Origin of the sequence: Rhodopseudomonas sp. WA056 (genome assembly GCF_010906995.1) — a bacterium.
In the GTDB taxonomy this organism is placed as follows: Bacteria; Pseudomonadota; Alphaproteobacteria; order Rhizobiales; family Xanthobacteraceae; genus Rhodopseudomonas; species Rhodopseudomonas palustris_G.
In genome coordinates this window covers 1-40,450 of sequence record NZ_QPFS01000031.1, presented here as the reverse complement: position 1 = coordinate 40,450, position 40,450 = coordinate 1, and the positions used below count along the sequence as shown (strand labels likewise).

Here is a 40,450-nt window from a genome sequence, read left to right as displayed (position 1 = left end):
GTCAACTACTCCGGCCTCGCCTCCAGCAAATACGCCGCCCTCGCCCGCAAATATGCGCCGAAGGGTGCAGGTGCGGTGTTCACCTTCAGCCTCAAGGGCGGCTATCAGGCCGGCGTCGACCTCGTCGCCAGTCTGAAGCTGTTCTCGCATCTGGCCAATGTCGGCGACACCCGTTCGCTGATCATTCACCCGGCCTCGACCACCCACAGCCAGCTCGACGACGCCCAGAAGACCGCCGCCGGCGCCGCGCCCAACATGGTGCGGGTGTCGATCGGTATCGAGGACAAGGACGACCTGATCGCCGACCTCGATCAGGCGCTGGGCGGTTAACCGGGAAAGAACTCAGGCAGCGTCGTCGAGGGGGCGGCGATGAGCAGCGGTCATTTCGAACTGCGGCGGCTGGAAGCGCTCAGCAACACCGTATTCGGCGTCGCGATGACGCTGCTGGCCTATCAGGCGCCGCGCGAGAAATTCGCCGGCGCCGACCCGCAATGGCGCGAGCTCTGGCACGTGTACGGCGCCTTCGTCTCGACGCTGTTGCTCAGCTTCATCGTCGCCGGGATGTTCTGGTACAGCCACCAGCAGAGGCTGGCCTACGCCACCCACGCCGGACGCAGCGAGGTGATCGGCAATCTGTTCTTCCTGTTGTCGATCATTCTGCTGCCGGTGACCTGCGGCCTGTACGGCAACAACTACGACTCGCCGAACGTCACTACGCTGTACGGCTTCAATCTGTGGCTGATCGCGCTGTTCAACACCGCGCTGTGGGCCTTTGCCGTCGCGCCGCGCGGCGACTGGCTGAAGCTGGCGACGCCGGCATTTTCCTTGGCGCTGTTTACGCTCGCCGTGTTGGTCTGTCTGGTCGAACCGCGCTGGCCGAAATTCATCTGGCCGCTGGCGTTCCTGTCGCCCGCAATCAGCGCGTGGAGCGAGAAGTGGCGATAGCGGCTCTGCATGACGGCATTCGTTGCCGCGATCGAAGTCGCCGGAGCCGCCGTAACTTGGCGGCCCCGAGGATCGTGACGCAGATCCATTCGAAGAACGGACTGACCAAGGATCTTCAGAGCCTGACTTGAAATGCGGGCAATGAAATCAAGCACTTTCGTTTCAACCCGTCATGCCCGGCCTTGTGCCGGGCATCCACGTCTTGCAGCGAAAACAGCAAGCAAGGCGTGGATGGCCGGGACGAGCCCGGCCATGACGAAACTAATCGTCAATTGAACGGCTTAGGAAAGCTGTTCAATTTGCTGCCCGCATTTCCGGTCAGGCTCTCAGGGACTAAGCCCGGCCGGGATCGACCAGGAGCTTGATGCAGGCGTCGGCCTTCGACAGTGTCGAGAAGGCGGCAGCCACGCCGCCGCGCCCGACCGTCCCGGAGATCAGCGGGGAGACGTCGCACTGTCCTTCCGCGATCGCGTGCAGCGTGGCGGCGAATTCAGCGGGGCTGTAGCCGAACACAAACCGCAACGAGAGCTGTTTGTTGATCGCCAGCGATGGCTCGATCGTATCGCTTTCCATGCAGACGCCGACCACAATGATGGTGGCCGTTGGCGGCGATTTTTCGATCAGTTGCTGCAGCATGCCCGGCACGCCGACGCACTCGAACACGACCGCATCGCGAATTGAGCGCCCCTGCAGGGTCGCGGCGCTGAAGCTCGCCAAAGTGGCGGGAACATCGAGAGCCTCCCAGCGATCGTGCGGCGAATGCTCGCCGGGATCGATCACCACGTCGGCGCCGAGTGCCACCGCAGCGGCGCGGCGGTGCGGTGAGAAATCGCTGGCGATGACCGGACCGATCCCCCGCGCCTTGAGCGCCGCGATGACCGACAGACCGACCGGTCCGCAGCCGATCACCAAGGCCACGCTGCGCGGTGTCAACGGTGCACTGGCAACCGCATGCGCGCCGACCGCCATCGGCTCGGTGAGCGCAGCGCGCGCGTCGTCAAGTCCATTGGGCACCTCGAGCAGCAGCGCCTCCTGCAACACCATTCGTTCGGCAAAGCCGCCGGGAAAGCGGTTCGAGTAGCCGACGAGTTCGTTACCGGCCGGGCCGAATGCGGCCGGCACTGAAACCACCTTGGTGCCCGGAGGCAGCGTCTTGTTGCAGCCAGGACCGTGGTCGATCACTTCGGCGCAGAACTCATGGCCGAACACAACGTCCTGGGACGGGTCGAGGCTGGGGCGTCCGCCGGCGCGGCGCGTGAGTGCAATCATGTGATCGAGATGATGAAGCGCGTGAAGGTCCGATCCGCAAATTCCGCAAACCAGCGTCTTCACCAGCACCTGGCCCTCGCCCGGTGTGACTTCGGCGATGTCCGTGTCGACCAGTTGGCCGTCACGCCTGACTACGGCCTTCATTGAACGGCGCCCATCACCTTCGGCAGATTGGGTTGTCCGGTGTGCGCGGTCAATCCGCCATCGACCGGCACGGAAACGCCGGTGACATAGGACGCGGCATCAGAGGCGAGGAAGGCGATGACGTGCGCAATCTCCGCTGGCCTGGCGAACCTGCCGATCGGCACCCGATCTTCCCAGTCGGCCCGCAGACCCGGGATGCCCTGAATTCCGGCGAGGATCGGGGTGTCGACAGGACCGGGGCACACCGCATTGACCCGCACGCCATCGCGCGCATGATCGATTGCTGCAGTGCGGGTGAAGTTGATGACGCCGGCCTTTGCGGCGTTGTACGCAGCGAAGCCGAAATCACCGGCCAAGCCCGAGGCCGAGGCGGTGTTGACGATCGCCCCTGCCCGCTGCGCGACCATCACCGGCAGCGCCGCTTTGCAGCCGAAGAACACGCCATCGAGATTGATCGCGAGGACCTTCTTCCAGTCTTCGACCGGCAGTGCAGCAATCGATGACAGGCTGCCAATCCCGGCGTTGTTGACCAGCACATCGAGCCGCCCGAAGGCGGCTACCGCGCCGTCGATCAGCGCTTTCACCGATCCGAAATCGGACACGTCGGTGATGATGAACCGTGCGCGTTCGGCCCCGAGTTCAGCCACCAAGGCATTGCCCGCCGCTACGTCGAGATCGCCGATCACCAAGCTCGCGCCTTCCGCGTGAAGAAGCCGCGCGGTCGCAGCGCCGATGCCGGATGCTCCGCCTGTGATCACCGCGACTTTTCCACCAAAGCGCGTGCGCTCATTCATCCTCTTGTCCTCCCCGTTCGATGTTTATAATTATAGGCCACTATAATAACAGCGCTGCAGACGCTGCAACAGGGAGGAATGAGATGGCAGAACAAGATCGCCTGGTCGGCGGACAATTGCTGGCGAAGACGCTGAAGGCCGCTGGTGTAAGCCAAGCGTTTGCGCTGCACGGTGGCCATCTCGAAGCGCTGCTCAAGGGGTGCATCGAGGAAGACATCGCCCTGATCGATTTCCGCCACGAGTCGTCGGCCGGCCACGCTGCCGATGCGTATGCGCGTGCGACCGGCAAGCTCGGGGCCTGCCTCGTCACAGCCGGGCCCGGCTTCACCAACGCACTCTCGGCGATGACCAACGCGCAGCTCGATGGTTCGCCGGTGCTGTTCATCGTCGGCGCGCCGCCGCAGCGCGAGATCGAAACCAATCCGCTGCAAGGCGGGATCGATCAGGTTGCGATCGCGCGGCCGGCGGTGAAATGGGCGTTCTCGATCCCCAGCACGGAGCGGATCGCCGATCTCACCGCGATGGCGATCCGCAAGGCGATGACGTTGCCGCGGGGTGCCGTGCTGCTCGAAGTGCCGATCGACGTGCTGCATATGAGCGTCTCCGCTTCGCGCGCCACTCCTCCGGCCGGCGTCGGTGTCAATCCGCGCCCCGCGCCCGCCCCGGCTGAGGTTACGCGATTAGTCGAGCTGCTGCGGGCGGCCAAGCGCCCCGTGCTGATCGCCGGCAATGGCGCTGCCAATCACGAAACGGCGGAGGCGCTGCGAGCACTGTGTGCCAGAGTGCCGTTGCCGGTGTTCACCAAGTCGCTGGCGGCCGGCATCCTGCCGCCGGGCCACCCCTGCAATGGCGGTGCGGCCGGCAACCTCGCCTTGTTGCCGATGCTGGGGATCAATCGGCCGGATCTGGTCATCCTGCTGGGCGGCAAACTCGGCCTGCTGCTCGGCGGACGTTCAGGCGTTGTGGTGCCGCATGGCGCAACCCTGGTGCAGATCCACGGCGATGCGGCCGAGATGGGCCGGATCCGCGACGTCGATCTGGCCATCCTGGCGGACTGCACCGAGGCGACGCGCGCGCTCGACGCTGCTCTGAAAGGCGACCAGTTCAACGAGTTGGAAGGGTGGCGGGCGAAGGCGGTCTCGGCAACCGGGCTGTTTGCCACGATGTTTCCCGATCGTGAGACCACGCAAGGCATCCATCCCTACCACGCGGCTCGTGCGGTCGCCGAAGCCGCTGGGCCGGGGGCGATGTATGTGTTCGATGGCGGGGAATCCGCATCATGGGGCGCTGCGGCAGCGGTGGTCGATCGGCCGGGGGCGGTTATCAGTCACGGCTATCTCGGCTGCCTGGGGATCGGACCCGGGTTCGCGATCGGTGCCCAGCTCGCAGCTCCGGACCGCCGGGTGATCCACCTGACCGGCGATGGCGCGTTTGGATTCCACCTCCAGGAACTCGACACCATGGTCCGGCACCGCTTGCCGATCGTCACCGTGGTTCTCAACAATGAAGTGTGGGGAATGTCGATCCACGGCCAGCAAATCATGTTCGGCAGCAACTATCATGTGATCTCGAAACTGGGTGGAACGCACTTTGCCAACATCGCTCAGGCCTTCGGTTGTCATGCCGAGCGTGTGACCCGGTTTGCCGACCTCGCGCCGGCGCTGGAGCGCGCCTTCGCCAGCAGCGGACCGGCCTTTATTGAGGTGATGACGGATGCCGACGTGGTCCATCCTGTGACAGTGGCGATGCTCGGTCAGGTTCAGGAGGGCAGCAACGACGTGTTGATTCCCTACTACGAGAACATCCCAGCAGACACGGCATGAGATGACGCTATCGACAACCACTCTGGAATCGCGGCGGCGCGGGCTGGTCACAGCCGCGCACGCCCTGATCCGCGAATCCGGCGGGGCCGGGTTTTCAATGATCCAGCTCGCCAAGCGCGCGGGCGTGAGCCCGGCGACGCCCTACAATCTGGTCGGGACAAAGGCCGACTTGTTGCGGCTGATCGTTCGGGACGAGTTCGCCGCGTTCGAAACCCGCCTCGCGACCCGGTCCCCGGGATCGCCGCTCGCCCAACTCGAGGCGGCCATCGATCTGGTGGTGAAGCACTATTGCGCAGAGCCTGCGTTCTATCGCGGTCTCTACGCCGCGATGCAGGGTGAGCACGCCGCCGAGCTCCGGGGAATGATGCTTGCCGAAGGGCAGCAATTGTGGTGCGCGATAGTGCGCGCCGCAGTCGACGCCGGTGAAATCGAGCGCGTCGTCGATGACGAGGCCTTCACCGAGGTACTGCTGCGTGCGATGGCCTCGACCACGGAGGCCTGGCTCGCCGTGAACTGGAACAGGAAGCGCTTCGCCCAGGAGATGCATCTGGCAACGCGCCTGCTGCTGCTGGGCGTCGTCACCAAAACCGCTCGCAGCCGGATTGCTGCTGAACTCTTATCGTCGCGTCGAACCGGTGCGCGAAAGCCCGCGCGAACGAGCAGGACCGCGAAGCCGTAGCCGGCCGCAGCGACTATGCCGACGGGAATGGCTTGGACGGGACCGCCAGTTGCGTGGCACGGCCGCGATCGAGCGCGGTGCGATCCACTCTCGTCGCCGTCAGCCGTTCCGCCTGCAGCACCGCCAGCGTCAGCACCACCAGCGCCATCGCCTGATGCGCCAGGGCGAGATCTATCGGCGCGGCGTACAGCACAGTGAGGATGCCGAGCACGGCCTGCGCGGTGAGCGCCAGGAACAGCAGGACCGCGCCGCGCGCCGCGGTCCCTGCCGCCGTCCGCAGCGCGTCGATCATGTGCAGCGCCGCCAGTGCCCACAGCGCATAGGCCAGCATGCGGTGATCGAACTGTACGGTGAGATGATTGTCGAACAGATTCTTCCACCACGGGGTTTCGAACCACAGCCGGGCCGCGTCCGGGATCAGCGCGCCGTCGATCTCGGGCCAGGTGTTGTAAAGCCGTCCGGCGCGCAGGCCGGCGACCAGCGCGCCGGCAAAGAGCTGCACGAACGTCAGCCCGAGCAGAACCAGAGCCGTCGCCTTCAGCCGGAGCGGTGCCGCGACGCGAACCCGGTCCGTCATCCGGCACACCGTCCACACGATCGCCGCGTAGATGATCAGTGCCAGCGTCAAATGGATGGCGAGCCGGACCTGCGACACTTCGGTCCGCTGCGACAGTCCCGAGGCCACCATCCACCAGCCGACCGCGCCCTGCAGCGCGCCGAGGCCGAAAACGATCCACAGCGCCCGCGTCCATCGCGGACCGATCGCGCCGCGCCACAGGAACCAGAGGAACGGCAGCAGATAAACGATGCCGATGACCCGGCCGAGCAGCCGGTGGCTCCATTCCCACCAGAAGATGGTTTTGAACTGATCGAGCGTCATGCCGGCGTTCAGTTCGCGATATTGCGGGATCTGTTTGTAGCCGTCGAACGCGGCTCGCCACTGCGCCTCGCTGAGCGGCGGCAGCGTGCCGGTGACCGGCTTCCATTCGACGATCGACAGCCCGGATTCGGTCAACCGCGTCGCGCCGCCGACCAGCACCATCACTCCGATCAATCCCGCCACCAGCAACAGCCAGACTCGCACCGCGCGGGCTCGTGAGGGTGGCGGCGCCGCGGCGATGGTCATAAAGCATCCCTTGAACGGATTTTTCCGCACTCTATAGTCCGGCCGTTCTTACGCGCAAGGCGTTGCGAGAACGCATCAACGGCGTGTGAGCGAGAGATGAATATTCGAACCCGCAAATTGATCGGAACCGTCGGCCTGCTGCTGCTGGCGATCGTGTGGTCGCTGACTGCAATGGCGTTCGCGCAAGTCCCTGTGATCGCCGAGTCCAAATGGTTGCAGGCGATCTACTACATGGTGGCGGGCCTCGGCTGGGTCCTGCCCGCGATGCCGCTGGTGACCTGGATGTCGCGTCCCGACCCTGCCGAATAGGCAATGATCTCATGAATGAACAACGCCGCCACCGGGCTCACCGATGGCGGCGTTGTCGTTTGTCGTGAGGCGGGCGGCTCAGAACAGATAGTTGAACCGCAGCATCGCCTGGTGCCGCTCGAAATTGTCGAGGTCGAGGTGCCGCGGATCGTCGCAGGCCTTGCCCGCCACCTGGGTGCTCCAGGTCCCCGACAGGCCGATCCTGTCGGTGAGATGTGCCGAGAAGGTCGGGCCGACATAAACCGCGTCGCCGGAGAAGCGGTCGAGCCCGAGCCCGCCATAGGCCCGCACGTAGCGCGCCTCGGCGCCGACGATCAGCATTGAATTGACCTTGTACGACAAGGCGCCCTGTACGGCGAATTCCGAGTCGTGCGACCAGGTATTGGTGAGATCGCGCGAGGCTCCGCCCGAGTACCAGAGGTTGAACGCGGCGAACAACGTGCCGCGGATCAGTTCCTTGTCCATCAGTGCAGCGAATTCGGTGCCGTAGATCTGAGCGTCGAAGCCGGTCAGCTCGTCGACCCGGTTCCAGCCGGGCGCGGCGTGCAGAGTCAGGCCGAACGGCATCACGTCGCGGTCGAGCAGCTTGTAACGGAACTCCATCGACGCACCGGCGACCGCGGTGCGGCGGTTGTCGATCATGCCCGGCACGCCGCTGATCTGGGTCGAAGCGAAGCTTACGCCGGGAGCGACGCGGAAATTGTCAGTCAGCGTGAACTTGACCTGCGACAGCACGCCGACGCCAGTGTAGGAGCCAAACCGCCGTCCGAACCGGCCGACGTTCTCGATCTCGAGTTCGATCTCGCCCTTCTTGCCGATATCCGAGCCCATGCTGAAGCCGAAGATGTGCTCGGTGTCGACATCGTCGTGCGCCGCCTCAGCCGGTGCCGCCAGCGCGGTTGCGGTCTGTGACGGCCCCTGCGCATACGTCAGCCAGCCTGGCAACTCCTCGGCCGACGCTGCCATCGCAGTTACTGCCAGTCCCCCGACCGCTGCCGCAAGCGAAGCCTTCAGCCTCCGACCCCGACCGCCGCGGCGATGCGACGCGGTATTGCACCCAATCATTAGTAGCCCCCGATGAATTCCATCGGTCGACTAACTGCAATTGCTAACGCGTCGCGGTCAAAGCATTTTGTTTACAGGCCCTGTAAATGCGAGGCGTATGAAAATTGATTGATGACAATGATTAGTAATTGCGTACCGCATCACGTTGCCAATGATCGCGGCGGACAACATTTCAGGCTGATTTCGGTGGTTTTCGGGGTATTTTCCCCTTGCCCCACGTCGGGCGCGTTACCGTCAGACGGTATATATCTACGGCGGCCGGCTCACGCCGGCTCGCTATCAACAAGGACCGCACATGACCAAGCCTGCGAAGATCAATATCGGTATTCCTGAAGACAAGCGCGAGAAGATCGCCGGCGGCCTGTCCCGGCTGCTTGCCGATTCCTACACGCTGTACCTGATGACGCACAATTTTCACTGGAACGTCACCGGACCGATGTTCAACACGCTGCACGCGATGTTCATGACGCAGTACACCGAGCAGTGGACCGCGCTCGATCAGATCGCCGAGCGGATCCGCGCACTCGGCTTCCCGGCGCCGGGCACCTACAAGGAGTTCGTCAAGCTGGCGTCGATCGCCGAGGTCGAAGGTCAGCCGAAGGCGTTGGAGATGGTCCGGCACCTGGTGTCGGCGCAGGAAGCCACCGCCCGCACCGCACGCGAGCTGTTTCCGCTGGTCGAGGACGCCAACGACCAGCCGACCGCCGACCTCCTGACTCAGCGGCTCGACGTCCACGAGAAAACCGCCTGGATGCTGCGCAGCCTGCTCGAAGACTGACCCGGGCCTTGGTGACAAAGCGGCGGTCCGGAGTGTCCGGACTGCCGCTTTTGCAAATGCGAATACGTCTTTGACTTTCGGCTAAGGCAGCCCTCAGGGATGCCCGAGCGACAAAAAACCGCAGCCATTCCCGGTAGTTGGACGAGGCGGAAGCGGTGTTGTGCGGCGCCGCGTTTGACCCCGATCAAAGCAACGCATTGCGAATAAGAATTACTCTAGCGGCACTTCCGCATCGTCGCGGAGCGACCGTCGGTCCCCCCTTCGATGCCAATCCTGCCGTGGGGGTTCTCATGAAAATCGCACATACGCTGCTGCTGGCGACGGCTTTGTCCGTCACCTTGTCGGTCCCTGCCCGCGCAGCGAGCGACGAGCCAATCTCGCCGATCAAGCCGGCGGTGGTGAAGGATCAGAAACTGGTCGAACTCGGCAAGAAGCTGTTCTTCGATCCGCGACTGTCGAAGTCCGGCTTCATCTCCTGCAACTCGTGTCACAACCTGTCGATGGGCGGGTCGGACAATCTGAAGACCTCGATCGGCCACAACTGGCAGAAGGGGCCGATCAATTCGCCGACGGTGCTCAACGCCAGCCTCAACGTTGCGCAGTTCTGGGATGGCCGGGCGCTGACCTTGAAGGATCAGGCCGGCGGACCGATCGCCAATCCGGGCGAAATGGCGTTCACCCACGAATTGGCGGTCGACCTGCTGAAGTCGATCCCCGGCTACGTCACCGAATTCAAAACCGTGTTCGGCCAGAACAGCACGGTCGATATCGACGAAGTGACTCGCGCGATTGCGGCATTCGAAGAGACGCTGGTGACACCGAACTCGCGGTTCGACAAATGGCTGAAGGGCGACAAGAAAGCACTGACGCCGACCGAGCGCGCCGGCTACGAGCTGTTCAAGGATTCCGGCTGCACCGGCTGTCATAACGGTGCAGCCGTCGGCGGCAACACGTTCCAGAAAATGGGCGTGGTCGAGCCGTACAAGACCGACAACCCGGCCGAAGGCCGCTTCGCCGTCACCAAGGAGGAAGCCGACCGCTTCAACTTCAAGGTGCCGACGCTGCGTAACGTCGAACTGACCTACCCCTACTTCCACGACGGCGCGGCGCAGACGCTGTCCGACGCGGTCGATACCATGGGGCGGATTCAGCTCGGTAAGAAATTCACGCCGGACGAGAACGCCAAGATCGTCGCCTTCCTCAAGACGCTGACCGGCGACCAGCCCGACTTCAAGCTGCCGATCCTGCCGCCGTCGAGCGACAAGACGGTGCCGCCGAAGCCGTTCGACTGAGCGCGGTCGCAAAGATGTGGCGCGGACGGCGGAGCTCAAACGCCGTCCGCTCGCCGCGCCCAAGTCGCTACGACGGAACCTTGTCATGACGTCGATCTGGAGCCGACTGGCGCGGCCCGGCCCGCTGGCGCTCGTCGTGCTGCTGGCCGCTGCCGGCGGCGTGGTCGCCTGGGGCGGCTTCAATACCGCAATGCACGCGACCAACAGCCTGGGGTTCTGCACCTCGTGTCACGCGATGCGCGACAACGTCTATCAGGAATACAAGACCACCGCGCACTACACCAACCGTTCCGGCGTCCGCGCAGTCTGCGCCGATTGCCACGTGCCGCGCGATTGGGGCCCGATGCTGATCCGCAAAGTGACCGCTACCAAGGAGCTGTATCACTGGGCGATCGGCAGCATCGACACGCGCGAGAAATTCGAGGCGAAGCGTCATGAACTCGCCCGCCACGAATGGGACCGGATGCGTGCCAACGGCGGCCGTGAATGCCGCAACTGTCACGCCTTCGACGCGATGGACTTCCACAAGCAGACCCCGAAGGCAGCGAGCGCGATGCAGGACGCGATGAAGGCCGGCAAAACCTGCATCGACTGCCACAAGGGCATCGCCCACAAGATGCCTGACGTCACCGCCGGACATCGCAAGGCGTTCGCCGCGCTGCAAGCCGATGCCGGCAAGCTCGTCGTGACGCCGGGCACGACGCTGTACGCGATCGGTTCAGTGCCGCTTCGGCTCGGCGATACCGAGCAGAGCGCCGGCGAACTCGCCGCAAGCACCGCGGTGACGGTGCGCGCGGTCGGTCCCGACCGGCTGACGCTGGAATTGACCGGCTGGAAGCGCGAGGGATCGCCCGAGCTGCTCTATCAACGCTTCGGCAAACGCATCCTCGCCGCAACCCTGACCGAGGCTGCACGGACGCAAATCGAGACGCTGGACAGCGTCACCGACGAGGACACCGACGATCACTGGACGCGGGTGCGGCTCGTGGTCGGCGCCGCGCCGGGGCGGTTCGTGACTTCCCGTGACTCGCTATGGACGCTGGCGGCGCGGATCGAGGACGACAATTGCACGCTGTGCCATGCGCTGAAACCGCCGCGCAGCGCCAAGGCCGACGCCTGGATCGGCCACGTCAACGCAATGAAGCGGCTGACCGCCCTCGACGGCGAGGAAGTCGCACTGCTCCGCGCGTATCTGCAGAACCACGCCAAGGATGTCGCGCCGGCGCCATGAGCCGGTGCCGCGCCCTACCCGCTCGGCCCGATGCCGCGCGCTGCTCCCGGCATCAGACCCGACAGAATCACCCGCAGGCCGCGCAGCGAGTGCTTCCGGCCGTCCCAGGCAATCCGCGGCAGCGCCAGCGGATCGAGCGCGCCGCGACCGATCACACCGGGAAGCGTGGTCACCGCGCTGGCGAACCGCTGCTCTTTCGCCGAGGCGACGTGCTGCGGTCCGAAGCTGCCGCGGTCTCCGAACGGATATGCGAGATGCGGCGCATCGCGGCCGAGCGCCGCCTGAAGCACCGCGCGGCCCATCGCGATCTCTTTGCGCGCTACCACGTCGGACAGATTGGCGAGCACCGGATAGTTCACCGTGGCGCTGCCGATGGTGACGCCAGGGTCTGCTGCAAGCCGGCCGATGTCGTCCCAATCCATCACCGCCTCGCGCGTCACCGCGGCGAGATCCACCGAATAGCGCTTGCACAGATCCTGGATCGCCGCGGTCAGCGCTGCGGGTGCCATCGTGCGCAGCCAGCTTGCGAGAAAGTGAAACACCTGCACCTTGTCGCAATGGCGCGCAGTGTCGAACCGACGCTCGCTATGATCGATCAGTAGTGCGAGCCGATCGCTACGCGCGATCACTTGCTCGAGCGCCAACCACCAGGCTTCGCCGACCCCGTCGGGAAACGCGGTCGGCAGATACACCGTGAACGGCACGCCGTGCCGCGCCAGGATTGGATAGGCGTAGGTGGCAATGTCGCGCGAGCCACCGTCGAACGTCAGGCAGACGAAACGCCCCGGCGATCCGCCGCGCGCGCTCCGGGCGCACGCCTCGTCGATCGAGATCACCGGGCAATTCCACCGCGTCAGCGCGCGCAGCAACCCGTCGAGAAACTGCGGCGTGACCTCGCGGGCGCGCAGCGGCTGAAACCGGTCGCGCCGCGCCGGTCGGACCCGGTCGAACCGCAGGATCACCCCGGCGCCACGGCCGTTCCATTCCGAGGCCAGCGCCAGACCGCTGAAATACGTGAATTGCAGTCGTGACGCCGTCCACCAGCCGTTGTTCGACAAGGCTATTCCCTCGCGGCCTAGCGATCGCCACCAGTTTGGTGAAGAGTCATTACGCTTTGTTGAGATTTGTTTGTAAAGGTCCGCACGTGCTCGTATCGCACTCTGTTTACTCTCATTGGACTGCCGGATGACGATGATGGCCGTGCTGACTGAAGCCCGGACCGCCGATCGCGCGGCTGTATTGCGGAGCCGGATCGCCCGCGTCGAGGTCGTTCGCGACCTCGCGGCCGCCGAGCCGGTCTGGCGCATGCTCGAGCAGACTGGCCAATACTCATCGCCATACCAGCGGTTCGATTTCCTGAGCGCCTGGCTGCGCCATGTCGGAAACGCCGAGCGCATCGAGCCGTTTGTCGTGATCGCGCGGGATGCGGAGGATCAGCCGCTGCTGCTGATGCCGCTCGGTGTCGAACACAAGTTTGGTGTCCGCGTGGCGAGTTTTCTCGGCGGCAAGCACGCGACCTTCAACATGCCGTTATGGCGACGTGATTTCGCGCTCAGCGCCGACGTGTCCGATCTGGAGGCGCTGCTCGATGGCCTGCGGAGGGCTGGCGGCGCCGACGTGCTGGCTCTGCAGCAGCAGCCGCTGCGCTGGAACGATCTGCCCAATCCGCTGGCGCAACTGTCGCACCAGGCTTCGGTCAACGATTGCCCGGTGCTGCTGCTGCCGGTCGGGGCCGCGGCGAACGACCTGATCAGCAACTCGTTCCGCCGCAGGCTCAAGGGCAAGGAGCGCAAGCTGCAGGATCTGCCCGGCTATCGCTACGGCCAGGCCCGCACCCAGGCCGACATCGACCGGCTGCTCGAGGCGTTCTTCCGGATCAAGCCGGTTCGGATGGCGGCGCAGAATCTGCCGAACGTTTTCGCCGAACCGGGTGTCGCCGATTTCATCCGACAGGCCTGCGCCGCTGAGCTCGCCGGCGGCGGCCGGGCGATCGAGATTCATGCGCTCGAATCCGACGCCGAGATGATCGCGATGTATGCGGGTGTCGACGACGGCAGTCGCTACTCGATGATGTTCAACACCTACACGCTGTCTGAAGCGGCACGCTACAGCCCCGGCCTGATCCTGATGCGTCACATCGTCGATCACTATGCGGCGCTTGGCTATCGCCGGATCGATCTCGGCATCGGCTCGGACGACTACAAGAAGCTGTTCTGCAAGGATCTCGATCCGATCTTCGACAGCTTCGTCGCCTTGACCGGACGCGGCCGGATCGCCGCGCCAGCTCTGGCGGCGTTGGGGCGCGGCAAGCACGCGGTAAAGCACAGCCCTGCCCTGATGCGCATGGTGCAGCGCCTGCGCGCGACGCTGCCGCGCTGAAGCGCGACGTCACCGAACGATCGCAGGCGCCAAGGTCCGGGACGCTCCCCGGGCGTTGCTCTCGGACCCGATCTCCGAGTTATGCGGCAGCGGACCGCTGCCCCGGCTCCACCGGGTCGGTCGGCTCGACCGCGCGCAGCATCGTCACTTCCGAGAAACCGACCGCGACGAGCTGCTCGGCCATCCTGGCGCGGGCCTCGCCGGACATGGTCGGCGCCGGCACCACGACCGCCTGGGCCAGCGACGTCAACAGCTCGGCCGGCAGATCCGACGCGGTGCCGGCGTCCAGCAGCACGTGGTCGTACACCCGCATCAGCGCGTCGATCGCCAGCGACAAACGCGGCAGATGGAGCAGCCGGCGATCGAATCCCGGCTTGCCGGCGCTGACCAGTTGCAGCGAGGACGACCGATCGCGGGTGATGATCTGACCGAAAGCCGCTTCGCCGAGCATCAGCTCGGCGAGCCCCGGCGCCGACGGATCACTCGATGCGGCTTTCAGCATTGCGGAGGATTCGGACAGGTCGATCAGCACCACTTTGGCGTCACGCGCCAGCCGGCGCGCCAGCACCAGCGCGGTGGTGGTGACGGAATCGGTCGCGCCGGTGCCGAGCACGGTGAGCTTGCGGCCGCCCTCCCCGACGCTCTGCAACCGCGCGACCAGCGCCTCGATTTCGTCGGACGGCGCAGGTGCCGGAATTGCGGTTTGGGGCACTGCGACCGGCGCGGACTCGATGGGAGGCGCCGCCGCGACTGTCTCAGTCTGCGAGAGGGGTTCAGTCGGTGCAGCCTTCGGAGCCGCAACGGCAGCAGGCTGCGGTGCCGGCCTGGGATCGTCCAGCACAGGGACAGCAGCGTTGCGCGGTCGCGGCTGGGTCATCCGCAGCAGTTCACCGGCCGCGATGCCGCCTGAGGTCAGCAGCAGCGTCGCCAGCGTCGCGATCAGCACGATCGGGAACTTCTTCGGATAGTCCGGCGTGTTGGAGACGATCGCGCGCGAAATGATGCGGCTGTCGGACGGCGTCCGGTCGAGACTCTCGCGCGTCGTCGCCTCGCGATACTTCGCCAGATAGGATTCAAGCAGATCGCGCTGCGCCTTGGCCTCACGCTCCAGTGCGCGGAGCTGCACGTCCTGGCCGTTGCTCGCCGACGCCAGCTTCTTCAACTGGTCGAGACTCGCCGACAGGTTCTCCACCCGGCTGCTGGCGATCCGCGCGTCGTTCTCGAACGAGCGCGACAGCTTCACCGCCTCGTCGCGCAATTGCTGGTCGAGATCGGAAAGCTGCGCCTTCAGCTCCTTGATCCGCGGATGGCCTCCGAGCAGCGTCGAGCTTTGTTCGGCGAGCTGGGCCCGCAGCGTGACGCGTTGCTCCGACAGCCGGCGGATCAATTCGGAGTTCAGCACTTCCGACGCCTCGATCGGACCGCCGTTCTTCAACATTTCCTTGATCAGCCGCGCCTTGGCCTCCGCGTCGGATTTCAAGGCCCGGGCATTGGCGAGCTGGGCGTTGATGTCACCGAGTTGCTGATTGGACAGCGAGGTATTGTTGGTGCCGATGAACAGACTCGACTTGGAGCGGAACTCCTCGACCTTGTCCTCGGCCTCCGACACCTTTCGGCGCAGCGATTCGATTTCGCCGGACAACCACTGCCCCGCCGCCCTGGCCTGGGCCTGGCGCGCGTTCTGCTGCAGCACCAGATAGCCGTCGGCGATCGAATTGGCGACGCGCGCCGCAAGTTCCGGGTCTTGCGACTGGAATTCCACCACCATCACCCGCGACTTATCGACCGCGTAGGCGGTCAGCCGCTCGTAATACGCGTTCAGGACACGTTCTTCCGGAGTCATCGCGAACGGATCGCGGCCGATGCCGATCAGCGCCAGCAACGACTTCAGCGGGTTGATGCCCTTCAGCACCGGATCGAATTCGGGGCGCTCGGCGAGCTTGTTCTTCTTGATGATGTCGAGCGCCAGTTCGCGTGACAGCAGAAGCTGGACCTGGCTGGCCACCGCTTCCGGATCCGGCCCGCTGCGCTGATCGTCACGCTCGCCGGTCGGACGCAGGAAGCTGTTCTCGCGACCGTCGATCAGGATGCGGGCCTCGGATTTGTAGCGCGGGGTGATCAGGTTGACGATCGCCAGAGACACCACCAGCGCCAGCAGGGTCGGCGCGATGATCAGGTGCTTCTTGCGGGCGAGCGCCTGCCCGATCAGCCGGACGTCGATATCGCCGTCCGGCGGCAGCGGCGCCGGCTTGTCGAGCGCCGGATTGCGGGTCGGAGACCGTTTGAAGATCGCCTGCCGGATCGCGGGCTTGGGCACCGCGGGCATATCGGGCGCAGCGTCGGGTCGCGATGCCGGGGCGACGGCTGCGGCCGATGCTTCGCGAGTCGCGACCGAAGCCTTCGCCTTGTCGTCGTTGTTCCGGCGCCAAAACGCGATCCGCATTGCATACTCCTACGTGACGCGACCGACCGTCAGTGCGGAACCGACTACAAACCATTAAGGTTGCCGTGCGGTTAATCTCGACGGATGCACGCTCCTCATCCATGTTGACCGAATGCACACGGACACGCTTCGTTAACTACGAAGGCCGTTAATCGCGTCGGCCTTTCCGGATCCTCCTCATGTCTCGCGCCCCCGCTTTGATCGCCTCGCTTCCCGCCGCGCGCCGTCGCGACTGTCGCTGCGGCGTGCCGCGCGCGGCGGAGGCCCGATGAGCGCGGCTGCTCCTGACCTCCCGTTGCGAATCGTCCATGCGGTGCGCGCCCCGGTGGGAGGCATCTTCCGCCACATCCTCGACCTTGCCAACGGCCAGGCGGAGCGCGGCCATCAGGTCGCGTTGATCACCGACAACCTCACCGGCGGTGACCGCGCAGTGGCTGCGCTCGCGGAGATCGCGCCACGAATGAAGCTCGGCGTGTATCGAATGCCGATCCGGCGCGAACCGAGCATCACCGATTTGATGGTGTGGGTGCGTTTCAGTCGTCTGATCGCCGCGTTGAAGCCCGACGTGCTGCATGGCCACGGTGCCAAGGCCGGAGTGTTCATGCGCGTGGTGCCGAGGCCGTCCGGCTCGATCCGGGTCTACACCCCGCACGGCGGCTCGCTGCACTACCCGACCTCGACGCTCGAGGGCCAGCTCTACAGCCGGCTCGAGCGGCTCTCGATGAACCGCACCGAGCTTTTCCTGTTCGAAAGCGAATTCGCACGCGCCACCTACGAGCGGATGATCGGCAAGCCCGAAGCCATGGTGAGATGTGTGTTCAACGGTGTCACCGCCGGCGAATTCGATCCGATCACGCTCGCCGCCGACGCCACCGACGTCTGCTACGTCGGCGAGTTCCGCCACATCAAAGGCGCCGATCTGTTGATCGACGCTATCGCGCGATTGCGCGCCGAGGGCCGCGCGGTGACGCTGACGCTCGGTGGTGACGGCGAAGAAACCGAAGCTCTGAAGGCGCAGGTGGCGCGGCTCGGCCTCGGCACAGCGGTGCGCTTCATCGGCCACGTCAAGGCGCGCCACGGCTTCGGCCAAGGCCGGCTGCTGGTGGTGCCGTCGCGCGGCGATTCGATGCCCTATGTGGTGATCGAGGCGGCCGCCGCAGGCGTGCCGATGATCGCCGCCGACGTCGGCGGCATTCCCGAAATCTTCGGCCCGGAACATCGTGATGCGCTGTTCGCCCCGAGCGATCCGGCGGCGATGGCCGCCACGATCGCCGCGGCGCTCGACGATCAGCCCGCCGCCCGCGAGCGGGCGCGCCGGCTGCGCGAACGGATCTTCCTGCATTTCTCGCAGAAGGCGATGGTCGAAGGCGTGCTCGCGGGCTACCGCGCGGCGCTGGCGAAGCGCTGAGCTTGGGTGATCGCGCTAACCGTTTCTTGCGACTTTTCCGTTAAGGCCGGGACTCGGGGGAGTTCGTCGGACGACCGATCGGTGGTGCCGGCGCAAGTGACGGAAATGAACCAATGGAGCCGATCAGCGCCCGTTCGATGATCAGCGCTGCTGCGACGGGATCCGCGGTCGCCGCCTCCGGCGACGGCGCGCCGCGGGTGGAACGCCGCAAGCGGTTGTCGCCGGCCGCCCTCGCGGTGGCCAATCAAAAGGTGCGCCCGGCCTATTCGCCGATCGTGATCGCCGGCTCGGTGCGGCTCGCCGATTTCCTGGTGATCGCGCTGGTCGGCATCGCTCTGTATTTCGCCATCCTCGTGCGCCGAGAAGGCTTCGTCTGGGAATACATCGGCGCCATTCTCGGCACCACGATGACCTCGATCATCGTGTTCCAGGCCGCCGACCTTTACGCGGTGCAGCTTTTTCGGGGCACCCTGCAACAGATGACGCGGCTGCTCTCGGCCTGGTCGTTCGTCTTCTTGCTCTTCATCGGCGCATCGTTCTTCGCCAAACTCGGCGGCGAAGTGTCGCGGCTGTGGCTCGCCTCGTTCTATTTCGCCGGTCTCGCAGCGCTGATCGCCGAGCGGCTTGCGGTGCGCGGGCTGGTCCGTCGCTGGGCGCGCGAAGGCAGACTCGACCGCCGCACCGTGATCGTCGGTGCCGACGCCAACGGCAGCAAGCTGATCGAGGCACTGAGGGCCGACCAGGCGGACGCTTCCGACATTCGCATCCTCGGCGTGTTCGACGACCGCAACGACTCCCGTTCGCTTCCCACTTGCGCCGGCGTGCCGAAACTCGGCAAGGTCGACGACATCCCCGAATTCGCCCGCCGCACTCGCGTCGATCTGGTGCTGTTCGCGTTGCCGATCTCGGCAGAGACCCGCATCCTCGACATGCTGAAGAAGCTGTGGGTGCTGCCGGTCGACATCCGCTTGTCCGCGCACACCAACAAGCTCAGGTTCCGTCCGCGCGCCTATTCCTATCTCGGCAAGGTGCCGACGCTCGATGTCTTCGAAGCGCCGATCACCGATTGGGATCAGGTGATAAAGCAGGTATTCGACCGGGTCGTCGGCGGTCTGATCCTGATCGCCGCCGCGCCCGTGATGGCGCTGGTGGCGCTGGCGATCAAGCTCGACAGCCCCGGTCCGGTGCTGTTCCGGCAGAAGCGGTTCGGCTTCAACAACGAGCGCATCGACGTACTCAAGTTTCGGTCGATGTATCACCACCAGGCCGACCCGACCGCCTCCAAGGTCGTCACCCGCAACGATCCGCGCGTGACCCGCGTCGGCCGTTTCATCCGCCGCACCAGTCTCGACGAGCTGCCGCAACTGATCAATGTGGTGTTCAAGGGCAATCTGTCGCTGGTCGGCCCGCGCCCACATGCGGTGCAGGGCAAGCTGCAAAGCCGCCTGTTCGACGAAGCCGTCGACGGCTACTTCGCACGCCACCGCGTCAAGCCCGGCATCACCGGCTGGGCCCAGATCAACGGCTGGCGCGGCGAGATCGACAACGAAGAAAAAATTCAGAAGCGCGTCGAGTTCGACCTGTACTACATCGAGAACTGGTCGGTGCTGTTCGACCTCTACATCCTGCTGAAAACGCCGTGGGCCCTGCTCAAGGGCGAGAACGCGTACTGAGGCGCTCGTTTCAGCGCGCTCCCCACACCGTCATTCCGGGGCGCCGCGCAGCGGCGAACCCGGAATCCCGAAGATTTTTGAAACGTCCTGCCTCACCACGTCGAGATTCCGGGTTCGCGAGCTTCCGCTCGCGCCCCGGAATGACGAGTTGAGTGGTTGTTACTTATTCCCATACGAGACGCCCATCCCGGCCCGGACATCGGCCTGGATCCCGTAGGGCGCGATCGGGTAGCGCAGGCCATTCCTGCCGAGCTGCTTCATGCCCTCGATCGCCTTGGAAAGATACGACGGGCTGAGTGCCATCAGCATCTCTTCGTCCGGCACGCCGCCGTATCGGCGCTCCGCGAAGCACGGCAGCGACAGGCTCGGCTCGCCGGTCTTCAGCGCCCTGCCCCAGGAATCCGCGCAGGCGGTCTCGCCGACCACGCTCCATTCGAACTTCTTGTAGCCGGCATATTGCAGGCCGTTGATCAGGATGATCATCTGACCGGGCGTCGCATAGACGAGGCAGATGTCCGGCGGATCGAGCCGGCCGCTCGCCAGCGGCGAGACCGCCATCGCCTGGTGATGGCCGAACGGCACCACGTCGAGCGCGTGCTGGCGCGCGCTGGCGTCTTCCTGTGTCGCATGCCACACGCCGACATAGGAGCGCCCGGCGAGCCATTGGTCGTCCTGCGGTGCGAGGCCGATCACCGCGCGGCATTGTTCTCCGACCAGATCGGCAGCGGTGATCCCGACGGTCCAGCCGAGCCGCGAAGCCATGCTGACGATCTGGTCGGTGGTGTGGATCGCGTTCGGCCGCCGGATCTTCGGCACCGCCTCCATCTCGGCGACGGTTCTGAACAGCTTCATCCCGATCACTGTGGTCTTCAGCCGCAGCAGCGCGTTGAGATCGTCGACCAGCGCGGCAAGGTCGAAACGGACCGGCGCAACGGCGTCCATGAGCGAACTCCCTATCGATCTATCGGTGCCGCGCTTGCTGCACGGCTTGGCGGCCAGCTTAGCCGCGCGGACCCGCCGGCGCGAGTCCGCGGCGTCAACGGCGCAGCGGTGAGGCCGGCATTCGTCGTCAGGCGCGTTCCGGACAAGCGGCGCGCTTTTGCGATTCGGCGAATTGCCCTAGTCTTGCAGCCAGATTCAGTCGATCCGAGGAGACCCTTGATGCTGGCAGCCACACTTCAGACCGCGGCCTTTCTGTTCCTGTTGCTGGCTGCGCTTCTGGTGTTTTCGGTGTTCGTCGCCTTCATCGCGCCGCCGCTGACCAAAGCACCCAAGCCCGGCTTCACCACGGTGCTGATGTATTTCGCCGCTGAACTCGCCGCGCTGATCGTCGCGATCTGGATCGTGGTCGAGGTGTCGTCGTTCGAATTCCTGCCGGTGCTGATCGCGCTGGCGATCGCGGCAGTCGTGTTCGCACCGCAGCTCGTCGCCAAGATTCCGCTGCCGCAGTCGGTCGCCGGCGTGCTGGGGCGCAAGTAATCCCGCTGCGGAGCCTGCCCGCGCGCGCCGGGCCAGGCCAAGCAGAACTCGCCACGATACTGGAAAGCCGCCCTCCGGGGCGGCTTTCGTTTTGGTTCACCCGGTCCGGATGGATCAATGGCTGTGACGCCGCCGCAGCCGGGCGATCGCGCCGGCGAAGATCTGCATGGTGACGCCGCCAAGCCAGCCGGCCAGGATCAGCCAGCTCAGGCTGGAATGCAGATTGAGCCGCAGCACCACGGCGGTCACCGATACGAACGCCGCCAGCGTCGCCAGAAAGGTGCCGAACGCGCTGAGAAACTCGGCGGCGTCGATCTTGCCGCGTCCGCGCGGCTGCTCGTCCGGTTCGTGGAACGACAGCGGCGGAATGTCGATGCCGAGATAGAAGCCCACCGCGCCGAGCGCGATCATCGCCAGCAGGAATCCGATGGTGGTCAGCGCCGCGAAGCTGGTGCCGACATGAGCGCCAACAAAGGTGCCGCACGCCGCGCCGGCCAGCGCCAGCCCGGACCTTTCGAGAAAATGGGCCGCCTTTCGCACACGCAGTCGCATTGTCGAATCCTCGCTTGTCGCGATGCAACGAGGTTATGACATTTCAATGAAGCACGGAAGGATGCGGAAGAATGCTAACAGCGTCTGCGGCCGTCACGACTCCGCCACTCGTCGCGAACCGAGATAGCCGGTCAGATCTGTCAAACACTGCTCTAAAGGGGCGATCGAACCACTGATCAACGCGCAGCAATCGCTGCGAATGGTCGGAGCGAAAGGATTTGAACCTTCGACCCCTAGTCTCCCAGACTAGTGCGCTAACCGGGCTGCGCCACGCTCCGATGCCGTTTCGGCCCTGATGCTGTAGCGGCGATCGCGCGTTCGCGCAAGCTGCGGAGGATCAATTCGAGACGTGTTTGGCCTAGAATGCGGGGCTGGCCCGTTGATCCGATCCCATCCGCGGCCCAGCCACCGCCGGCCGTGTTGGCCGCCAGCAGTTGCACAGCCTGATGCATGGCATGTCTCGGGCATCCGCGTCTTGGCTGACAACAAAAAGGCTCAGTGTTCGCCGAGAAGCCCGATCGTGGATGGCCGGGACTTGCCCGGCCACGACGAAAACACCGGGTTTGTCTACGCTTAAAGGCGTTTCTTGAGACTATTGCTCAAGACTATCCGCCTGCCCTCGGCCATCCTTGATCGCGGCGTCGAGCAGTTCGCGGCATGCGATCAGGTCGCTGAGTACGGTGCGGAGCGGAGCCAGATCGACCGGAGGCGGCGCCGGCGGCAGCTTGGCGGCGGGAAACTCCAGCGGCGGCAGATCGAACCGTGGCGCGCGGCCGGGAGCAGCCATGACGGAAGCCGGCTCGACGGCGAAATCGTCGTCGTGACCGTCGTCCTCGTGATCATCGAACCGCGGCGCGTGGCGCGGTTCCGCCTCAACGTGGCGGCGCGGCGCGGGTGATGGCGCGGCGCGACGGTCCGGCTCGGCCATTGCGGCGTGCAGATCGAGCCCCTCGTCCTCACCGTCGTAATCGTCGTCATCGGCGTCGATTCCGCCAGGGACCGGCTCGAACTCTTCGTCTTCCGCGACGGACCTGGTGATCGCCGCCTCGACCGCGCCGAAGCTGGCGTGAACCTCGGCGTCAGCCAGCCGCTGCACCGACTTGATGCCGTGCTCTTTGAGGATCCGCTGCACCCCGCGGATGGTGTACCCCTCGCCGTACAGCAGCCGGCGGATGCCCTTGAGCAGATCGACGTCGTCGGGCCGGTAGTAGCGCCGGCCGCCCGACCGCTTCATCGGCTTGATCTGGCTGAACCGTGTCTCCCAGAACCGTAGTACGTGCTGCGGAATGTCGAGCTCGGCTGCGACCTCGCTGATGGTGCGGAATGCGTCGGGCGCCTTGTCCAAGGGCCAGCTCCCCGTCAGCCGCCGGAGGCGGTTTGCGCGGTATTTTCGTCAGATTCTGTAGTCGACGCAGGCACAGCGCCATTGGCGTTGATGCGCTGCTTGAGGATCGCCGACGGCTTGAACACCATCACCCGCCGCGGCGAGATCGGCACCTCGGTGCCGGTCTTCGGGTTGCGCCCGACACGCTCCCCCTTCTGCCGCACCAGGAACGATCCGAACGACGACAGCTTCACCGTCTCGCCCCGCTCCAGGCAGTCGGTGATTTCCTTCAACACCAGTTCGACGAATGCCGACGACTCGGTGCGCGACAGTCCGACCTTCTGGTAGACCGCCTCGCATAGATCGACACGTGTGACTGTTCGTCCGGCCATCGCCTGCCCCACCTCACGGCGAAAGAAAATCTGCGCTGAAATTAAGAGGTTAACAATCGGCGGTCAACAGCGCCGCGTCCTAAAGCGTCTCAAAGTTAGCACCGAACGTCATGGAAATGCTGCTAAAATCTTACGCGTCCGACTACCAGCGGAGCAGCGCGGCGCCCCAGGTGAAGCCGCCGCCCATCGCTTCGAGCAAAACCAAATGGCCCTTCTGGATACGGCCGTCCTGGACTGCAGTGCACAATGCCAGCGGGATCGATGCCGCCGAGGTGTTGCCGTGACGGTCGACCGTCATCACCACCTTCTCGGGCGCGATATGCAGCTTCTGGGCCGAGGCGTCGATGATGCGCTTGTTGGCCTGATGGGGCACGAACCAGTCGACATTGTCGGCACTGGTGCCGGAAGCGTTGAACGCGTCGACGATCACCCCGGTGATCATGCCGACCGCGTGCTTGAACACCTCGCGTCCTTCCATCCGAAGATGGCCGACGGTCTGGGTGCTCGACGGGCCGCCGTCGACATACAGCTTGTGTTTGTGACGGCCGTCCGAGCGCAGATGCGTGGTTAGCACGCCGCGGTCGGCGGAAGTGCCCCAGCCTTCCTGCGCTTCGAGCACGATCGCGCCGGCGCCGTCGCCGAACAGCACGCAAGTGCCGCGATCATTCCAATCGAGGATGCGGGAGAAGGTCTCGGCGCCGATCACCAGCGCTCGCTTGGCCGAGCCGGCCCGCAGGTAATTGTCCGCAGTGGCGACCGCGAACACGAAGCCGGAGCACACCGCCTGCAGGTCGAAGGCGACGCCGTGGGTCATGCCGAGCGCGGCCTGCACCTGCACCGCGGTCGCCGGGAAGGTGTGGTCAGGGGTCGAGGTCGCCAGCACGATCAGGTCGATCTGATCGGCGGTCAGGCCGGCATTGTCGAGCGCCGCCTGGGCGGCTTTGGTGGCCAGATGCGAGGTGAATTCGCCGTCGGCGGCGATATGGCGCTCGCGAATTCCGGTGCGCTGGACGATCCATTCGTCCGAGGTGTCGACGGTCCGGGCCAGCTCTTCGTTGGTGAGAACCCGCTCCGGCAAGTAAGCGCCGCAGCCCAGTACGACCGAACGAATCACCGTCACGAGACAGCCTCCTGGACACCCGGCGTCGCGACCAACGCGCCGGCATCACGATTGAGCGTTTGATTGATCTTGGTCAGGAGATCGTAGCGGACCATGTCATAGCCAACATCGACCGCATAGGCAAAGCCCTCGGCATTGGTTCCGCCGTGGCTCTTGACCACGATTCCGTTGAGGCCGAGGAAGACGCCGCCGTTGGACTTGTTGGGGTCCATCTTGTCCTTGAGCGCCTTGAAAGCGTCGCGCGCGAACAGATAGCCGATCTTCGACCGCCAGGTCCGGGACATCGCGGCGCGAAGATATTCGGCGAGCTGGCGAGCGGTGCCCTCCGCCGCTTTCAGCGCGATATTGCCGGCGAAGCCTTCCGACACGATCACGTCGGCGGCGCCCTTGCCGATACCGTCGCCCTCGACGAAGCCGATGAATTCGAACCGTTGCGAATCCATCGCGCGCAACAGCTCGGCGGCTTCGCGGATCTCTTCGCCGCCCTTGATTTCCTCGACCCCGATGTTGAGCAGGCCGACCGTCGGTCGCTCGAGATCGAACAGCACGCTGGCCATCGCCGCGCCCATCACCGCCAGCGCCTTGAGGTGGTGTGCGTCGCCGCCGATCGAGGCGCCGAGATCGAGCACCACCGAATCGCCGCGCATCGTCGGCCAGGTGGCGGCGATCGCCGGACGATCGATCCCGGGCAGCGTTCGCAGACAGAATCGCGCCATCGCCATCAGTGCGCCGGTGTTGCCGGCCGACACCGTGACGTCGGCCTCGGCCTTCTTCACCGCATCGATCGCCTGCCACATCGACGATTTGTAGCGGCCGCGGCGCAGCGCCACGCTCGGCTTGTCGTGCATCGCCACCGCGACGTCGGTGTGAATCACCCGCGACGCCTTGCGCAGCGCCGGATGCGCGGCAAGCTCCTTCTCGATCAGCTTGGCATCGCCGTAGAGGAGGAATTCGACGTCCGGATGCCGGCCGAGGGAGATCGCCGCGCCGGGGATCACGACGGAGGGGCCGAAATCGCCCCCCATTGCGTCGAGCGCGATTCGAACTTTCTGAGGCATGGGCGTTCCGGAAGCCTGATCGCCTGCGACCTTGAAGCGCTTGGCCGCGGACTCAAAAAAAGCCCCATCGGGGGCGGTGATAAAGCGTGCAGCGCTGCACACCGATGCGGCCGGACAATAGCCGTTCTCCGCCCCGATACAACATCTTGATCGGGCAGATTTAAGTCGCATTTCGTAGCGTGTCGGCGGGCGTCTTTCGGCAGCGCTCCGGCACGGCCGTGGCGCGCCTGGCAGCCGCCGCGGGGTCAGCGTTTCGGCTTGCGCGGGGCCGCGGTGCCGGTCGGCAGTTGCAGCGCTTTCAGCGCCGCGAACGGGTTCATATCGGGATCGTCGCGGTCGACGATCGGCTCGAACACCGCGTCTGGCTTGCGCGGATAGGGGTCGAGCCCGAGAAACAGCGCGTCGGTCGCGACACGGCCGATATCGATCAAGCCGCGCTCGATCGCCTCCGGCGGATCGCCCGGATCGGGCTCGCCGTCGTCATCGACCGAATCGGCCATTTCGCGAATTTGCTCCGGCGGCAGGAAGGTGAGATCGACCGCCTCGTCGACGAGGTTGTCGACCGGATCGAGCGTCACCACGCAGGTCTGGGTGACCTTGGCGCGCACCCGGCCGGTGACCTGAACGCGGCCGTCGGCGAACGGCTTCAGATCAAAAGACGCAGTCGCCTCGGCGACGCCGCGCAGGCCGCCGAGCGCGCTGATCGCCTCGCACTGAGGTGCGGTCGCCGCGATGTCGCGATGCAGCCCGGTCTCCGGAATCTGCAGCACCACGACCGGCACGCTCCACGGATTGTCTTCGCTCGCCATCGTCCAGCGTCCTTTGTCTTACGCAGTCGGCTGCGGAAACGGCAATTCGCCGCTGCGCAGCTTGGCCGGCGGCACGGCGTCGAGCGCCGCGATCACCTGCCCGACATAGACCGCCAGCTTCCGTGCATTTTCAATGTCGGCGCCGTCGAGAACGTTCCGGTTCAGCGCCAGCTCGAGGTCTTCGCGGCCTTCGGTGAGCGCCAGATCATACGCCGCCGAGCGGCCGTAGAACGCCTCGCCGAACGCCTGCATCCGCTTCGGCACCGACAGATCGCCGACCCCAAGCTCGCGCAGGTTGGCGTCGAGGTCGCTGCAGAAATAGTCGAACAGCGCCTGGGCGAACGGCGACGCGTCCTGGATGCTGCGAATCCGCCGCAGCACCAGCCACAGATGCACCACCAGCATCTCGAATCGGCCGTTGACCGTGTCGGCGACGCCGAATTCCTGATAAAAGGCCGGCAGGCGCGATTGCGTCACGATCGTGCCATAGATCGCTTCAATGGTGCCGCGCGGCGGCGTCCGGGGCGGACGGAGCAGATTGAACGGCCAGATCATCGCGGGTTCCAGGTCCGGGCCCGTGCGGGCCTTTCGGGATTGCTTTCCGAGTTCCTGCCCGGTACGTCAACGCCCTGCGCGATGCAAGGGGATGAGGCCAACTCCCGGATGAGTATTTCGATCGACCGAAGCAGGCGCGCCGACGCGCCGCGAAGCCGTTTTTCGCTGCCGCGCAGCCTCGGCCTGGCCGTGGCGCTGACTTTGGTCGGCGCCGGCATGGGGGCCTGCACGTCGGAGCAATTCCAGAAAGGCTACATTCTGCCCAACGGTGCGCTGGAGCAGATCCCGATCGGCGCCAGCCAGGATCAGGTGCTGCTGGTGATGGGCACGCCGTCGACCGTCGCGACACTGGACGGCGAGGTGTTCTACTACATCTCCCAGCGCACCGAGCGTGCGGTCGCGTTCATGCCGCAGAAGGTGATCGACCAGCGCGTGATCGCGATCTATTTCGACAAGAACCGCCAGGTCCGCCGTATCGCCAATTACGGCCTGCAGGACGGCAAGATCTTCGACTTCATCAGCCGCACCACGCCGACCTCCGGCCAGGAGATGAGCTATCTGGCGCCGCTGTTCCGGCTGATCAGCTTCCGCTGAGGCGGAGGCGCGTCAATGCAATGGTGTCGATAGGTTTGATGGGTTTCGCTTGCGCTCAACCCATCCTACCTGAGCCCTCGTAGGATGGGTTGAGCGTGAGCGAAACCCATCTCAGCAGCGCAGTGCCGGCTACGCCAGCCCCTTGCCCCGTGCCCACTCGGCGATCGTCGCATTGACCTCGTCGGGTGCGTCCTGCTGCACCCAATGCGAGGCCCGCGGCAGCTTGCGCAGGGTGAAATCTTCGACGAACATCTCGTTGCCCTCCGTCAGCTTGATGTCGAGCGCGAGGTCGTTGTTGCCCCAGATCATCAGCGTCGGCACGGTGATCACCGGATTGCTGCCGGCGCCGCCGGCAAGGCCGGAGAAGTTGGCGCGATAGTAGTTCAGCATCGCAGTGGCCGCGCCCGGCTGTAGGATGTTGCGGCGATAAATCTCGAGCTGTTCGGCCGGGATCTTGTGGCTGTGGCTCCTGAACATCTTCACCAGCGGTGCGCCGCCCTTTCGCGTCAGCAGCCATTCCGGCAGCCACGGCAATTGGAAGAAGGCGACGTACCAGGAGCGGCGGCGCTGGGTCCAGCCGCGGCGCAGCTCGCGGGCGAACGCGTCGGGATGCGGCGCGTTGAGAATGACCAGCCCGTCGAGATGCACCTTGCTGCGCAGCGCGACCTGCCAGGCGATCACCCCGCCCCAATCGTGGCCGATCAGGATACGGCGCTTGCCGCCGAGCGCAGCGAACAGTGCCGCGATGTCGTCGGTCAGATGCTCGATCGTGTAAGCGGCCTTGCCGCTCGGCCGAGCCGAGCCGCCATAGCCGCGCAAGTCCGGCGCCGCCACTCGCCAGCCGAGTTCCGCCAGGAAAGGGATCTGCCGGTGCCACGACTGCCGCGCTTCCGGAAAGCCGTGCAGCAGCAGCGCGACGGTGTCGCCCTGCCCCGCGATGTCGACCGCAAAGCGCAGGCCGTTGGCTTCCAGCGCCGTGTCGATCGCCATGCACCGAGCTCCCAGCCGGACCCGGCCGATCCTACGCCTATGATTTGTCCTTGTTGATCTTCTTGATCTTGGCGTCGGTCGCCTCGATCGAACTCGCCAGCTCGAGAATCGCCTTCGACAGCAATTCGGCGGCCTCCTTCTGGTCCTGCGACTTGGCGGCGCGCAGCGCGTAGTTCTTGGCGGATGACAGCGACATGGCGGCTCCTGTTGTTGTGTCGGCCGCTGCTTGATGTAGCAGACACGCGGCGTTTGTAGATGGGTCGAGCGCAGCGAAATCCATCCTACGACGTTCCCGCAAGCAAAAGCCCCGCGGCTCGCGCCGCGGGGCCTGATGTCGGTCCAACCTCTCCTGCCGCTTAGTGCGCCAGGACCGCCAGCAGCAGCAGGGCGACGATGTTGGTGATCTTGATCATCGGGTTCACGGCCGGACCCGCGGTGTCCTTGTAGGGATCGCCGACGGTGTCGCCGGTCACCGCGGCCTTATGGGCATCGGAGCCCTTGCCGCCGTGGTGGCCGTCCTCGATGTACTTCTTGGCGTTGTCCCAGGCGCCGCCGCCCGAGGTCATCGAGATCGCGACGAACAGGCCGGTGACGATCACGCCGAGCAGCATCGCGCCGACCGCCGAGAATGCCGCCGACTTGCCGGCCACGCCGCCGCCCGCGATCGCGTAGATCGCGAAGTAGACGAAGATCGGCGACAGCACCGGCAGCAGCGACGGGATGATCATTTCCTTGATCGCCGCCTTGGTCAGCAGGTCGACCGCCTTGCCGTAGTCCGGCTTGTCGGTGCCCTTCATGATGCCGGGCTTTTCGCGGAACTGGCGACGCACTTCCTCGACGATCGCGCCGGCGGCGCGGCCGACCGCGGTCATGCCCATCGCGCCGAACAGGTACGGCAGCAGGCCGCCGAACAGCAGGCCGACCACGACGTACGGGTTGTTCAGCGAGAAGTCCGGAGCGACGCCGACGAAGTACGGCGACTTCTGCGCAATGAAGAACTTGAGGTCTTCATTGTAGGCTGCGAACAGCACCAGCGCGCCGAGACCGGCGGAGCCGATCGCGTAGCCCTTGGTGACCGCCTTGGTGGTGTTGCCGACCGCGTCGAGCGCGTCGGTCGACTTGCGCACTTCCTTCGGCAGGCCGGCCATTTCGGCGATGCCGCCGGCGTTGTCGGTGACCGGGCCGAAGGCGTCGAGCGCGACGATCATGCCGGCCAGCGCCAGCATGGTGGTGGTGGCGATCGCGATGCCGAACAGGCCGGCAAGGCTGTAGGTGATCAGGATGCCGGCGATGATCACGATCGCGGGCAGCGCGGTCGCTTCCATCGAGATGGCGAGACCCTGGATCACGTTGGTACCGTGGCCGGTGACCGAGGCCTGGGCGATCGACTTCACCGGGCGGAAGTCGGTGCCGGTGTAGTATTCGGTGATCCAGATGATCAGGCCGGTGACCGCGAGGCCGACGACGCCGCACAGGAACAGCGACATGCCGGTGAAGCTGACGCCCGGCAGCGGGCCGAAGCCGACCAGCCACCAGATTGCGGCGCCGACGCCGACCAGCGACAGCACGCCGGTGGCGATCAGGCCCTTGTACAGGGCACCCATGATCGACTGGGAAGCGCCGAGCTTGACGAAGAAGGTGCCGGCGATCGAGGTCAGGATGCAGATGCCACCGATGGCGAGCGGCAGCGTCATCACGTTCTGGAGCTGCTCCGGCGGAGCGGCGCCGAAGAAGATCGCGGCCAGCACCATGGTGGCGACCGCGGTCACCGCATAGGTCTCGAACAGGTCGGCGGCCATGCCGGCGCAGTCGCCGACGTTGTCGCCGACGTTGTCGGCGATCGTCGCCGGGTTGCGCGGGTCGTCCTCCGGAATACCGGCTTCGACCTTGCCGACGAGGTCGCCGCCGACGTCCGCACCCTTGGTGAAGATGCCGCCGCCGAGACGGGCGAAGATCGAAATCAGCGAGGCGCCGAAGCCGAGCGCGACCAGCGCGTCGATCACGGTGCGGTCACGCGGACCGAGGCCGGCGAACTGGATCAGGTAGATGAAATACAGGGTGACGCCGAGCAGCGCGAGGCCGGCAACCAGAAGGCCGGTGATCGCGCCCGCCTTGAAGGCGAGCTCGAGGCCGCCGGCAAGCGAGGTGGTGGCCGCCTGCGCGGTGCGGACGTTGGCGCGCACCGACACGTTCATGCCGATGAAGCCGGCGGCGCCCGACAGGATCGCACCGACCGCGAAGCCGATCGCCACGAGCACGCCGAGGAAGTAAGCGAGAGCTGCGAAGATCACCACGCCGACGATGGCGATGGTCATGTACTGCCGCTTCAGATAGGCCTGCGCGCCTTCACGCACCGCGCCCGCGATTTCCTGCATCCGCGCGTTGCCCTGGTCGGCAGCGAGCACCGACGAGGTCGCCCAGATGGCGTATACGATCGATAGCGCTCCGCAGAGCACGATCACCCATAGAGCTGTCATACCTGATTGCCTCAGTCCCGAGTTTCACCCCCGTGCCTGCGCTGCGGGAGCGGCGCGGGCGCGCAACAAGATGGCGTGCCCTCTTTTGCGGGGCAGCCTCAAATCGCGGCGGACCTTGCCAAAATCACAGGTGCTCCGCAATCGCTGCGAAGGGACTAAGCTGGGCTTTTCCGCTCACCTTCGGGCAATTCCATCGGCCTTCCTGGCGCCGGAATACCTGGAACTAAGTGTCAGAAGTGACTGAAAGAGAGCGTCTTCAGCGGGATTTCGCGGGCGTTTGCGCCGAGCCAGCGCGGCGGCGTGGTTCCGGCTTCGGCGACGCCGATCACGCTCACCCGGACACCGTCCCGCTGCGCTGCAGCAAGAAACTGATCAAGCCTGGATTGTGCAATGCCGCAAAGCAGTTCGTAATCATCGCCGCCGCTGAGTAATCGCGCCAGCTTCGACTCATCGGTTCCGATGATCGCACGTGCAGCATCCGACAACGGCACTGCGGTGGCGTCGAGAGTCGCGGTGACGCCAGAGGCGGCGCACATCTTGGCGAGATCGCCGGCGAGTCCGTCGGAGACGTCCATCGCCGCCCCGGCATGATCGCGCACGGCCGGCGCCAGCGCCGAGCGCGGCTGCGGCACCCGGTAGCGATCGATCAGGAAGGCACGGCCGGCATCGCTGGCCGCCGTCGCCCGGCCCTGCAGCAGATCGAGCCCGAGCGCGGCGTCGCCGATCGTGCCGGTGACCACAATGGCGTCGCCGGGCCGCAGCGCGTCGCGCAGCACCATCCGGCCCGGGGGCACCCGGCCGAACGCGGTCACGGAAATCATCATCGGCCCCGGGGTCGACACCGTGTCGCCGCCGAGCAGCGGGCAGCGGAACGTCGCGGCATCCTCGCCGAGCGCGGCGGCGAACGGGGCGAGGAAACGCTCATCGGCCTGGCGCAGCGCCAGTGTCAGCAGGAAGCCGGCCGGCTCTGCGCCCTTGGCGGCCAGGTCGGAGAGATTGACCCGCAGCGCCTTGCGGGCGATCGCGGCGGGCGGATCGTCGGGAAGATAGTGCACGCCCTCGACGATCGCGTCGGTGGTCAGCACCAGATCGCTTGCGGACGCCGCCAGCACGGCGGCGTCGTCGACCAGCCCCCGCGCGCCGGGATCGGTCGCCAGCGGCTTGAAGTAGCGTGCGATCAGATCGTCTTCACCGGAGGGCATCGAAGCAAGAACCTCGCCGTCATTGCACCTACGTTACCCAAGGCACGGCGCGCTCCCTCTCCCGCTTGCGGGAGAGGGCTGGGGTGAGGGTGCCTCGAGCATTGACTCTCGGCCTCGCGGAGGCGCCCCCTCACCCGGATCGCATCTCGCGATGCGATCCGACCTCTCCCCGCACGCGGGGCAAGGTTAGTCCGCCATTGTTGCGGCGTCCCGCGCTCAGCGCGTAAACTCGTCCTCGCGGAACTGGCGGGCGATCTGGTCGAGCACGGCATTGACCATGCCGGTCTCGTCCTTCTCGACGAAGGCGTGGGCGACGTCGACATATTCGGACACGACCACGCGCGCCGGGATGTCCTTGCGGTGTTCGAGCTCATAGGCCCCTGCCCGCATCACCGCGCGCAGGATCGCATCGATCCGCGCCAGCGGCCAGCCCTTGGCGAGCAGATCGTCGATCAGCGGATCGATCTGCTTTTGCTCGCGCACCACCCCCGAGACGATGTCGCGGAAGAAAGCGGCCTCCGCGGGGAGATACTGCTCGCCCTCGACCTCGTTGCCGATCCAGAAGCTCTCGAACTCGGCGAAGGTCTCGTTGATGCCGGCGCCGCCGATGTCCATCTGGTACAGCGCCTGCACCGCGGCGAGCCGCGCCGCGCCGCGCCGGTTGGCCTTGCGCTCGCCTTTCGGCGTCATCTTTTTAAGATCGGGCTTCTTGAACGCGGGTTTGTTGATCTCGGCCATCGGCATCAAGCCTTCGCCAACCGGCGTTTGATCCGCAGCATCGCCAGCGCGGCGCGCGCGGCGTCACCGCCCTTGTTGAGGTCGCCCGGCTTCGCCCGCGCCCAGGCCTGCTCGTCGGTGTTGACGGTGATGATGCCGTTGCCGAGCGGAAACTTTCGCGCGCCGCTGAGGTCCATCAGCGCACGGGCCGACTCCATCGACACGATCTCGAAATGGATGGTCTCGCCGCGCACCACGCAACCGAGCGCGATCGCCGCGTCGTAGGGCTTGCCGGCGGCCTCGGCGGCATCGATCGCGATCGCGACCGCAGCGGGGATTTCCAGCGCGCCGGGCACGGTGAGCACGTCGTGGGTGGCGCCGGCAGCGTTCAGCTCGGCGACTGCGCCTTCCAGCAGCGCGTCCTGGATGTCGTCATAGAACCGCGCCTCGACGATCAGGACGCGCGCGCCCGAAACGTCGGTCTGGTCTTTCAGGGGTGCGCGCCGCGCGTCTGCCATGTGTCGCTTCTTCTTCGGTCGGTTGTCTGCATCTCGGCCAGTACGGGCCTCATCCTGAGGAGCGGCCCATTGGCCGCGTCTCGAAGGATGAGCGCCGCGAAGCTCATGGTTCGAGACGGCGCTTCGCGCCTCCTCACCATGAGGGCCTGCGGGTTGTAGGCGGAGGCCGGCGCAAAGCCAAGCCCGCGTATGACGTCCTCGTCCGTGTCTGCCGCCTATTTCATCTCGCTGAGCCGCGCCGCATAGCGCGCCATCAGGTCGACCTCGATATTGACCTCGCTGTCGACCTGCCACCCGCCCAAGATGGTCGCCGACAGCGTGTGCGGGATGATCAGCACCGTGAATTTGGTGTCCTCGACCGTGTTCACCGTCAGCGAGGTGCCGTCGAGCGTCACCGAGCCCTTCGGCGCAATGAACCGCGCCAGTTCGCGGCTAGCCTCCAGGGTGAAGCGCGCCATGTCGGGCAGCTCCTCGCGCGCCACCACCTTGGCAATGCCGTCGACATGGCCGGTGACGATGTGGCCGCCGAGCTCGTCGCCAATCTTCAGCGCGCGCTCCAGGTTGAGCCGGGTGCCGGCGGACCAGGCTTTCGCCGTGGTCTTGGCCAGCGTCTCGGCGCCGGCGTCGACTTCGTACCAGGTCCTGCCGCCTTCGGTGCCTGAGCCGACCACTGTCATGCAGATGCCGTTGCTGGCGATCGAGGCGCCGTCGACGATGGTCGACTGGTCATAGGCGCAGCGAATCCGCAGCCGGTGCAACTGCCCCTGCGCGACCGGCCTGACGGTCTCGATCTCGCCGATGTCGGTGACGATGCCGGTAAACATGGAAGACCTTCTAGTTGGGATCATAAATGGTGAGTGTGTCGGAGCCGACGCGCTCGCTGCTGCGAACGCGCCAATGCGGTGAATCGGTGATCGCGGCGAGCGGCAGCCCCGCCAGCGCGTCGACCCCGTCGGGCCCGATCGTCGTCTCGCTGCGCCACAGCCGGATTTCGTCGGCGCGCCGCTGCGTGACGAACGCCGCGGCGACGCGGGCGCCGCCTTCGACCAGCAGCCGGGTGACGCCCTTGTCCGACAGCGCGTGCAGCACCGCCGGCAGATCCAGCCCCGGCGCGGCGGCGCAATCGGCCACATGGACCACCTCGGCACCGGCGGCACCAAGTCGCGCGGCGGTGGCGGCCTCGGCGATTTCGGAGGCCATCAGCCACAGCGACGTGGTCCGGGCCGAATGCACCAGCTTGCTGGCCGACGGAATCCGCAAGGATCGGTCGAGCACGACACGGATCGGCGACTGCGCCGCCATCCCGGGCAGCCGGCAGGTCAGCTCCGGATCGTCGGCCAGCACGGTGCCGATGCCGACCAGCACCGCATCCGACCGGGCGCGCAGCAGATGCGTCCGGGCGTTCGCCGCCTCGCCGGTGATCGCGACCTGCTTGTGGCCCGCGGCGGCGATCTTGCCGTCGGCCGAAACCGCCAGCTTCAGCGTCACATGCGGACGGCGGGCGCTGATCCGGCAAAGGTGGCCGGCATGGTCGTGGGTCGCCTCATCGGCGCAGATGCCGATCTCGACCGCGATTCCGGCGGCGCGCAGCTTCGCGTGGCCCTGGCCCGCGACCAGCGGATTGGGGTCTTCGATCGCCGACACCACCCGAGCAATGCCGGCGGCAACGATCGCATCGGCGCAGGGCGGCGAGCGGCCGTGATGCGAGCAGGGTTCCAGCGTGACATAAAGCGTGGCACCGCGCGCCGCCTCGCCGGCGCGGCGCAGCGCCTCGACCTCGGCATGGGGGCGGCCGCCGTCCTGGGTCCAGCCGCGGCCGACAATGACGCCGTCCTTGACCAGCACCGCGCCGACGGCCGGATTGGTTCCGGTGCGCCCCTGCCCGCGCCGGCCCAGCGCCAGCGCCAATTGCATGAAACGCTGGTCGGCGTAACCTGCGGCTTTGGCCGCCTTCTCGGCGGCGAGCTTGTGGCCGATCTGCTCCTCCAGGATGCGGAAGATCATTTGCGGACCAGCGCCGCCCTCGCCTCGTCTTCGTGAGAGAGTTCGCCGAGCACGGCCTCGAAATCCTTGGCCTCGCGGAAATTGCGGTACACCGAGGCGAACCGGACATAGGCGACGTCGTCGAGCTTGCGCAGATGCTCCATCACGCTTTCGCCGATGATCTCCGACGAGATCTCGGCCTCGCCGCCGCTCTCCAGCTCGCGCACGATCGCCGATACCATCTGCTCCACTCGCTCCGGATCCACCGGCCGCTTGCGCAAACTGATCTGCACCGAGCGCACCAGCTTGTCGCGGTCGAACGGCACCCGGCGGCCGTTGCGCTTGATCACGATCAGCTCGCGGAGCTGCACCCGCTCGAAGGTCGTGAAGCGGAAGTTGCAGGCGATGCACACCCGCCGCCGCCGGATCACCGAGGAATCCTCGGTCGGGCGGCTATCCTTCACCTGGGTATCGAGGCTGTTGCAGTTCGGGCAGCGCATCGCGACGCGTCCTCAGTGACCTCGAGGGGATGGGTCCCTCACCTTTCGTCATGGCCGGGCTCGTCCCGGCCATCCACGTCTTCGTACCGCTGCCACGCCGTCAAGACGTGGATGGCCGGCACAAGGCCGGCCATCACGGGGCTGTTTACTGGTAAATCGGAAACCGATCCGTCAATTCCTTCACCCGCTGCTTCACCGAGGCTTCCACCAGCGGCGCGGCGCCATCGGACGACTGCGCAATCGCGTTCAGCACCTCAGCGATCAAGTGACCAACCTGCTGGAACTCGGCGACGCCGAATCCGCGAGTGGTCGCCGCCGGGGTGCCGAGGCGCAGGCCGGAGGTCACGAACGGCTTCTCGGGGTCGAACGGGACGCCGTTCTTGTTGCAGGTGATGGCGGCGCGGACCAGCGCCTTCTCCGAGACGTTGCCCTTCAGCCCCTTCGGCCGCAGGTCGACCAGCATCAGATGGTTATCGGTGCCGCCGGAGACCAGATCGAAGCCGGCGCCACGCAGCGTTTCCGCAAGCGCCTTGGCGTTTTCGACCACGTTCTTCGCGTAGACCTTGAAGTCGGGCTGCAGCGCTTCCTTGAACGCCACCGCCTTGGCGGCGATCACGTGCATCAGCGGGCCGCCCTGCAGGCCGGGGAAGATCGCCGAGTTGAACTTCTTGGCCAGCGCCTCGTCATTGGTGAGGATCAGGCCGCCGCGCGGGCCGCGCAGCGACTTGTGGGTGGTGGTGGTGACCACATGGGCGTGCGGCACCGGCGAGGCATGGACGCCGCCTGCCACGAGGCCGGCGAAGTGCGCCATGTCGACCATGAAATACGCCCCGACACTGTCGGCGATCTCGCGGAAGCGCTTGAAGTCCCAGGCGCGCGGATAGGCCGAGCCGCCGGCGATGATCAGCTTCGGCTTGGCTTCCTCGGCGAGCTTGGCGACCGCATCCATGTCGATCATCTGGTCTTCGCGGCGCACCGTGTAGTGCACCGGCTTGAACCACTTGCCGCTCATGTTGACCGGGGCGCCGTGGGTGAGATGGCCGCCGGCGGCGAGATCGAGGCCCATGAAGGTATCGCCGGGCTGCAGCAGCGCCAGGAATACCGCCTGGTTCATCTGGCTGCCGGAGTTCGGCTGGACGTTGGCGAAATTGGCGCCGAACAGCTTCTTGGCACGATCGATCGCGAGATTCTCGGCGACGTCGACGAATTCGCAGCCGCCGTAGTAGCGGTTGCCCGGATAGCCTTCGGCGTATTTGTTGGTCATCACCGAGCCCTGCGCTTCCAGCACCGCGCGGCTGACGATGTTCTCGGAGGCGATCAGCTCGACCTCGTGGCGCTGGCGGCCGAGTTCGCCGCGGATCGCAGCGGCGATCTCGGGATCGGCCTGCTCGAGCGAGGCGGAAAAGAAGCTGTCGGGCGCGGAGGCGGGGTTGGCTGTGCTCATGGGAAAAGTCTCCACCGTCGCAGCCGGTTCATCGGATGCGAGCGGTTACGGGATAGCGGTTCGGAAGCGGCGGCTGCGCCATAGCACATCCGCCCCCGCCGGCCAAGGACGCCGCCACATTTGCGGCCATGCGCCTCAGTCAGACCCAGATATGGTGGATGCGAAGGAGTTGCAGGAGAAAACGAAGGCACTTCCCCTTTGGGATGTGTGAAGGTAGAAAATGCCCAGCTAGGTACCAAGGAACCAACCATGGCGTTGAGCATCAAGGACCCTGAGACCGAGCGGCTGGCGCGCAATCTCGCGCAAGCGACCGGCGAAACCATCACCCAGGCGACGAAGCGCGCGCTGGAAGAGCGGCTACGTCGGGTCGGCGGACAATCCCGCCGCGCCGAGCTGCTGGAGGACATGGCGGCGATCCGGCAGCGCTGGCGCGCGATGCCGGTCCGCGACGACGGGACCGCGGACGAGATCCTTGGCTACGACGAGCAAGGCTTGCCGCGCTGATGGTGATCGACACCTCCGTTATCGTGGCGATCGCGCTCGACGAGCCGGATGCCGCGGCGCTCGAAGCGCGGATCGCCGACGATCCGGTCCGCCTGATTTCCGCCGCTACCGTGCTCGAAGCGACCATCGTACTCGAGACCCGGCTCGGCGATGCCGGCGGCCGCGAATTCGACCTCTGGCTGCTCAAGATCGGCGCCGAGATCGTCCCGGTCGACGCCGAGCAGATGGAGGCCGCGCGCCGCGCCTGGCGCCGCTATGGCAAAGGCCGCCACGCCGCCGGCCTGAACTACGGCGACTGCTTCGCCTATGCCCTGGCGCTGACCCGCGGCGAACCGCTGCTATACAAGGGCGACGATTTCGCGAGGACGGAGATCGGTTAGTTCGCGGCGACGGATCAACCAAGCGAGACGCGGGCCAACTCTTACCGCACAGCGAGGCGCAACGCAGCTGGTCAGAACGGCTTGACAGGCTCCCGCATATCGTTCACGCGAACTACTTTGCTGCAAAACGATTGCAGGAGGGCGAAAGAACTTATCTTGTCCCTACCAGCCGGCTGCATCGCGGCTCACGATGGGGCGGACCACTTGAAGTAGTAATGTATACAACCTTGAGGACGGCATGATTTCGAGCTGCATTCCTTCGTCCGATGGCGAGTGCCGCCTGAAAATTCCGCTCGCTTAAAGCTCGAGGGTCATCCTCCCGGACAAATTCGGCAAACTTGGCGCTGTCTGGAGTTACGCATACATAGCCAGAACTAATATCCGACGCAGCGATATGCGCCCTAGTGATTCTAATGATGCAATTCAGTGCGCCCGAACTGCCGACTACAACGACAAGAACTGCACCAGTCGCTGAGTACACCCCAATTTCGCCGCACGCTTTTGAGCCAAACTGAGTGACACCCGCCTCCCCAGCACTGAGCCCCTTCTTATGAGCGGCCATCGCAACCGACGAGTCTACGATGCTGGACATGAGAGCAAAAAGACCCAACACGCCAAGAATGTAGGCTAATCTTATACAATTCCACATCACTATACCTTTCATTATTCTCTATTCTCTCTACGTCACAGCGAGTGACCGGATCTCTAATACTAAACACATTTCAAACTCTAGGGGACTTCAAAGTCGTCGTTGTCGCGCGCCCTCGGTCGCTTGCGAGCGCTTCCAGCCCTCTTTACACGCTTAGATTCCTGAGTCCGCAATTCCGATCGATCCGGGCGCCGAAGCCCCCCTCCATCTGCTTTCACCAGCCTGGCTATCGACCGCGCCGCCGACTCTGCCCACCGACCAGTCGGCACCTCAATCAAGTATTCCACGTAAGCAGCAATCGAACCTTGCCTTAGAGCACGAAGCCATTTCAATTCGTCGATCTCCTCGATCGTTGATTTGGCGTCCGCTGCCTGTTTGCTATCCGGGAATTCATCAATGTACGAACGGTAAGCGATGAGGGTATCCAAGCTCAGAGCACGGGCCCAAGCAACTACCTCCACCCCTTCCTGACTACCTTTCTGCTCAAGATTTCTTTGCGGATCATTCCTGGCCACTCCATCGTCGACTTCAACAAAACCAGGAGCAATGGGGGGAGACGAATCATTCAATCCGCCCTCAGAATAAATACTACCGTCTCGCGCAGGCACGACGTCTGATTCGTTGGAAACTCGTCTCATTGAGGCCAGCGAGAAGAAAATCCCGCCCACTACGCACAGGACGCCAAGGACGATCCAGCTACGGTTGATTCGAGATCTTGATGCTTGCTCGCTCGCCCCTCCCACCCCCTCGTCGCTAGACACCGCAGTAGGGGCCTGAGTTAATGTAGCAGGCTTAGTAGACCATAAGGTCAAATTGCGAGACAGCCTGAGGCCTGCGATCCGATTTCGTATTGTCTGAAACAGAAGATAGTCGCGCTCTTTCGGCTTGCAGATATCTATGTGGTCGGCGTCGATCGGAATCGGTGTAACTATGCTATTCGCCGTCGATGCCTTAGGATCCGCATCTCTATTGTTCACAATTGTTAGCTTAAAGTGACATTTTAGCTTAGTGGGGTAGCGCTCATAGAAAACAACAGTCTCAATCTTTTTGGAGAGAGCAAGACCCCTATAGACATCGCCCAATCGGTCCAGACGTTCAGTCTTAGTTAGGAGCAAGAGCAGCTTTGAAAACCCCGGAACAGCGGCGAAAGACCTCAGTAACGAGAGCCTTGAATGTGGTGTAGCTATAAATACAACCAACTTCGTGTTGTTGATTAGATTTTTCCAACGATCATTGTCTCTTGCTACACTAAGTATTTCCTTGATGACCAAGCCGCCAAGGCTGTGACAGACGAAAACAATAGGCGTATTGTTTCTTCGAAGTGGCGAACTAGTGATTTTTTCGATTAGTGCAATGGCAAGCTCGCGAAGAGAATGGTTAGGTTTTCGCCAAAAAATGCTCGAAGCATATCTGACGCTGAATACTGCCAGTCCCTCAAATTCATCTAGAAGCCAGCGCGGCCAGAACTGGCCTGACGAGTTCGTCCATGTCTTCATCCCGTCGCCTGAAAAGCCGTGGATAAAGATCACATCTATCAGCCCGGCCTTTGGACCGAAATGTGAGTCGAGCTGAATGGCTTCCACTACAATTCTGCCTAATGTAATTTTGACAGGCTGAGCTCTGTGCGCGGAGACGTTCTGAGGTTATTCTAACGTGATGCAAATGCTCGCTTCAAATGGCAATTCGAACTATGAGCAGATATACGATGAAGCGCTTCCTCATGTCGACTGCTGCTTCGCCGCGCACTCCTTAGACGTGGGCAGCTCGGGTGAAGCCCTTGAGTACCTTGAGCTTGTTCGCCACACCGCATTTGTGGCAAGAGGCTTTGACCACGGTGAGCTACCC

Annotated in this window: 41 protein-coding genes and 1 tRNA gene; 16 read left to right on the top strand and 26 right to left on the bottom strand. The window is 65.0% G+C overall.

Annotation, left to right across the window (positions count from 1 at the left end):
• A partial coding sequence (locus DU475_RS08860) for a PLP-dependent transferase (protein ID WP_205524291.1) occupies positions 1-330 on the top strand: 330 nt, incomplete at its 5' end.
• 39 nt (positions 331-369) lie between these two features.
• Positions 370-945 carry a TMEM175 family protein gene (locus DU475_RS08855; protein WP_013502445.1) on the top strand — a complete coding sequence of 192 codons (576 nt, stop codon included), beginning with the start codon at positions 370-372 and terminating at the stop codon, positions 943-945.
• A gap of 333 nt (positions 946-1,278) precedes the next feature.
• Here the strand turns inward: DU475_RS08855 and DU475_RS08850 are convergent, their stop codons facing one another.
• Both DU475_RS08850 and budC read right to left on the bottom strand, forming a co-directional pair.
• A complete protein-coding gene (locus DU475_RS08850) occupies positions 1,279-2,358 on the bottom strand; it encodes a zinc-binding dehydrogenase (RefSeq protein ID WP_164601278.1) in 1,080 nt (359 codons plus the stop codon).
• Entirely contained in the window at positions 2,355-3,152 is a 798-nt protein-coding gene (gene budC, locus DU475_RS08845; RefSeq protein ID WP_164631774.1) for a meso-2,3-butanediol dehydrogenase, read from the bottom strand. The genes DU475_RS08850 and budC overlap by 4 nt, the downstream gene beginning before the upstream one ends.
• 83 nt (positions 3,153-3,235) lie before the next feature.
• Here budC and DU475_RS08840 point away from each other — a divergent pair, with 83 nt between their 5' ends.
• Both DU475_RS08840 and DU475_RS08835 read left to right on the top strand, forming a co-directional pair.
• A complete protein-coding gene (locus DU475_RS08840) occupies positions 3,236-4,975 on the top strand; it encodes a thiamine pyrophosphate-binding protein (protein WP_164631772.1) in 1,740 nt (579 codons plus the stop codon).
• Position 4,976: 1 nt separating this feature from the next.
• The gene (locus DU475_RS08835; RefSeq protein WP_164631771.1) at positions 4,977-5,654 is read left to right on the top strand and encodes a TetR/AcrR family transcriptional regulator; all 678 of its coding nucleotides are present in this window, start codon (positions 4,977-4,979) and stop codon (positions 5,652-5,654) included.
• 13 nt (positions 5,655-5,667) lie between these two features.
• Here DU475_RS08835 and DU475_RS08830 read toward each other — a convergent pair whose 3' ends face one another.
• Positions 5,668-6,780, bottom strand: coding sequence for a COX15/CtaA family protein (locus DU475_RS08830; RefSeq protein ID WP_164631769.1), 1,113 nt, complete (start codon positions 6,778-6,780; stop codon positions 5,668-5,670).
• 96 nt (positions 6,781-6,876) lie between these two features.
• Here DU475_RS08830 and DU475_RS08825 point away from each other — a divergent pair, with 96 nt between their 5' ends.
• Positions 6,877-7,089, top strand: a complete 213-nt coding sequence (locus DU475_RS08825; protein ID WP_047308111.1) for a DUF2842 domain-containing protein — start codon at positions 6,877-6,879, stop codon at positions 7,087-7,089.
• A 78-nt stretch (positions 7,090-7,167) separates the two neighbouring features.
• Here the strand turns inward: DU475_RS08825 and DU475_RS08820 are convergent, their stop codons facing one another.
• Positions 7,168-8,055 (bottom strand): DUF6662 family protein, encoded by an 888-nt coding sequence (locus tag DU475_RS08820; RefSeq protein ID WP_164631767.1) that lies wholly within the window; start codon positions 8,053-8,055, stop codon positions 7,168-7,170.
• A gap of 394 nt (positions 8,056-8,449) precedes the next feature.
• On the opposite strand from DU475_RS08820, the gene DU475_RS08815 reads away from it, so the two are divergent.
• From DU475_RS08815 to DU475_RS08805, 3 genes are all read left to right on the top strand, one after another.
• Positions 8,450-8,932, top strand: a complete 483-nt coding sequence (locus DU475_RS08815) for a Dps family protein (protein ID WP_013502453.1) — start codon at positions 8,450-8,452, stop codon at positions 8,930-8,932.
• A 290-nt stretch (positions 8,933-9,222) separates the two neighbouring features.
• Positions 9,223-10,224 (top strand): cytochrome-c peroxidase, encoded by a 1,002-nt coding sequence (locus DU475_RS08810; RefSeq protein WP_047308113.1) that lies wholly within the window; start codon positions 9,223-9,225, stop codon positions 10,222-10,224.
• 85 nt (positions 10,225-10,309) lie between these two features.
• Positions 10,310-11,455 (top strand): NapC/NirT family cytochrome c, encoded by a 1,146-nt coding sequence (locus tag DU475_RS08805; RefSeq protein WP_164631765.1) that lies wholly within the window; start codon positions 10,310-10,312, stop codon positions 11,453-11,455.
• A gap of 14 nt (positions 11,456-11,469) precedes the next feature.
• Here DU475_RS08805 and DU475_RS08800 read toward each other — a convergent pair whose 3' ends face one another.
• Positions 11,470-12,513: a polysaccharide deacetylase family protein gene (locus DU475_RS08800; RefSeq protein WP_164631763.1), complete on the bottom strand. Its 1,044-nt coding sequence runs from the start codon at positions 12,511-12,513 to the stop codon at positions 11,470-11,472.
• 127 nt (positions 12,514-12,640) lie between these two features.
• Between DU475_RS08800 and DU475_RS08795 the strand changes: the two genes are divergently transcribed.
• Complete coding sequence (locus DU475_RS08795; RefSeq protein ID WP_164631761.1) at positions 12,641-13,834, top strand: GNAT family N-acetyltransferase; 1,194 nt, start codon at positions 12,641-12,643, stop codon at positions 13,832-13,834.
• 79 nt (positions 13,835-13,913) lie between these two features.
• Here DU475_RS08795 and DU475_RS08790 read toward each other — a convergent pair whose 3' ends face one another.
• The gene (locus DU475_RS08790) at positions 13,914-16,277 is read right to left on the bottom strand and encodes a GumC family protein (RefSeq protein ID WP_164631759.1); all 2,364 of its coding nucleotides are present in this window, start codon (positions 16,275-16,277) and stop codon (positions 13,914-13,916) included.
• A gap of 268 nt (positions 16,278-16,545) precedes the next feature.
• On the opposite strand from DU475_RS08790, the gene DU475_RS08785 reads away from it, so the two are divergent.
• Entirely contained in the window at positions 16,546-17,685 is a 1,140-nt protein-coding gene (locus tag DU475_RS08785; RefSeq protein ID WP_013502459.1) for a glycosyltransferase family 4 protein, read from the top strand.
• A 113-nt stretch (positions 17,686-17,798) separates the two neighbouring features.
• Entirely contained in the window at positions 17,799-19,358 is a 1,560-nt protein-coding gene (locus DU475_RS08780; RefSeq protein WP_047308119.1) for an undecaprenyl-phosphate glucose phosphotransferase, read from the top strand.
• A 159-nt stretch (positions 19,359-19,517) separates the two neighbouring features.
• On the opposite strand, the gene DU475_RS08775 is transcribed toward DU475_RS08780, so the two are convergent.
• Positions 19,518-20,300, bottom strand: coding sequence for a DUF169 domain-containing protein (locus DU475_RS08775; protein ID WP_164631757.1), 783 nt, complete (start codon positions 20,298-20,300; stop codon positions 19,518-19,520).
• Positions 20,301-20,519: 219 nt separating this feature from the next.
• Between DU475_RS08775 and DU475_RS08770 the strand changes: the two genes are divergently transcribed.
• Positions 20,520-20,837 (top strand): hypothetical protein, encoded by a 318-nt coding sequence (locus tag DU475_RS08770; RefSeq protein ID WP_013502462.1) that lies wholly within the window; start codon positions 20,520-20,522, stop codon positions 20,835-20,837.
• Positions 20,838-20,951: 114 nt separating this feature from the next.
• Here the strand turns inward: DU475_RS08770 and DU475_RS08765 are convergent, their stop codons facing one another.
• The 8 genes from DU475_RS08765 to DU475_RS08730 all read right to left on the bottom strand — a co-directional run bounded on the left by DU475_RS08765 (position 20,952) and on the right by DU475_RS08730 (position 26,647).
• Complete coding sequence (locus DU475_RS08765; protein WP_013502463.1) at positions 20,952-21,389, bottom strand: hypothetical protein; 438 nt, start codon at positions 21,387-21,389, stop codon at positions 20,952-20,954.
• 200 nt (positions 21,390-21,589) lie between these two features.
• Positions 21,590-21,667, bottom strand: a tRNA-Pro gene (locus DU475_RS08760).
• 314 nt (positions 21,668-21,981) lie between these two features.
• Positions 21,982-22,734 (bottom strand): MerR family transcriptional regulator, encoded by a 753-nt coding sequence (locus DU475_RS08755; protein WP_013502464.1) that lies wholly within the window; start codon positions 22,732-22,734, stop codon positions 21,982-21,984.
• A 14-nt stretch (positions 22,735-22,748) separates the two neighbouring features.
• Positions 22,749-23,105 carry an integration host factor subunit alpha gene (locus DU475_RS08750; RefSeq protein ID WP_013502465.1) on the bottom strand — a complete coding sequence of 119 codons (357 nt, stop codon included), beginning with the start codon at positions 23,103-23,105 and terminating at the stop codon, positions 22,749-22,751.
• A 142-nt stretch (positions 23,106-23,247) separates the two neighbouring features.
• Positions 23,248-24,225 (bottom strand): beta-ketoacyl-ACP synthase III, encoded by a 978-nt coding sequence (locus DU475_RS08745; RefSeq protein ID WP_013502466.1) that lies wholly within the window; start codon positions 24,223-24,225, stop codon positions 23,248-23,250.
• Entirely contained in the window at positions 24,222-25,283 is a 1,062-nt protein-coding gene (gene plsX, locus DU475_RS08740; protein ID WP_013502467.1) for a phosphate acyltransferase PlsX, read from the bottom strand. Before plsX ends, DU475_RS08745 begins: the two co-directional genes overlap by 4 nt.
• A 245-nt stretch (positions 25,284-25,528) precedes the next feature.
• Positions 25,529-26,092 (bottom strand): YceD family protein, encoded by a 564-nt coding sequence (locus DU475_RS08735; RefSeq protein WP_164631755.1) that lies wholly within the window; start codon positions 26,090-26,092, stop codon positions 25,529-25,531.
• A gap of 18 nt (positions 26,093-26,110) precedes the next feature.
• The gene (locus tag DU475_RS08730; protein WP_142882707.1) at positions 26,111-26,647 is read right to left on the bottom strand and encodes a ubiquinol-cytochrome C chaperone family protein; all 537 of its coding nucleotides are present in this window, start codon (positions 26,645-26,647) and stop codon (positions 26,111-26,113) included.
• Positions 26,648-26,755: 108 nt separating this feature from the next.
• Between DU475_RS08730 and DU475_RS08725 the strand changes: the two genes are divergently transcribed.
• On the top strand, positions 26,756-27,241 hold the full coding sequence (locus tag DU475_RS08725) for an outer membrane protein assembly factor BamE (protein ID WP_164631753.1): 486 nt from the start codon (positions 26,756-26,758) through the stop codon (positions 27,239-27,241).
• Positions 27,242-27,370: 129 nt separating this feature from the next.
• Here the strand turns inward: DU475_RS08725 and DU475_RS08720 are convergent, their stop codons facing one another.
• The 10 genes from DU475_RS08720 to glyA all read right to left on the bottom strand — a co-directional run bounded on the left by DU475_RS08720 (position 27,371) and on the right by glyA (position 37,072).
• Positions 27,371-28,231, bottom strand: coding sequence for an alpha/beta fold hydrolase (locus DU475_RS08720; RefSeq protein WP_164631751.1), 861 nt, complete (start codon positions 28,229-28,231; stop codon positions 27,371-27,373).
• Positions 28,232-28,268: 37 nt separating this feature from the next.
• Positions 28,269-28,427: a hypothetical protein gene (locus DU475_RS24065; RefSeq protein WP_011158284.1), complete on the bottom strand. Its 159-nt coding sequence runs from the start codon at positions 28,425-28,427 to the stop codon at positions 28,269-28,271.
• A 160-nt stretch (positions 28,428-28,587) separates the two neighbouring features.
• A complete protein-coding gene (locus DU475_RS08715) occupies positions 28,588-30,708 on the bottom strand; it encodes a sodium-translocating pyrophosphatase (RefSeq protein ID WP_047308274.1) in 2,121 nt (706 codons plus the stop codon).
• A 230-nt stretch (positions 30,709-30,938) separates the two neighbouring features.
• A complete protein-coding gene (gene thiL, locus DU475_RS08710) occupies positions 30,939-31,910 on the bottom strand; it encodes a thiamine-phosphate kinase (RefSeq protein ID WP_164631749.1) in 972 nt (323 codons plus the stop codon).
• A gap of 216 nt (positions 31,911-32,126) precedes the next feature.
• A complete protein-coding gene (gene nusB / locus DU475_RS08705; RefSeq protein WP_013502475.1) occupies positions 32,127-32,648 on the bottom strand; it encodes a transcription antitermination factor NusB in 522 nt (173 codons plus the stop codon).
• 5 nt (positions 32,649-32,653) lie between these two features.
• Positions 32,654-33,145, bottom strand: coding sequence for a 6,7-dimethyl-8-ribityllumazine synthase (ribH, locus tag DU475_RS08700; protein WP_164631748.1), 492 nt, complete (start codon positions 33,143-33,145; stop codon positions 32,654-32,656).
• Positions 33,146-33,360: 215 nt separating this feature from the next.
• Entirely contained in the window at positions 33,361-33,969 is a 609-nt protein-coding gene (locus tag DU475_RS08695; protein WP_013502477.1) for a riboflavin synthase, read from the bottom strand.
• Between the two features lie 10 nt (positions 33,970-33,979).
• Positions 33,980-35,149: a bifunctional diaminohydroxyphosphoribosylaminopyrimidine deaminase/5-amino-6-(5-phosphoribosylamino)uracil reductase RibD gene (gene ribD / locus DU475_RS08690; protein ID WP_164631746.1), complete on the bottom strand. Its 1,170-nt coding sequence runs from the start codon at positions 35,147-35,149 to the stop codon at positions 33,980-33,982.
• Positions 35,146-35,628, bottom strand: a complete 483-nt coding sequence (gene nrdR, locus DU475_RS08685; protein ID WP_013502479.1) for a transcriptional regulator NrdR — start codon at positions 35,626-35,628, stop codon at positions 35,146-35,148. The genes ribD and nrdR overlap by 4 nt, the downstream gene beginning before the upstream one ends.
• Positions 35,629-35,773: 145 nt before the next feature.
• Entirely contained in the window at positions 35,774-37,072 is a 1,299-nt protein-coding gene (gene glyA / locus DU475_RS08680; RefSeq protein WP_047308132.1) for a serine hydroxymethyltransferase, read from the bottom strand.
• Positions 37,073-37,321: 249 nt separating this feature from the next.
• On the opposite strand from glyA, the gene DU475_RS08675 reads away from it, so the two are divergent.
• Entirely contained in the window at positions 37,322-37,576 is a 255-nt protein-coding gene (locus DU475_RS08675; protein ID WP_164631744.1) for a type II toxin-antitoxin system VapB family antitoxin, read from the top strand.
• A complete protein-coding gene (locus tag DU475_RS08670) occupies positions 37,576-37,956 on the top strand; it encodes a type II toxin-antitoxin system VapC family toxin (RefSeq protein WP_164631742.1) in 381 nt (126 codons plus the stop codon). Before DU475_RS08675 ends, DU475_RS08670 begins: the two co-directional genes overlap by 1 nt.
• A 729-nt stretch (positions 37,957-38,685) precedes the next feature.
• Here DU475_RS08670 and DU475_RS08665 read toward each other — a convergent pair.
• Positions 38,686-40,188 carry an esterase/lipase family protein gene (locus DU475_RS08665; RefSeq protein ID WP_164631741.1) on the bottom strand — a complete coding sequence of 501 codons (1,503 nt, stop codon included), beginning with the start codon at positions 40,186-40,188 and terminating at the stop codon, positions 38,686-38,688.
• Between the two features lie 73 nt (positions 40,189-40,261).
• Here DU475_RS08665 and DU475_RS24060 point away from each other — a divergent pair.
• The coding region (locus DU475_RS24060) for a hypothetical protein (RefSeq protein ID WP_205524290.1) at positions 40,262-40,450 on the top strand (189 nt) is incomplete at its 3' end.

What these genes read in the sequence shown, in the direction of transcription:
- DU475_RS08855 (WP_013502445.1), top strand. Translation starts at nt 370, where the DNA reads ATGAGCAGCGGTCATTTCGAACTGCGGCGGCTGGAAGCGCTCAGCAAC.
- DU475_RS08850 (WP_164601278.1), bottom strand. Translation starts at nt 2,358, where the DNA reads ATGAAGGCCGTAGTCAGGCGTGACGGCCAACTGGTCGACACGGACATC.
- budC (WP_164631774.1), bottom strand. Translation starts at nt 3,152, where the DNA reads ATGAATGAGCGCACGCGCTTTGGTGGAAAAGTCGCGGTGATCACAGGC.
- DU475_RS08840 (WP_164631772.1), top strand. Translation starts at nt 3,236, where the DNA reads ATGGCAGAACAAGATCGCCTGGTCGGCGGACAATTGCTGGCGAAGACG.
- DU475_RS08835 (WP_164631771.1), top strand. Translation starts at nt 4,977, where the DNA reads ATGACGCTATCGACAACCACTCTGGAATCGCGGCGGCGCGGGCTGGTC.
- DU475_RS08830 (WP_164631769.1), bottom strand. Translation starts at nt 6,780, where the DNA reads ATGACCATCGCCGCGGCGCCGCCACCCTCACGAGCCCGCGCGGTGCGA.
- DU475_RS08825 (WP_047308111.1), top strand. Translation starts at nt 6,877, where the DNA reads ATGAATATTCGAACCCGCAAATTGATCGGAACCGTCGGCCTGCTGCTG.
- DU475_RS08820 (WP_164631767.1), bottom strand. Translation starts at nt 8,055, where the DNA reads ATGGCAGCGTCGGCCGAGGAGTTGCCAGGCTGGCTGACGTATGCGCAG.
- DU475_RS08815 (WP_013502453.1), top strand. Translation starts at nt 8,450, where the DNA reads ATGACCAAGCCTGCGAAGATCAATATCGGTATTCCTGAAGACAAGCGC.
- DU475_RS08810 (WP_047308113.1), top strand. Translation starts at nt 9,223, where the DNA reads ATGAAAATCGCACATACGCTGCTGCTGGCGACGGCTTTGTCCGTCACC.
- DU475_RS08805 (WP_164631765.1), top strand. Translation starts at nt 10,310, where the DNA reads ATGACGTCGATCTGGAGCCGACTGGCGCGGCCCGGCCCGCTGGCGCTC.
- DU475_RS08795 (WP_164631761.1), top strand. Translation starts at nt 12,641, where the DNA reads ATGACGATGATGGCCGTGCTGACTGAAGCCCGGACCGCCGATCGCGCG.
- DU475_RS08790 (WP_164631759.1), bottom strand. Translation starts at nt 16,277, where the DNA reads ATGCGGATCGCGTTTTGGCGCCGGAACAACGACGACAAGGCGAAGGCT.
- DU475_RS08785 (WP_013502459.1), top strand. Translation starts at nt 16,546, where the DNA reads ATGAGCGCGGCTGCTCCTGACCTCCCGTTGCGAATCGTCCATGCGGTG.
- DU475_RS08780 (WP_047308119.1), top strand. Translation starts at nt 17,799, where the DNA reads ATGGAGCCGATCAGCGCCCGTTCGATGATCAGCGCTGCTGCGACGGGA.
- DU475_RS08775 (WP_164631757.1), bottom strand. Translation starts at nt 20,300, where the DNA reads ATGGACGCCGTTGCGCCGGTCCGTTTCGACCTTGCCGCGCTGGTCGAC.
- DU475_RS08770 (WP_013502462.1), top strand. Translation starts at nt 20,520, where the DNA reads ATGCTGGCAGCCACACTTCAGACCGCGGCCTTTCTGTTCCTGTTGCTG.
- DU475_RS08765 (WP_013502463.1), bottom strand. Translation starts at nt 21,389, where the DNA reads ATGCGACTGCGTGTGCGAAAGGCGGCCCATTTTCTCGAAAGGTCCGGG.
- DU475_RS08750 (WP_013502465.1), bottom strand. Translation starts at nt 23,105, where the DNA reads ATGGCCGGACGAACAGTCACACGTGTCGATCTATGCGAGGCGGTCTAC.
- plsX (WP_013502467.1), bottom strand. Translation starts at nt 25,283, where the DNA reads ATGCCTCAGAAAGTTCGAATCGCGCTCGACGCAATGGGGGGCGATTTC.
- DU475_RS08735 (WP_164631755.1), bottom strand. Translation starts at nt 26,092, where the DNA reads ATGGCGAGCGAAGACAATCCGTGGAGCGTGCCGGTCGTGGTGCTGCAG.
- DU475_RS08730 (WP_142882707.1), bottom strand. Translation starts at nt 26,647, where the DNA reads ATGATCTGGCCGTTCAATCTGCTCCGTCCGCCCCGGACGCCGCCGCGC.
- DU475_RS08725 (WP_164631753.1), top strand. Translation starts at nt 26,756, where the DNA reads ATGAGTATTTCGATCGACCGAAGCAGGCGCGCCGACGCGCCGCGAAGC.
- DU475_RS08720 (WP_164631751.1), bottom strand. Translation starts at nt 28,231, where the DNA reads ATGGCGATCGACACGGCGCTGGAAGCCAACGGCCTGCGCTTTGCGGTC.
- DU475_RS24065 (WP_011158284.1), bottom strand. Translation starts at nt 28,427, where the DNA reads ATGTCGCTGTCATCCGCCAAGAACTACGCGCTGCGCGCCGCCAAGTCG.
- DU475_RS08715 (WP_047308274.1), bottom strand. Translation starts at nt 30,708, where the DNA reads ATGACAGCTCTATGGGTGATCGTGCTCTGCGGAGCGCTATCGATCGTA.
- thiL (WP_164631749.1), bottom strand. Translation starts at nt 31,910, where the DNA reads ATGCCCTCCGGTGAAGACGATCTGATCGCACGCTACTTCAAGCCGCTG.
- nusB (WP_013502475.1), bottom strand. Translation starts at nt 32,648, where the DNA reads ATGGCCGAGATCAACAAACCCGCGTTCAAGAAGCCCGATCTTAAAAAG.
- ribH (WP_164631748.1), bottom strand. Translation starts at nt 33,145, where the DNA reads ATGGCAGACGCGCGGCGCGCACCCCTGAAAGACCAGACCGACGTTTCG.
- DU475_RS08695 (WP_013502477.1), bottom strand. Translation starts at nt 33,969, where the DNA reads ATGTTTACCGGCATCGTCACCGACATCGGCGAGATCGAGACCGTCAGG.
- ribD (WP_164631746.1), bottom strand. Translation starts at nt 35,149, where the DNA reads ATGATCTTCCGCATCCTGGAGGAGCAGATCGGCCACAAGCTCGCCGCC.
- nrdR (WP_013502479.1), bottom strand. Translation starts at nt 35,628, where the DNA reads ATGCGCTGCCCGAACTGCAACAGCCTCGATACCCAGGTGAAGGATAGC.
- glyA (WP_047308132.1), bottom strand. Translation starts at nt 37,072, where the DNA reads ATGAGCACAGCCAACCCCGCCTCCGCGCCCGACAGCTTCTTTTCCGCC.
- DU475_RS08675 (WP_164631744.1), top strand. Translation starts at nt 37,322, where the DNA reads ATGGCGTTGAGCATCAAGGACCCTGAGACCGAGCGGCTGGCGCGCAAT.
- DU475_RS08670 (WP_164631742.1), top strand. Translation starts at nt 37,576, where the DNA reads ATGGTGATCGACACCTCCGTTATCGTGGCGATCGCGCTCGACGAGCCG.